Origin of the sequence: Candidatus Phytoplasma oryzae (assembly GCF_003263355.1) — a bacterium.
GTDB lineage: Bacteria > Bacillota_I > Bacilli_A > Acholeplasmatales > Acholeplasmataceae > Phytoplasma > Phytoplasma oryzae_B.
Map to the genome: position 1 here is coordinate 1 of NZ_JHUK01000002.1, position 57,671 is coordinate 57,671.

Annotated in this window: 46 protein-coding genes, 3 tRNA genes, 3 rRNA genes and 1 other RNA gene (1 of these 53 running past the window's edge); 5 read left to right on the forward strand and 48 right to left on the reverse strand. The window is 22.1% G+C overall.

Features of this window, described 5'->3' with window-relative positions:
* Positions 1-4,056: DNA polymerase III subunit alpha (polC, locus tag DH96_RS00620; protein ID WP_111961283.1), on the forward strand; the 4,056-nt coding region annotated here is incomplete at its 5' end.
* A gap of 201 nt (positions 4,057-4,257) precedes the next feature.
* On the forward strand, positions 4,258-5,595 hold the full coding sequence (locus tag DH96_RS00625; protein ID WP_066540239.1) for an FAD-dependent oxidoreductase: 1,338 nt from the start codon (positions 4,258-4,260) through the stop codon (positions 5,593-5,595).
* Positions 5,596-5,711: 116 nt separating this feature from the next.
* Here DH96_RS00625 and DH96_RS00630 read toward each other — a convergent pair whose 3' ends face one another.
* On the reverse strand, positions 5,712-6,455 hold the full coding sequence (locus DH96_RS00630; RefSeq protein ID WP_066540247.1) for a hypothetical protein: 744 nt from the start codon (positions 6,453-6,455) through the stop codon (positions 5,712-5,714).
* A gap of 312 nt (positions 6,456-6,767) precedes the next feature.
* Here DH96_RS00630 and DH96_RS00640 point away from each other — a divergent pair, with 312 nt between their 5' ends.
* Positions 6,768-7,445, forward strand: coding sequence for a hypothetical protein (locus DH96_RS00640; RefSeq protein WP_066540253.1), 678 nt, complete (start codon positions 6,768-6,770; stop codon positions 7,443-7,445).
* A 482-nt stretch (positions 7,446-7,927) separates the two neighbouring features.
* On the opposite strand, the gene DH96_RS00645 is transcribed toward DH96_RS00640, so the two are convergent.
* From DH96_RS00645 to hrcA, 5 genes are all read right to left on the reverse strand, one after another.
* Positions 7,928-8,503, reverse strand: coding sequence for a lambda-exonuclease family protein (locus DH96_RS00645; protein WP_066540256.1), 576 nt, complete (start codon positions 8,501-8,503; stop codon positions 7,928-7,930).
* A gap of 644 nt (positions 8,504-9,147) precedes the next feature.
* Complete coding sequence (gene dnaJ, locus DH96_RS00650; RefSeq protein WP_066540259.1) at positions 9,148-10,266, reverse strand: molecular chaperone DnaJ; 1,119 nt, start codon at positions 10,264-10,266, stop codon at positions 9,148-9,150.
* A 114-nt stretch (positions 10,267-10,380) separates the two neighbouring features.
* A complete protein-coding gene (gene dnaK / locus DH96_RS00655; protein WP_066540261.1) occupies positions 10,381-12,273 on the reverse strand; it encodes a molecular chaperone DnaK in 1,893 nt (630 codons plus the stop codon).
* The gene (locus DH96_RS00660; RefSeq protein ID WP_066540321.1) at positions 12,254-13,015 is read right to left on the reverse strand and encodes a nucleotide exchange factor GrpE; all 762 of its coding nucleotides are present in this window, start codon (positions 13,013-13,015) and stop codon (positions 12,254-12,256) included. Before DH96_RS00660 ends, dnaK begins: the two co-directional genes overlap by 20 nt.
* A 49-nt stretch (positions 13,016-13,064) precedes the next feature.
* Complete coding sequence (hrcA, locus tag DH96_RS00665; protein ID WP_066540264.1) at positions 13,065-14,126, reverse strand: heat-inducible transcriptional repressor HrcA; 1,062 nt, start codon at positions 14,124-14,126, stop codon at positions 13,065-13,067.
* A gap of 793 nt (positions 14,127-14,919) precedes the next feature.
* Here hrcA and DH96_RS00670 point away from each other — a divergent pair.
* Positions 14,920-17,976 carry a S1 family peptidase gene (locus DH96_RS00670; RefSeq protein WP_066540267.1) on the forward strand — a complete coding sequence of 1,019 codons (3,057 nt, stop codon included), beginning with the start codon at positions 14,920-14,922 and terminating at the stop codon, positions 17,974-17,976.
* A 33-nt stretch (positions 17,977-18,009) separates the two neighbouring features.
* Complete coding sequence (locus DH96_RS00675) at positions 18,010-18,735, forward strand: TrmH family RNA methyltransferase (RefSeq protein WP_066540278.1); 726 nt, start codon at positions 18,010-18,012, stop codon at positions 18,733-18,735.
* On the opposite strand, the gene DH96_RS00680 is transcribed toward DH96_RS00675, so the two are convergent.
* The 42 genes from DH96_RS00680 to DH96_RS00885 form a co-directional block, all read right to left on the reverse strand.
* A complete protein-coding gene (locus DH96_RS00680) occupies positions 18,727-19,326 on the reverse strand; it encodes a hypothetical protein (RefSeq protein ID WP_066540286.1) in 600 nt (199 codons plus the stop codon). The genes DH96_RS00675 and DH96_RS00680 overlap by 9 nt on opposite strands.
* Before the next feature lie 81 nt (positions 19,327-19,407).
* A complete protein-coding gene (obgE, locus tag DH96_RS00685) occupies positions 19,408-20,676 on the reverse strand; it encodes a GTPase ObgE (protein WP_066540288.1) in 1,269 nt (422 codons plus the stop codon).
* Between the two features lie 10 nt (positions 20,677-20,686).
* Positions 20,687-20,977: a 50S ribosomal protein L27 gene (rpmA, locus tag DH96_RS00690; RefSeq protein WP_066540290.1), complete on the reverse strand. Its 291-nt coding sequence runs from the start codon at positions 20,975-20,977 to the stop codon at positions 20,687-20,689.
* Positions 20,971-21,333 carry a ribosomal-processing cysteine protease Prp gene (locus DH96_RS00695; protein ID WP_066540292.1) on the reverse strand — a complete coding sequence of 121 codons (363 nt, stop codon included), beginning with the start codon at positions 21,331-21,333 and terminating at the stop codon, positions 20,971-20,973. The genes rpmA and DH96_RS00695 overlap by 7 nt, the downstream gene beginning before the upstream one ends.
* A 4-nt stretch (positions 21,334-21,337) precedes the next feature.
* The gene (gene rplU / locus DH96_RS00700; RefSeq protein ID WP_066540299.1) at positions 21,338-21,652 is read right to left on the reverse strand and encodes a 50S ribosomal protein L21; all 315 of its coding nucleotides are present in this window, start codon (positions 21,650-21,652) and stop codon (positions 21,338-21,340) included.
* 145 nt (positions 21,653-21,797) lie between these two features.
* Positions 21,798-22,706 carry an oxygen-dependent tRNA uridine(34) hydroxylase TrhO gene (trhO, locus tag DH96_RS00705; RefSeq protein WP_066540309.1) on the reverse strand — a complete coding sequence of 303 codons (909 nt, stop codon included), beginning with the start codon at positions 22,704-22,706 and terminating at the stop codon, positions 21,798-21,800.
* 136 nt (positions 22,707-22,842) lie between these two features.
* Positions 22,843-23,916 (reverse strand): nucleotidyl transferase family protein, encoded by a 1,074-nt coding sequence (locus tag DH96_RS00710; protein WP_066540311.1) that lies wholly within the window; start codon positions 23,914-23,916, stop codon positions 22,843-22,845.
* 47 nt (positions 23,917-23,963) lie between these two features.
* Positions 23,964-24,608 (reverse strand): hypothetical protein, encoded by a 645-nt coding sequence (locus tag DH96_RS00715; protein ID WP_066540313.1) that lies wholly within the window; start codon positions 24,606-24,608, stop codon positions 23,964-23,966.
* Positions 24,609-24,665: 57 nt separating this feature from the next.
* Positions 24,666-25,142: a hypothetical protein gene (locus DH96_RS00720; RefSeq protein ID WP_066540314.1), complete on the reverse strand. Its 477-nt coding sequence runs from the start codon at positions 25,140-25,142 to the stop codon at positions 24,666-24,668.
* Between the two features lie 36 nt (positions 25,143-25,178).
* Positions 25,179-27,827 carry a helix-hairpin-helix domain-containing protein gene (locus DH96_RS00725; RefSeq protein ID WP_066540316.1) on the reverse strand — a complete coding sequence of 883 codons (2,649 nt, stop codon included), beginning with the start codon at positions 27,825-27,827 and terminating at the stop codon, positions 25,179-25,181.
* Between the two features lie 45 nt (positions 27,828-27,872).
* Positions 27,873-29,360: a lysine--tRNA ligase gene (gene lysS / locus DH96_RS00730; RefSeq protein ID WP_066540318.1), complete on the reverse strand. Its 1,488-nt coding sequence runs from the start codon at positions 29,358-29,360 to the stop codon at positions 27,873-27,875.
* A 255-nt stretch (positions 29,361-29,615) separates the two neighbouring features.
* Positions 29,616-30,052: RNase P RNA component class B (rnpB, locus tag DH96_RS00735), an RNA gene on the reverse strand.
* A gap of 59 nt (positions 30,053-30,111) precedes the next feature.
* Positions 30,112-32,274 (reverse strand): polyribonucleotide nucleotidyltransferase, encoded by a 2,163-nt coding sequence (locus DH96_RS00740; RefSeq protein ID WP_111961284.1) that lies wholly within the window; start codon positions 32,272-32,274, stop codon positions 30,112-30,114.
* Positions 32,275-33,474: 1,200 nt separating this feature from the next.
* Positions 33,475-33,550: transfer RNA gene (locus DH96_RS00745), tRNA-Val, on the reverse strand.
* 32 nt (positions 33,551-33,582) lie between these two features.
* A 5S ribosomal RNA gene (gene rrf, locus DH96_RS00750) occupies positions 33,583-33,696 on the reverse strand.
* Positions 33,697-33,732: 36 nt separating this feature from the next.
* Positions 33,733-36,604 (reverse strand): 23S ribosomal RNA (locus tag DH96_RS00755).
* Between the two features lie 73 nt (positions 36,605-36,677).
* Positions 36,678-36,754: transfer RNA gene (locus DH96_RS00760), tRNA-Ile, on the reverse strand.
* Between the two features lie 87 nt (positions 36,755-36,841).
* Positions 36,842-38,369 (reverse strand): 16S ribosomal RNA (locus DH96_RS00765).
* The 16S, 23S and 5S rRNA genes sit together here with 3 tRNA genes alongside, the layout of an rRNA operon.
* 119 nt (positions 38,370-38,488) lie before the next feature.
* Positions 38,489-38,573, reverse strand: a tRNA-Tyr gene (locus tag DH96_RS00770).
* A gap of 118 nt (positions 38,574-38,691) precedes the next feature.
* Entirely contained in the window at positions 38,692-40,242 is a 1,551-nt protein-coding gene (gene yidC / locus DH96_RS00775) for a membrane protein insertase YidC (protein WP_111961285.1), read from the reverse strand.
* 14 nt (positions 40,243-40,256) lie between these two features.
* The gene (rnpA, locus tag DH96_RS00780) at positions 40,257-40,601 is read right to left on the reverse strand and encodes a ribonuclease P protein component (RefSeq protein ID WP_066540005.1); all 345 of its coding nucleotides are present in this window, start codon (positions 40,599-40,601) and stop codon (positions 40,257-40,259) included.
* 76 nt (positions 40,602-40,677) lie between these two features.
* Positions 40,678-41,742 (reverse strand): M42 family metallopeptidase, encoded by a 1,065-nt coding sequence (locus DH96_RS00785; protein WP_066540007.1) that lies wholly within the window; start codon positions 41,740-41,742, stop codon positions 40,678-40,680.
* Positions 41,743-41,779: 37 nt separating this feature from the next.
* Positions 41,780-41,914, reverse strand: coding sequence for a 50S ribosomal protein L34 (gene rpmH / locus DH96_RS00790; RefSeq protein WP_066540015.1), 135 nt, complete (start codon positions 41,912-41,914; stop codon positions 41,780-41,782).
* Between the two features lie 132 nt (positions 41,915-42,046).
* Positions 42,047-42,634, reverse strand: coding sequence for a hypothetical protein (locus DH96_RS00795; RefSeq protein ID WP_066540017.1), 588 nt, complete (start codon positions 42,632-42,634; stop codon positions 42,047-42,049).
* A 167-nt stretch (positions 42,635-42,801) separates the two neighbouring features.
* Positions 42,802-43,464, reverse strand: a complete 663-nt coding sequence (rplT, locus tag DH96_RS00800; RefSeq protein WP_066540020.1) for a 50S ribosomal protein L20 — start codon at positions 43,462-43,464, stop codon at positions 42,802-42,804.
* Positions 43,465-43,528: 64 nt separating this feature from the next.
* Complete coding sequence (rpmI, locus tag DH96_RS00805; protein ID WP_066540023.1) at positions 43,529-43,717, reverse strand: 50S ribosomal protein L35; 189 nt, start codon at positions 43,715-43,717, stop codon at positions 43,529-43,531.
* Positions 43,718-43,812: 95 nt separating this feature from the next.
* Positions 43,813-44,364, reverse strand: coding sequence for a translation initiation factor IF-3 (gene infC, locus DH96_RS00810; RefSeq protein WP_320408831.1), 552 nt, complete (start codon positions 44,362-44,364; stop codon positions 43,813-43,815).
* Positions 44,365-44,930: 566 nt separating this feature from the next.
* Positions 44,931-45,362, reverse strand: coding sequence for an OsmC family protein (locus DH96_RS00815; protein ID WP_066540028.1), 432 nt, complete (start codon positions 45,360-45,362; stop codon positions 44,931-44,933).
* A 27-nt stretch (positions 45,363-45,389) separates the two neighbouring features.
* Positions 45,390-45,746, reverse strand: coding sequence for a super-infection exclusion protein B (locus DH96_RS00820; RefSeq protein WP_083515896.1), 357 nt, complete (start codon positions 45,744-45,746; stop codon positions 45,390-45,392).
* A 50-nt stretch (positions 45,747-45,796) separates the two neighbouring features.
* Entirely contained in the window at positions 45,797-46,003 is a 207-nt protein-coding gene (locus DH96_RS00825) for a YneF family protein (protein ID WP_066540031.1), read from the reverse strand.
* A gap of 95 nt (positions 46,004-46,098) precedes the next feature.
* A complete protein-coding gene (rsmD, locus tag DH96_RS00830) occupies positions 46,099-46,650 on the reverse strand; it encodes a 16S rRNA (guanine(966)-N(2))-methyltransferase RsmD (RefSeq protein ID WP_066540034.1) in 552 nt (183 codons plus the stop codon).
* Complete coding sequence (gene yqeK / locus DH96_RS00835; RefSeq protein WP_066540036.1) at positions 46,647-47,222, reverse strand: bis(5'-nucleosyl)-tetraphosphatase (symmetrical) YqeK; 576 nt, start codon at positions 47,220-47,222, stop codon at positions 46,647-46,649. Before yqeK ends, rsmD begins: the two co-directional genes overlap by 4 nt.
* A gap of 89 nt (positions 47,223-47,311) precedes the next feature.
* Positions 47,312-47,866, reverse strand: a complete 555-nt coding sequence (locus DH96_RS00840) for a YqeG family HAD IIIA-type phosphatase (protein ID WP_066540038.1) — start codon at positions 47,864-47,866, stop codon at positions 47,312-47,314.
* Positions 47,867-47,877: 11 nt separating this feature from the next.
* Positions 47,878-48,351 carry a transcription elongation factor GreA gene (gene greA / locus DH96_RS00845; protein WP_066540040.1) on the reverse strand — a complete coding sequence of 158 codons (474 nt, stop codon included), beginning with the start codon at positions 48,349-48,351 and terminating at the stop codon, positions 47,878-47,880.
* A gap of 101 nt (positions 48,352-48,452) precedes the next feature.
* Positions 48,453-49,043: an O-methyltransferase gene (locus DH96_RS00850; RefSeq protein ID WP_066540043.1), complete on the reverse strand. Its 591-nt coding sequence runs from the start codon at positions 49,041-49,043 to the stop codon at positions 48,453-48,455.
* Between the two features lie 81 nt (positions 49,044-49,124).
* The gene (gene ruvX, locus DH96_RS00855; RefSeq protein WP_066540044.1) at positions 49,125-49,577 is read right to left on the reverse strand and encodes a Holliday junction resolvase RuvX; all 453 of its coding nucleotides are present in this window, start codon (positions 49,575-49,577) and stop codon (positions 49,125-49,127) included.
* The gene (gene alaS / locus DH96_RS00860) at positions 49,574-52,231 is read right to left on the reverse strand and encodes an alanine--tRNA ligase (RefSeq protein WP_066540045.1); all 2,658 of its coding nucleotides are present in this window, start codon (positions 52,229-52,231) and stop codon (positions 49,574-49,576) included. The genes ruvX and alaS overlap by 4 nt, the downstream gene beginning before the upstream one ends.
* Positions 52,232-52,303: 72 nt before the next feature.
* The gene (gene rpmF / locus DH96_RS00865) at positions 52,304-52,501 is read right to left on the reverse strand and encodes a 50S ribosomal protein L32 (protein ID WP_066540046.1); all 198 of its coding nucleotides are present in this window, start codon (positions 52,499-52,501) and stop codon (positions 52,304-52,306) included.
* Positions 52,502-53,766: 1,265 nt separating this feature from the next.
* Positions 53,767-54,216: a tRNA (adenine(22)-N(1))-methyltransferase TrmK gene (locus DH96_RS00870; protein WP_066540048.1), complete on the reverse strand. Its 450-nt coding sequence runs from the start codon at positions 54,214-54,216 to the stop codon at positions 53,767-53,769.
* On the reverse strand, positions 54,213-55,511 hold the full coding sequence (locus DH96_RS00875; RefSeq protein WP_066540050.1) for a sigma-70 family RNA polymerase sigma factor: 1,299 nt from the start codon (positions 55,509-55,511) through the stop codon (positions 54,213-54,215). The genes DH96_RS00870 and DH96_RS00875 overlap by 4 nt, the downstream gene beginning before the upstream one ends.
* Before the next feature lie 59 nt (positions 55,512-55,570).
* Entirely contained in the window at positions 55,571-57,559 is a 1,989-nt protein-coding gene (dnaG, locus tag DH96_RS00880) for a DNA primase (protein ID WP_066540052.1), read from the reverse strand.
* Positions 57,560-57,625: 66 nt separating this feature from the next.
* Positions 57,626-57,671, reverse strand: the final stretch of a protein-coding gene (locus DH96_RS00885) for a glycine--tRNA ligase (protein ID WP_066540055.1). Its footprint extends 1,313 nt past the window's final position; the window shows 46 of its 1,359 coding nt (coding positions 1,314-1,359); the start codon falls outside the window, past its right edge; the stop codon is at positions 57,626-57,628.

Sequence of the window (57,671 nt, forward strand, 5' to 3'; positions counted from 1 at the left end):
ATTAAAAAAAATATAAAAAAAGAAATATATAATGATAAAATAGAAAAAATTGATATTAGTCAAAATTTAAAACAAAAAAATAAATTTAATTTTAATCAAATTATTGAATTAAATTTTCAAGAAATACCTTTTGAAAAAGAAAAAGCCAAAGATTTTTTAAATAAATATAAAATTTTTAGTATTAAAGGTTATATTCAAAAACCAGAATATATCATGACTAAAAATAAAAGTATTTTGTTTTCATTTTATCTTTTAGATAAAATTTCTAAACAAGATTCTGTAATATATAGAAAATTTTTTTTGCTTAATGACCCAAACTTAAAAAAAATAAAAAAAGATTTTCAAGAGGGTTATTATATTAAAATCAACTCTTTTATAGACAAATATGAAAAAAATCAAGAATATTTTTTTAATTTTGATTTAGATCCGAAAAATAATTATCAACCTTATCAAATATTAAGTCAAATTCCGCTTAATTTTGAAAGAGTAGATAATTACAATGGAAAAAAAAGAATTGAATTCCATTTACATACCAAAATGTCTAATTTAGACGCAATAACAAGTGTAAAGGATTATTTAGAAATTGCTGAAAAATGGCAGCATCAAGCAATAGCTTTTACAGATCATAGTGGTATTTATGCTTTTCCAGAAATTGAAAAATTTTCTAAAAATAAAAAAATAAAACCTATTTTAGGTGTAGAAATAGATTTTATAGAAGAAAAAAAAATTTTTATTACTAATCAAAAAAAAAATCCAATTTTTAATAATTTTATTTTAAAAAATCATAATTATGTAGTGTTTGATTTAGAAACTACTGGTTTATCTAAAAATAGAGATAAAATTATTGAATTATCAGCTGTTAAAATAGAAAATGGTAAAATAACAAAAGAAATTTTTAATGAATTAATTAATCCTCAAACCAAATTAAATAATATCATTAAAGACTTAACTGGTATTAAAAATGAAGATTTATATGATAAACCAACTATCGAAGAAGTTTTACCACGTTTTTTAAAATTTATTGAAGGTTATACGTTAGTAGCTCATAATGCTTTTTTTGATATAGGTTTTTTAGAAGAAAAAATTAAAAAATTAAATATTAATTTTAAAATTCCATCTGTCATCGATACTTTATCTTTAACCAAAAAATATTTTGGACAAAAAATGAAATTCTTTTCTTTAAAAAAAATAGCAAATTATTTTAAAATTAAACAAAATATGGAAGGAAATCACCATAGAGCTTTATTTGATGCTAATACAACAGCCTTAGTATTGATAGAAATTTTTAAAAAGTTAGAAGAACAAAATATTATTTCAATTGACGATTTAAAAGAACCTTTAGAAAGTATTTATGAAAGACCTTATCATATAAATATTTTAATTCAAAATCAAAAAGGTTATAAAAATTTATTCCATTTAATAAGTGATGCTTTAACTATAGATTTTCATAATAAACCAAGAATTTTAAAATCTAAATTAGAAAAAAGAAGAGAAGGAATATTAATAGGTAGTGGATGTTCAAAAAGTAATGTTTTTGAAACAGCATTAAATTATAATGACCAAGAATTAGCTAAAGCTATTTCTTTTTATGATTATATAGAAGTTCAACCTATTCCAGCTTATAAAGATATAATTTATGATTTAGGTGGAGATGAAAATGCCATCCAAACTATTCAAAAAACTATCTTAAAAATTATTAAAGAAGCTCAAAAACAAAATAAAATTATTATCGCCACTGGTAATGTTCATTATTTACATCCTTATGAAAAAATTTATAGAGAAATTTATATAAATGCTAAATTAATCGGCGGAGGTATACATAAATTATATAAATATTCATCTGAAAATTTACCAGATAATTATTTATTAACTACTCAAGAAATGTTAAACCATTTTCATTTTATCAAAGATGAAAAAACCAAACAAGATATAGTTATAAATAATACTCATTTATTAAATGAAAAAATAGAAAAAATTAAAATTTTTCCCAATAATCTTTTTTTTCTACCAGATGATACTTTTAAAGAAACACTTAAAATAAAAAGTATTAAAGAAGAAATTAAAATATTAATAGATAAAAAAATTAAAAATATTTACGGACATTTTATTCATCCTTTAATTAATAAAAGAATAAAAAAAGAATTAAAAAGTATTTTAGGAGATGATAAAGAAAATAATAAAACGAATAAAAGTATTGCTCCTATATATTTTTTAACTTATCTTTTATCAAAAAAATCAATAGAAAATAACTATCCAGTAGGTTCGAGAGGTTCTATAGGATCTTCTTTAATTGCTAATCTTTTAGAAATAACTGAAGTAAACCCTTTAAGACCTCATTATATTTGTCCTAAATGTAAATATACTATTATTCAAATGACTTCAAAAGAAAGAAAAAATGAAGAATTTAAAAAATATATTGATAAAATAGGTAAGGATCAAAATAATTATGAAATTTTATCCAAAGTTTTTTCAGGATATGATTTGCCAGATATACTTTGTCCTTTTTGTAAAATAAAATTTCTGAAAAATGGTCAAGACATACCCTTTGAAACTTTTTTAGGTTTTGAAGGTAATAAAACTCCTGATATTGATTTAAATTTTGCAGGAGATTATCAAAGCAAAGCTCATGATTATATAAAAGAATTAATGGGTGAAGAAAATGTCTTTAGAGCAGGGACAATCCAAACTGTTGCTAAAAAATATGCTTTTGGATATATCAAAGGTTTTATAAAGGAAAAAAAATTAGAAAATAAAATACGTTTTTGTGAAATTTACAGAAGAGCAAACATTATAGAAGGAGTGAAAAGATCTACTGGACAACATCCCGGCGGAATAGTTGTTGTACCTAAAAAAAATTCTATTTTTGAAATAACTCCTGTTCAATATCCTGCTAATGATATTAAGTCAACTTGGAAAACTACACATTTTGATTATCATTCTTTTGAAAAAAATTTATTTAAAATAGATATTTTAGGTCATGATGATCCTACAATGATAAAATTTTTTATGGATTACGTTAAACAAAATCCTAGTAAATTTCCATTTAAAAATTATCAAGATATTCCTACTGATGATCCTGAAGTTTATAAAATTTTCTCAAACCAAAATAAAGATATTTCTGCAAAAAATGCTATTTCGTCTCTAGCAATACCAGAATTTGGAACTAACTTTGTTATAGAAATGTTAAAAACAGTTTATAAAAAAGAACAACAAAATTTTAATTTTTCTACTTTGGTAAAAATATCTGGACTTTCGCATGGAACTGATGTTTGGTTAAAAAATGCTCAAGATATTTTACATAAAAAAGGGGATTTTAAACAATACGAAAAAACAATTTCTTTTAATGAAATAATTTGTTGTCGTGATGAAATTTTAAAAACTTTAATTCAAAAAAATATAGATCCATTAAAATCTTTTGAAATTATGGAATTTGTACGTAAAGGTAAACAACATTCTCATCCACACGAATGGCAAGAATTAATTAAACCTATAGAAAATAAAATTGAAGAATGGTATTTGAAATCATTAAACAAAATTAAATATCTTTTCCCTAAAGCACATGCTACTGCTTATGTTTTAATGGCTATAAGAATAGCATGGTTTAAAGTTTATCACCCAATTTTATTTTATAGTGGTTTTTTTTCAAAAAGGGTCGATCAGTTTGATTATAGTTTAATGTTAAAAGACAATAATTATATTAAAAAAAAAATATCACAATTAGAATATGATTCAATAAGAAAAAAAATTACAACCAAAGAACAAAGTATATTAAATACTTTAAAAAATACTTCTGAAATGATTCAAAGAGGATATAAATTTTTACCAATTGATTTAAATAAATCAGAAGCTTTTTTATTTGTTATTGAAAATGAAAATTATTTAAGAATGCCTTTTATTACTCTAGATGGTTTAGGTGGTGTTGCTGCAGAAAGCATAGTCGAAACCAGAAAAAAAAAATTATTCGATAAACAAGATTTTAAAGAAAGAATTAAAGTTAATAAAACTCTTTGGAAAAAATTTGAAGAATTAGGAATTATAAATAATTTACCAGATTAATAATTATTTTCAAAAAAATAATTCTATTAAATAAAATCATATTTTTTTATATAAGTTATTTACAATAAGTAATAATATAATATATAATAATTGTATACTATATATTACTACTTAGTTTTTTTAAATAAAAGAATTAAAAAAATAAATACAGAATACAATAAAAATTTATTTAAATAAAAAAGAGAGGATAAATATTATTAAATGAAAGTAATTGTAATTGGTTGTACTCATTCCGGCACTGCTGCAACTAAAACAATATTAAAAAAATATAAAGATGTAGATGTGACTATTTATGAAAAAAATGATAACGTTTCATTTCTTTCATGCGGAATAGCGTTATATATTGGCGGAGTAGTAAAAGACCAAAAAGGATTATTTTATTCTAATCCGAATGAACTTTCACAAATAGGAGCAAATGTTAATTTAAAACATGAAGTTTTAGAAATTGATTTCAATAAAAAAATCATTGTAGTAAAAAATTTAGAAAAAAATAAAAAATTTATTGATGTTTTTGATAAGTTAATTATTTCTATGGGATCGTGGCCAATAATTCCAGAAATAAAAGGTGTTGATTCAAAAAACGTTTTATTGTCTAAAAGTTTTGAACATGCTAATAAAATTATAGAATATGCTAAAAATATCAAAAAAATAACAGTTATAGGCGCAGGTTATATTGGAGTAGAATTGGCCGAAGCTTTCGCTAAACAAAATAAAAATGTTAATTTAATAGATACCCAAGACAGGATTATGTCTAAATATCTTGATAAAGAATTTACAGATTTAGCTGAAAAAAGTCTCGCAGAAAATAATGTTAAACTATTATTAGGACAAAAAGTTATTAATTTTCAAATAAAGGATAATTTAGTTACCCATGTTAAAACTGACAAAGGTTGTTATGAAACCGAATTAGTAATAATGTGTATTAGCTTTAAACCTAATACTCAATTAGTTCAAAAATATTTAAAAACATCTTCTAATGGGGCTTTAATAGTTAATGATTTTTTACAAACTTCTAATCCAGATGTTTATGCTTGTGGAGATTGTACTAATATCTTTTTCAATCCTACTCAAGAATATAAATATATTCCTTTAGCCACAAATGCTATTCGTATGGGTACTATTATAGGACTGAACATAAAAAAAAATCAACAAAAATATTTAGGAACTCAAGGTACAAGTGGTATTAAAATTTTTGATCTAAGTATTTCTTCTACAGGTTTAACAGAAAATACAGCTAATGATGCTAAAATAAACTGTGATACTGTTTTAATTAAAGATGCTAATAGACCAGAGTTTATGCCGAAATATAATCCTGTTTTATTAAAAATTATCTTTGATAAAAAAACACGTCAAATTTTAGGTGGACAAATTTTATCAACTACTGACTTAACTGAAAAAATGAATACTTTAAGCGTTTGCATTCAAAAAAAAATGACTATAAATGAATTAGCTTTTGTTGATTTCTTTTTTCATCCTTATTTTAATAAACCTTTCAGTTTGTTAAATTTAGCAGGTTTAAAATCTTTAGAAATGTTATAAAAGCATTTCTTTTTTTCTAAATAAAAATAAAAAAAATATTTTTATTTAGAAAAAAAAGTAAAATTTTTTTCTTTTTAATAATATTTTTTATTATTTTTACTAAATTAAGCTTTTAATTATTCACCATATTGGTATTCATAAACAACAATCCCTAAATCATCATTTTTTATTTTTTTAATTATTTTTCCTTCATGATCATATTCATATTCACATAATAGTTTATCTATGATCTTTTTATTTCTTATAAAAAAGAAAATTTTAGAAATCCAACTTCTTTTTGTTTTTGTTATACTATAAAAAATTTTTTTTATTTTTTGACCATTTTCATTGTAAATATAATTATAAACTTTTTTTTTAATAGGGAAATTAATATTTTCTTGAGCTAAAAACTTAATTTTGCTTTTTAACTTTTTATTTATTTTGTCATATTTATATTGAATTAATATTTTATTATTTTTGTTTTTTTCAAAAATAAGTTGATTTTCTTCATTGTATTCAAGTATATTTTCACAAATTATTTGATTATTAATTTTTATTTTTTTATTTACAACAAATAAATCATCTTGACTAACTTGATTATAAAAATATTCAATATCCTTATTATCTAATAAATATTTTTTTTGGATTAATTCCTGATTAATATCATATATGTATATAACTTTATCATTGTGATTATTTTTATTAATTTTCATAATTTTGTTTATATGTTCTGAAGAAGCATAAACTTTTTCAGAAATAACATTTTGTTTTTTTGTTAAAAAAAATATAAAAATCATAATAATTATTAAAATTTGAAATTTTATTATTAACTCCTTTTTTTGTTTTATTTCATTTTTATTTTTTTTTTTAAATAATTGCATTTTATAAAAAAATTTCCTTCTAATTGGACTATAAATCAATAATATGTGTTTTTTTACATATTAATTTAGTAATTCTAAATATCTAAAAATTTAATAATTAAAATAACCTAAAAAAATAAACACTATTTTATAGTATAATTGAAAAATATTTAAAAAATAAAATAAATTTATAATTTTTTTGGATATTATCAAAATTAATTGTTTTTATTTTAAAAAAAAATATAATAATATTGATATTTGAAATATCTTCAAAATCTAATATATTTAATTTTCTATTTTTATAAAATTTATGAAAGATGCTGATAAAAAATAATGGATATAAATTCAAATGAAGAATTTTCTTTTTTATTTCTTTTATCGCTTTTATTTTTTTCAAAATTATTTTTTATATTATTTTATCAATATAATTCGCAAAGAATTGATTTAATTGAATCTGAAATACAAAAAAATTCAATATTAATTGATAAAATAAAATTAACAAATGAACAAAAATTTAAAGAAAATATTTCTTTACTAAATGAGAATCATATATTAAATAATTATTTACAAAAAATTATCAAAGATAATGGTACAAAAGAATATTATAGTTTAAAGAATAAAGGAAATATTATTAAAAAAAAATATATAAATGGTAATATAGAACAATTTGATCAAAATGGTATTAAATTTTTATCATTTAATAAATTAAATAATAAATGGACTTTATTTAAAGATTCTCAATATAATGTGAAAGATTTTCTAAAAATGGGATTTTCGCCGCAAATATTAAAAGATTCTAATTTTAAACTAAAAGAACTAAGATATCAAGGCGGTTTAGAGTTAGAAGAATTGAAAAAAATTAATTATCAAAATAACTTGTTAAAAATTAAAGATCTTAAAGAAGCTGATTTTACTTCTACAGAATTACAAAAAAATGGTTTTAATATTAATGAAATATATCAAATATTTGCTTATTCAAATGAACAATTAAATGAATTAGGTATTTTATAATCAAAACAATTCTTTAAATAAAATAAATTTTAAATTAAATAAATTTTTGATTTATTTTAAAAAATTATCAATAAAATTATTTGTTTATATATACTTTTTAAAAAAAATTTATTTTCTTTTTTATTTTTTTACAATTATAAATATTATTTATATCTTTTCATCAATAAATACACAATTTAAAAGACCAAAAATAATTAATGTTTTTTAAAAATTTTATAAAAAAGTTTTAAATAAAAAACTTTGATTATTAATTATGATATATTTTTTTAAACTATAAAAAATTTTTTTTAAAGTAAATAATAAATGTATTTTTTTCTTAAACTTTTATTTATTGAAAAAAAAATTAACTTATATTTACAAAAAGAAATTTCTTTAACATAAATAAATTAATATTAGATATTATTTTCGATAAACTTATAATAACTTAATATAAAAAAAAATATAAAAATTTAATAATTTCATAAATATTTGAATATTTATCATCAAGTTTTAAATATTTTTCTATATTTTTTTAATATTTTTTGATAATCATTAATTTCAATAATCATTTTTTGAATAAAAATATTATTAAAATTTATTTCAGTTAAATGAAAATCTTCTTCATGAAAATAAACTAAAAAATAAGCTTTTGAAGAATCGGAACAATATAATCTACAATAAATTTGGGCTAAATAATAAGGAGGAATTATATTCTTACTACAAATTTTTTTCCAAATATGTATATTTTTATTTTGAGGACATTTGATTTCTAACATTGTTTTTGTTTCAGAATGAAAACCATCCAAAGAAGCTATTATATTTTCTTTAACAAATACAGCTGGTTCATAATTTCTTTTTTTTAAAATACTAAAAAAAAGATTAGCATGAAGTTTTATTTTTTTTTCTAATTCTTTTTCTTTATTAAAAGATAAAGAATTTTTAAATATTTTATTTTTAATTAATTCTTCTTTGGAATTATAAGGATCTAAACCCATAATGATGCCTATTTCATAATCATTTATATATTTTTTTTGATATTCTAAAAAATCATAACTATTAGGTTTTATATTTATTTTCATAATACATATCTTACCGTTTTTTCATTATTTTTAATATTATTTTAAAATTACTTGAAAAATAAAAGACAAAATAAAGATATCAAACAAATTTTGATTTATTTTTTTAATAAAAAAAATAAAATTAACATTTAATAAAATTTAAAACATTTTATTAGATTTAAAAAAAGAAAATACTTTTTTATTAAAAAAAATAAACAAAGAATTAGGAATAAAGAAAATTTATACGTATAAGATATCTTTTTTTTAATTCAATGTCAATTTATTTATATTTTTTAAAATATTTTTTAAAATATTTTTTAAAATAATTTTAAATATAAAATATAAAATACAATAAGTTATGATAAAAATTATTTATTTAACTGAAAAAAAATAATTTAAAAGTTAGTAAAAAATTATATTAAATTATTATCAATTCAAATATTTTTTTATAAATTAATAAATTTTAACAAAATACAATTTTTAAAAAATAAATATATTATTTTATTTTCATTATTTTTGTAAAAAAATAAACAATTAATTTTAAGATAAAAAAATTATATTTCCTAATAAATTAATACTTATTTAAAAAAATATAATTAAATAAAAAAAAATTTATTATGAATAATTTAATCAATTTTTAATATATTAATATAATTTTTAACAAATTAAAAAAACCAAGAAGATTTACTTTTTTTATAATTTTTAGCTTTATAAATATTTTTCAATTCTTGTAAAAGTTCTTTTTCTTTATTAGATAAATTTGTAGGAGTTTGAACCTTAACTATTATATAATGATCTCCTTTTTTATAAGAAGATTGTAAATAAGGAATTCCTTTATTTTTTAATCTAAATTTAGTATCTGTTTGTGTTCCTGCTGGAATTTTAAGACTCACTATTCCATAAATAGTGGAAACATTAATGACTTCTCCTAATATAGCCTGAAAAAAATCAATATAAACAGTAGAATAAACATCTTGATTTTTTCTTTGAAAAATATCATGAGGTCTAACTTTAATATTTACGTATAAATCACCATTCATTTCGCCTAAAGAACCACCATTACCCTCGTTTGCTATCTTTAAAGTCATATCTTCTTCCACTCCAGCTGGTATATCTAATTGCATTGTTTTTATTTTGTTTGCTCTTTTTTTTCCTCTGCAAATCAAACATTTATTTAAAATTGTTTTACCTGTTTTATGGCATTGAGGGCATATCTGTTGAGTAGTAATATTGCCTATTAAAGTTCTTTGAAATGAAGAAATATAACCAGAACCATTACAGTAAGAACATACTTTAATATCTTGTGAACTTCGAGCTCCTGTTCCTTTACATTCTTTACAATCTTCTTCGATATTAAATTTAACATTCTTTTTCGTTCCTAAAGCAGCTTCTACAAAATCAATAGTAATTTGAATATTTTTATCTTCACCTTTATTAGAATATTTTTTGTGACTTCTCTTTTGACCACTAAAAATATCTTCAAAACCTTGGAATATATCGCTAAAATCAAATTCACTTTGGTTAAAACCTTGAAAACCACTACTATTTTGATTAAAGTTATTAAATTCATTATGACCAAAACGATCATATCTTGCTTTTTTTTGAGGATCATTCAATACTTTAAATGCTTCTTGTACTTCATTAAATTTTTTTGCAGCATCTTTTTCTTTACAAAGATCTGGATGAAATTTTTTACAAAGTTCTCTATAAGCTTTTGTAATTTCTTCTTTACTAGCATTTTTAGACAATCCTAAAATTTCATAATAGTCTTTCTTTTGATTCACAATAAAAACTCCTCATTTATAATATAAATGTATTTTTGAATAATAAATAAACCAAAAAAAGAATAAAATCTTTTTTTGGTTGATTTTGAAAAAAGCATTAAAAAAAAATAAACCCTATTTTTTTTCTTCGAATTCCGCATCTACTACATCATCAGCAGCAGATTTTTTATCTTCATCTGTTTTTGTATTACTATCATCATTGCTTTGATTCTTTGATTGTTCAGTATTTTGTTGTTTTTCTTGTTGTTTCTTTTGATAAGCTTTGATAGCTATTTGTTGTGATTCTTTCGATAAAATATCTATCTTTTCTTTAATTACACTAATATCATCACTTTTTAAAACTGATTCTAAATTTTTAACATGTTCTTCTATATTATTTTTTTCTTTATCAGATAAATCATCTTTTAAAGTTTGTAAAGATTTTTTAGTTTGAAAAATTAATTGTTCAGCTTCATTAAGAATATCTATTTTCTCTTTTTGAATCTTATCTTTCTCAGCATTTTGTTCAGCTTCTGCTATCATTCTTTCAATTTCTTCTTTAGTTAAATTACTGCTGCCAGAAATAGTAATATTTTGTTTTTTGCCAGTTTCTAAACTTTTAGCTTGTACAGAAACAATACCATTTACGTCAATATCAAAAGTCACTTCAATTTGAGGTTCACCTCTAGGAGCAGGAGGAATATCATCTAAACGAAAACGACCCAATGTTTTATTATCTTTAGCTAAAGATCTTTCTCCTTGTAAAACATGAATATCCACCGAAGGCTGATTATCAACAGCAGTAGAAAAAATTTGAGATTTTGACGTAGGAATAGTAGTATTTCTCTCGATTAATTTAGTAAAAACATTTCCTAAAGTCTCAATTCCTAAAGATAAAGGTGTAACATCCAATAATACAACATCCTTAACATCACCAGATAAAATTCCTCCTTGAATAGCTGCCCCCATAGCTACAACTTCATCAGGATTAATACTTTTATTAGAAACCTTTTTAAGTTCTCTTTCAACTGATTCTTGAACAGCTGGAATTCGTGTTGAACCACCAACCAATAAAACTTCATCTATTTGATCACGAGTAAGTTTCGCATCTTTCAACGCTACTCCAATAGCATCTAAACATTGTTGTACTAAATCTTCTGTCAATTGATTAAATTTAGCTCTAGTTAAATTACAATCTAAGTGAAGAGGAACGCTATTGCCATTTATCATAGTAGAAGAAATAAATGGTAAAGATATTTGTGTAGAAGTAACTCCACTTAACTCTTTTTTAGCTTTTTCAGAAGCTTCTTTTAATCTTTGCTCAATTCTTGGATCTCCTGATTTTAATAAATCAATACCATGTGCATTTTTAAATTCTTGCACTAAAAAATCTAAAATTCTTTTATCAAAATCATCGCCACCAAGATTGTTAATACCACGTATAGCAGCAACTTTAAAATTACCATCAGCTAAATTCAAAATAGAAACATCAAAAGTTCCTCCACCTAAATCAAATACTAAAATATTTTGTTCTTTTGTGCTTCTCTTATCTATACCATAAGCTAAAGCAGCTGCTGTAGGTTCATTAATAATTCTTTTTACATTTAATCCTATAATTTTGCCTGCATTTTTAGTTGCTTGTCTTTGATTATCATCAAAATAAGCAGGTACAGTAATAACTGCATCAACTACTTCGGCTCCTAAATATTTTTCAGCTGATTTTTTAAGATTTTGTAAAATTAAAGCACTAATTTGTTCAGGACGCTTTTTATCTTTACCTGTTTGAACCCATACATCTTTACCCATTTGTCTCTTGATAGAAACAATAGTATAAGGATTAGTAATCATTTGTCTTTTAGCAGACTCTCCTACTAAAATTTCATCTCCATTAAAAGCTACCACAGAAGGAGTAGTACGGCTTCCTTGTTCATTAGTAATAACTTTAACTTCTTTACCTTCTAGAACAGCCACACAAGAATTGGTTGTTCCTAAGTCTATTCCAATAATTTTATTCGATACTTTCTTCATTATTATCACTCCATTTATTTATTTTAACCATAGCAGGTCTAATTACTAATTCTTTATATAAAAAACCTTTTTGCAAAACTAAAACATTTGTATTATTTGGTTGATTTTTATCTGAAATCTTAGATATAGCATAATGTAACTCAGGATTAAATTTTTCTCCCAAAGATTTAATTTCTTTAACACCATTTTTTTCTAAAATTTCCTTAATTTGTTGATAAATCATTTTAAAACCTGATAAAAAATTTTTTAATAAATTATCTTTTGTCTCTGTTTCTAAAACTTTTTCTAATTGTTCAAAAGGAACTAAAATATCCTTTATCAAATTAACAGAAGCATACTTTTTATCTTTTTCATTTTCTTTAATCATTCTTTTTTGAAAATTGTCTAAATCAGCTTTATATCTTAACCTTTCATTAATTAAGTTTTTATTAACTTCAATTAAATCATTTTCTAATTTAGAATAACTTTCTTCTAACTTTTTATTATTATCTTCTAATTTATAAACTAAATCTTCAAATTTATTTTTCTCTACATTATCTTTATCTTTTTGATCATTTTTTTTAATTTTTTCTTGATCATATATTTTATGTCTTTTTTGACTAATATCAGATTTTGTAGTTTCTTTGTCTTTATTGCATTCACATCTTTTTTCATTTTTATTATCTAAATTATATGAATTAGTTTGTTCAATCTTTTGTTCTGTTTCCTCCTTTTCTTCTTTTTCTTTTTGTTCTAAATCCATTATTTTCACTTGAAAAAACACTCCTTTTTGATTCAAAATTTTATTATATTTATAATTGTTTATAATACCTTTCCTCAAATAAATATGTTAAATGAGCTGATAGATATTCTAATATAGGTATAATTTTATTATATTTCATTATAATAGGACCTAAAATACCAATAAAACCTTTTTCATTTTTACTAATTTTATAAGGAATAGAAATTATAATAAATTCACTATAAGGCCACAAAGTTATTTGATTTACTAATTTATAAATGTTATTATTAGAATTAGAAAAATTCAAAAAAACTTTTTGTAATTCTTGAGAATCAAACATCTTCATTATTTCCTTCATTATTTGATCATTAACAAAATTATACTTATTGACAAAATTAGATATTCCATAAATATAGGAGTTACTTTTTGTAAAAAGATAAAAAACTTCAATTAAAAATTTAATTAAATTTTCAGGATATTTAAAAATTCTTTTTTTAATTTCATCTTGAATGATATCACTTTGTATTATTTTTAAAGCTTCAAATAAATATTTATTAAAAAGCAAATTGTTTAAAAATTCAGTAATCTTTTCTATTTTACTTATTAAAAAAAAATATTCTTTTTTTGATAAAAAAATATTTTGATATCTTAAATTTCCTTTATCTGTAATAATTATAACCATTGCTTTTAAATTATCTAAAAGAATAAAACTAATTTTACTAACTTTATTTGTTTTAAAAACATTTGGAATTACACCCATTGTCACGTAATCAGTTAAATTACATAACAATTCTAAAACTTCTTTAAGAATAGAATCTTTATTTAAATTTTTTTTATTTAATATTTTTTCAAATAAAGAAATAATTTGAAAAGGTGCTTTTGAATCTTTACGAGTCATCAAATTTTTTAAATAGAAAATATATCCTTGAAGAGAAGGTATCCTCCCACTAGATTTATGATTTTTTATTAAATAACCTTCTTTTTCTAATTCAACCATATCATAACGAATAGTAGCACTAGAAAACTTTAAATAAGGTAAAGAAGTTAATAATTTAGAACCTATAGGTTTAATTTTTTTAGAATAATTTTCAATAACAGCTTTTAAAATCATTTTTTTTCTATCAGAAAGCAACTTAACACCTCTAGAATATAATCATACAGAATATAAATACAATCATATATTCCATTTACTTAAATTATCTAGCACTCATTTATTATGATTGCTAACACAAACATATTCTATTACTTTTTATCTTTATTGTCAATACTTCAATTTTAAAAAGTTTAAGTTCAAAAAATCATAATAAAATTTTAAAAAAAACATAAAAAAATCATTTAATTAAAACAGAATATAACAGTTATTTTAGCAAATTTTTTTATTTTAAAATCATTTAAAACAAAAAAATGACAATTTTATATTATAAATCTTTATTTCAATATGAAATAAGTTCATAAAATATAAAAAATAATATTAAAAATATTTAATAAAGGTTCAAAAAAAGATAAAAAAATTAATTAAACAAAAAATTTAATAAAATAAAAAAATAAATATTAAAATTATTTTAAATTTAAAATAATAGAATAATTATAATTATTTATAAATATTTGTCAAAATATTAAAAAAATACTTTATTAAAATTTTTATTTTACATAGACTTAACAAAATAAAATATTATTTAAAACTACATAATGCTTAATTATTAAATTAATTAAAAATAATTAATTTAATAACTATTTAAATAACTGCTACAATATTATTGTAGTTAAAATCATAATACACAATTTATAATGAATTTTTATTTATATTATATTTTTAATTATTATTTTAAAATTAAGTAAAAGAAAAATAAATCCAAATTAAAACAAAAAAATACTAATTAATATTATTTTAAATTTGTACTATAATAGGAGTATTTACGCTTAAAATGAAAGAATTTTTGTATTCAGAAAAAAAACAACAAAAAAAAAAATATTTTTTTTTATTTTTTTTTCTTTTTATTATTTTATTATTTTTATATTATAAATTCTTTGTTTATGATATTTTAAAAAAACAAGAAATGGATGTTATTAAAAATCATCTAATAAGTCATCTATCGAACAAAGATACAAATTCAGAATATGTTAAAATTAATAAAAATAAAAAAATTAAAGAAAATCAAGAAAAAATAAAAACTTTTTTTGATCAAAAAATAATATCAAAAGAAGAAAAAAATAATAATTCATTTGAATTACAAAAATATAGTTTTGAACAAGGCGATTATGTTTATGCTTTTGTTTTGGATACTCAAACAAATGATAAACCTTTTCAAGAAGGTATTGTAAGTCAAAACTATTCAGAAGAAGGAATATCTTTTTTACCTATTTCTATCAAAGGAAAAAATAACAAAATTTTTTTTAACAAAAATGGCGAATTTATAGGTATTACTTTGCCTGTAGATGATACAAGAATGGCTATTAATTTTATAATAACAAGTAATTTTATTTTTCATTTAATGAATTGTTTAATAAATCATGGAGATCAAAAAAATTTATTTGAAATAAACGAAAACATAAAAAAAGAAACAAAATATTTTATTAATTTATGTCTAAAACAACAAAATCAAAATCATCCAGTAGAAATTTGTTTAAATGAAAATGGTTTTTTTATAGGATTAAAATGGGGAAATAAATTTTTAGATATACAAAAATTATTTAAAGAATACAATATTTGCGCACAATGTTGTTACAAAAAATTATCTAATTTAAAAAATATTTTAATACCACAGAATAAACCAAAATTAAGTAATAATAAAAAGATAGATGATCAAATATATGATGAAACAAATGATGAACTACTAAAGAAAAAAATTAATGAATTGTCATTCATTACTTTAACAATCCGTATGGACAATGCTTTAGGTTCAGGTTTTATTTTTAAAACAGAAGAAATCAATTCTGATCAAAAATATAAATACTATGTTTTAACCAATAGACACGTAATAACATCAGATATACAAAATCAATCTACTGTTATCTATAATCGATATTTTTTACCAAAACGTGCTACTTCAATTTCTTTCATAGAAAACAAAAGAAGTTATGATGATATGGCTGTTTTAACATTTGAAGAAGATATAAACAAATTTAATGCAGCTCGATTTCAAAAAATCAATAAAATTTTAGAATATGCTTTACCAAAACAAAAAATAGAAATACATGAAGGAGAAGAAGTTTATTCAATGGGTTCTCAAATGTCCCAAACGCCTATTATTCATTATCTATTACCTAAACAAAAATTTACTTTATTTTCACAAATAACAGAAGAAGATAACCAACCAATAGAAGAAAAAAATTTCTTTCCTTTAGTTAATCAATTAAATTATCTTAATGAAGATAAATCACAAATAAATGCTAAAATAGAAACAAATTTATTAAAAAAAGGAAATATTATTTATTTTCATGAAAAACTAATTACTTTCAATATATCTATTGATTTTGGTAATAGCGGAGGACCTGTTTTTAATAAAAAAGGACAAATTATAGGTTTAAATAGAAGTACTGCAGCATCAAAAGATCTCATAGATGAATTTACAAAATGTATCAATATAGAACATGTTAAAGAAAATTTAATGGTAGAACATTGGGAAAAAGATAATTTTTTCAAAAAAGAAAATATTAATTTTTTATTAAATAAAATATCAAATTTTAATAATTTTATTCATCAAAATGATATTAATAACATTGAAAATAAAAAAATCACTTTTTTTATTAGTGAACTTTTAAGTTTATATGTAAAAAAAAAACAATTAATAGGACCAAACATAAAAATAGATGATTTAGATTTAAAAAACCCTCTTTTAATATTTAATAGTGATCCTTTGATTACAAAAAAAAAATATGAAACAAAAATAATTATTAATTTTTTCCAACATGAAAAAATAGATAATAAAGAACAAATATTTTCTTTTGATCCTACCGAAGAAAAATTAAAAATAGAATTATTCATGGCATTAAAAGATAATCAACTAAATTTTGTCACAAGATTCATTAAACAAAATAAAGAAAATAAAATCTTTATTAAAGACTTACATTTCGATTTAAAAGAGATGTTATTCAATAACCTTGATACACAAAATTTTGATCAAGAACACGAAGGACTAGACTATTTTCTTTCTATGAAATTAATCCATTTATCCCCACGAAATAATATAAGTAATGAAGAAAAAATAAAAAAATCTTTAATTATTTGGAGAACAGAAAACAATATTCAAGGTAATGGAATTATTTTAAATAAAAAAAAATTAGAAAATGGTAATTTTTTATATTTTATTTTGTCTAATCATAACGGAAATGTTAATATTATAGATGAATTAAAGAATATTTTTTTAGATAAAGCTGAAATAATAACTTATAAATCCGATTTTTGTGAAAAAGAAAAAATGAAAATTAAAAGTTTCTACTCTAATAAAGTTAATAATTTTGTTTTAATCACTTTTGAATCAAATTATAATTATAATGTAGCTCAAATTTCTCCTTTTTCCAAAATATCATTAGGTGAAGAAATTTATTTTCTTTTTAATTTAGATAATGAAAAATATTCTCCACAAATTTTCAAAAGTAACATAGGCACTATAGAAGAAAAAAAAAAATCATTTCTTTTTGATTCAATATTTAATTTAAAAAACAAAAAAGAAAAAAATTATCAATTCAATTTTTTATGTTTTGACAAAGAAGGAAATTTTATAGGATTTAATAATATTATAAAATATTATAATAATCCTGATATTCCTTCATATTTTCTTAAAGGTTCTTTTTTACAAAAAGAAGATTTATTAAAACTCTTTGTTAAATCTAAAATAAAAGATAATTGGAATGTTATTTTAACTATTTTTTTCATTTTAACATCTTTTTATATTTTTTTAAAAATAACTTTTATTTCTACTGAAAACGATATTATATCAAAAATAAAAAAATCAAATAAATTTTCTTCATTAAAAAAATGATAAAATAAAAAAGAAAGAAAATAAAATGATGAAATGATTTTATCCAAAAACAACTTAACTTTTAAAAAATTAAAAAAAATTATTAAATACTCTAAATATCGCAAATTATATCAAGAATTTATCGTATTCGGAAAACATTCTATTCAAGAAGCTTCAAAAAAAAAAATAGTAAAAAAAATATATAATATTTATGATGAAAAAAAAGATTCTTTCATTAAAATTAGTTTAATGAAAGAATTACATCCGCATAAAGTTTTATATCCTGAAATAGCTCTTTGTAAAATGATTCAAAAAAAAATAATAAGTAATAAAATTTTAATATTAGAAGATGTGCAAGATCCTGGAAATATAGGTAATATTTTAAGAAGTGCTTGTGCATTTGGTTTTAATCATGTTTTTTTTAGTAATAAATCCGTTGACCTATACCATGAAAAAATTATTAGAACTAGCCAAGGGGCTTTTTTTCATTTATTTTTAGAAAAAGGAGATATTATCAAATTTTTATCTTCTATGCAAAATCAAAAATATAGTATTTTTAGTACATGTGTTAACCAAAAAAATATTGATTTAAATCAATGTAATAAAATTTTTTTAAATAAGTATCCAAAAAGAATCTTAATTTTAGGAAACGAAGGTTTAGGAATTTCATGGAAAATTAAAAAAATGTCTGATTTTTTATTAAATATAAAAACTTCTCTAAATATAGAAAGTCTTAATGTTAGTTCAGCCGGAAGTATTTTAATGTATATTTTAAAATAAGGAAATAATAATTTTTTTAATTTTAAGATAAAAATAAGTTAAAATAAAAGAAAAAATAAATATAGAAAAAAATTTAAAAAATAAAAAATATCTTAATTTAAAAAAATTCCATTTACTTTTAATTTCGATAAAGGGAAAATTATTTTTTTTTTCAATTAACAGAATAGTATACCATACTATTCTAGGAATAAAATAAATAAAAAAATAAATTATTAAAATTAAAGTAATAAAAAAATATGTTTTAAAAAAAGAAAAAGATTTTTTGTTAAGTAAAACACTAGGTAATAAACCATAACAAATAGAATAAAATAAACTAAAAAAAGGATTATAAAAATATTTTGAACCTCTTAAAAAAAAAGAAATAGTTTCGGCAAAAAAAGATCCAAAAAAACAAAAAAAAATATTAGCATATGAAGTTAAAATTAAAAAAGGAATTATAGAAAAATCAAAAAAAAAGATTTTATTAAAAATAAGAGGAAAAAAATTTTTTTTAATAAAAAAAGTTAATACTTGAAAAATAACAGCTAAAGAAGATAAAAAAGATGAAATAATAATTTGTTTTAAAAAGGAGTTTTTTTTTGTAAAAAACATATTTTTTTATTTCAATACCTTTCTTAAAATAAGATACTTTTATCTATTTATTCAGCTAATAAATATTGAAGTCATAAATTTTTAATTTAATAACTCGAATATATAATTACAAATTCTTATTTTACTTTTAACAGTAGCTCCTTTTTTTTTTAGTTCCTCTTCTACTCCTATTTTTTTTAAAAAAAAAGCAAATTTTCTTACAGATTCATAATTATCTAAATAAGTTCTATGAAAATATTTTTCAATTATTTCACCATTTATTGTAAAATCACCATTTTGATCTTTTAAAATCACAAATTTTGGTTTTTCTTTTAAAGTAAAAATTTTTTTAGATGCAAAACTATCATCATTAGAATAAGAATTACTATATTTATCTAAATATTTAATAATATTTTTTATTAAAAAAGATAAATTTTTTTTTTTCTTAACAGAAATAGGAATAATTTTATTCTTTTTAAATAATTTTTGTTTTAATAAAAATAACTTTTTTTTAGATTGAGGCAAATCCATTTTATTTAAAACAATTATTTGTGGTTTGCTTAAAATTTTATCATTATATTTTTTTAATTCTATATTCAAATTACAATAATCTTCATATATATTCTCTTTTTCTGCACTACAAATATGTAATAAAACCTTACATCTTTCTATATGTTTTAAAAAATTAATACCCATTCCTTTTCCCAAATGAGAATCTTTAATTAAACCAGGAATATCAGCTATTATAAAACTATTATCTTGAAAAGTAATTTGCCCTAAAAAAGGTTTAATAGTGGTGAAAGGATATTCACCAACTTTAGATTTTGCATTAGAAATTGTAGAAATAAGAGAAGATTTGCCTACATTAGGAAAACCAATCATACCAACATCAGCTAAAAATTTTAATTCTACTTTAATATTACAACTATTACCCAAATCTCCTTTTTCAGCATAAGTTGGTACTCTATTTTTAGAATTTGCTAAAGAATAATTTCCACGTCCTCCCTTACCACCTTTAACAATAATTAATTCTTCGTTATTATTTAAAATTTCTCCAATGAATGAATTATTATCATTATTATACACAATAGTTCCTAAAGGCACTTTAATATATAAATTCGGCGCCTTTGCTCCATTTTTGTTTTTATTTTGACCATTTTTTCCATCTAATGCTTTAATATTTTTTCTATATTGAAGATTTAATAAAGTATTAACACCGGAATCTCCAACAAAAATAATAGAACCACCATCACCACCGTTTCCTCCGTATGGCCCGCCATAAGGAACATACTTTTCTCTTCTAAAAGCAACTAAACCATCTCCGCCTTTACCTGCTTGTACAAAATTAATAGTTTTATCTATAAAATTCATTAACTTTTTTTTATTTTTTTAAAGAAGAAAAATATACTGAAACTTTTTTTTTATTATTTTTTTTAGTCTCGTACTTCACAATTCCTTGGATTAATGAAAATAAAGTATGATCTCTTCCCATTCCTACATTATTGCCAGGAAAAATTTTAGTTCCTCTTTGGCGGAAAATAATAGAACCAGCATTAGCATATTGCCCATCAGATAATTTAAATCCTAATCTTTTAGAATGAGAATCTCTACCATTTCTAGTAGAACTAACTCCTTTTTTAGAAGCAAATATTTGAAGATTAATTTTCAACATATGTCTTTACCTTTTATATCTTTTTTTATTAGAAAATAAGTTTTTTTACTTTCATTTTTTAAATTTTTAGAATATTTTTTATTTAAATTTTTTAAAGTATATTCTAAATTTTGTAACAATTTATCGATAATTAAATTAAACATTAAAACTTTTAAAAAAAAATAACCTTTTTTTAATTCATAATAAATATTTTTTTTAAAACCTAATAATTCTATTGAATTTAAAGTCATTAAAATAGCTGTAGAAACAGAAGAGCAAATAATATCATTATTTTTTTTTACAGAATAACAAGCATGTCCTTTAACACTGATAACTTTAATATTATCATTTTCTTTGAAAAAAAAATATTTAATCATAAAACTAAAAAATGATTTTAATAATTAATAATTTAGTATAAAGTTGTCTATGACCTTTTTTAACACGATATTTTTTTCTTTTTTTATATTTAGCTACAATAATTTTTTTAGCTTTACCTTGTTTAATAACTTTAGCTTCAATTTTAATATTTTTTAAAAAAGGAGTACCTAAAATATTTTTTTTTTGATCATCTTCAAAAGCTAAAACTTTATCAAAAACATAATTTTCTTCTTCTTTTAAAGGTAATCTTTCTACAAAAATCTCTTGACCTGGATATACTTTATATTGTTTACTTCCAGATTGGATAATAGCAAACATCAAAAACCTCTTTTCTTTTTTATATTTTAAATATAATTAAAAATTATATTTATTTTTAAAAAATATTCATTTAAAAAAATGAAACATATTTATTATTTTAACAAATTTTTCCATAATGAAATAAATAAAATAAAATAATTTATTATTATTCTGATTTAAAATAACGATTTTTAGTATTATTTCTACATTTATCAGAACAGCTACTTAAATATTTAACTTCGTTGTGTTTACTGCATAAAATTTGTTTATTACATTCAGGATTAGCGCAGTTGATATATCTTTCGCAAGGTTTATTATCGAAATAATCTTTACCTACTATAATTTTTTCTTTCAAATTAACTTTCATTGAAATTCTTTGATCAAAAACATACATTTTTCCTTGAAAAAATTTTCCTTGAGTTTTTGTATCTTGGCTATATCTGATAATACCTCCTTTTAGTTGATAAACTTCATTTACACCTTTTTCTTTCAAAAGTAAAGAAATTTTTTCACAACGTACTCCGCCAGTACAATAAAGACAAACTTTTTTATTTTTGAACGAAAAAAAATTTTTTTCTATCCAATAAGGTAAATCTCGAAAATTTTTAATATTAGGATTAATAGCATTTTGAAAATGACCTAAATTATATTCATAATCATTTCTAACATCTAATAAAAAAACATTTTTTGGATTTATTAAAAGTTGATAAAATTGATACGGTTCTAAAAAATATTCTCCTTTATTTCCAGGAAAAAAATCTTTTTTTAATTTTAAAGAAACTATTTCATTTCTATGCTTAACGGAAATTTTTGGGAAAACATTTTTATTATATTCTATTATTTTAAAATCTATATTTTTAAATTCTTCTATGTTTTTTAAATTTTCCATATATGATAATATATTATTTTTTAAACCAGATAAAGTTCCATTTATACCTTCTGGAGAAATTATAATTCTACCCATAAGATTTAATTTCTTACAATATACCAATTGTTTTTTTCTTAATTCTTCTGAATCTTTAATTATTACATAATAATAATAAGAAATAATAAAATAATCATTTTTTTTGAACATAAACATATCCCTTTTTTTTAATAAATTTTATATTTTTATGATTTATTTTTTGATATTATATATTTTTTATTAAATTCAATTTATTTATAATTTAAACGATATTTTGAATATAACTAACAAATAAAATAAATAAAATTTAAAAATTTTTATCAACTAATTTTAATAAATTAATTTGATTTTGATATTTTTTATAATCTAACTTTTTTAAAAATTCAAAAGTAGTATAAGGAACTAAATTTTTTATTTCTTTAAAATTACCTTCAATAAAAAATTTTCTAACTTGAGTAGCAGAAATAAACTTATTTTTAAACATCATTCTTGACACAATTATTAATTCTATTTTTTTTTTAAATAAAATCTTTTTCATTGTCATATTATATAAATGTGTTACTTTAGAAAAAGGTTCTTCTCCCACAAAACGTTTTTTAATATCTAATCGTGGAGCAATAAAATTACTAAATATAGATGCATCTAAATACATTTGTTCTAAAGATGCTGCTTTTTTAGATTTCAAAAAGTAAGAAGGAAAAACATTTTTAGAAACAAGATAGTTACTACCTTCTATTATTTTAACATTTTTTAAACTACAAGTAGCTGATTTTACCATATACAAACGTTGTGCATAAGAAAATAACGAAGCTTCTTCTTTAACTATAATAACATAAACAAAATTACTTTTTTGAATAGCTTTTTGTATCAAAAATTCATGACCTTTAGTAAAAGGATTAGCATTCATAATAATAACACTATTATCTTGATGAATCTTCAAATTTTGATATTCTATCTTTTGACTAGATAAATAATTTAAATATTCTTGGAAAAGATCATATCTATTAGTGAAAAAACCAAATTTTTTATTATTAAATATTAATTTAAAACCTAAATTCATAAAAATATCAAAATTAATAGGTTTAGTAAAAACAAAAATTTCTCTAAAATTTTGTTGATAAATTCTCTTTAACATAAAATCAATTAAAATATTAGCTATATTATATTGACGATATTTTTTTTTTATAACTAAACAACGTAAATTATTAGCATAACGTCCAATAAATCCTATCATGGAATTTTTATTTGTAAAAATACAAGCATATTCTTCTATTAGATCTTTTTTTAAATTTTCTTCTTTTAATAAAGTTTTAATTTCTTTCAAAATAACTTTATCTTCAGCAGAAATAATTTTTGGTTTTTGAAAATCAAAAAATTCCATATAAAACCTCTTTAAGTTATAATAAATATTTAAAAAATTAATTATATTTATCTAAAATATTTTTTAAATCGGGAATTAAAAAAAAGAATAAAAAAAATGCTTATAAAAAAATTAACTAAAACAGGTAAAAAACAACAATATCCATAACAAAAAAGTAATATTTTATTTTTATTAGACAAACCAAAAAAATAATATTTTTTCCATAAACTTTGGTTAAATAAAAAAGTTATTTTATCATAATAAACTAAATAAGCAGAAAGAAAAAAAAATAATAATCTTAAAAAACTGATAATTATCATTAATTTCACAATATTTTTGTGACTAAAATTATTTTTTTTTTTTTTTAGGTTTTTAATTCCTGAAAAACTTATCACTATATCTGGTAAAAAAAAATCTAATAAACAAGTTAATGTTAATTCATAACAGTCAAAATCAAAAATTTGATTTAAAAAAATAAGTTTAAAAAAAAATTTTCCTAAATGAAAAAAAGAATAAAACAAACAAACCAAAAAACCTTCTTTAAAACCTAAAATAAAGCCAGATAAAAAAAGAATAATAAAAGAAAATTTGTAAATCTTTCCGATATAAGGAATTTGAAAAAAAATAAATATTTCTGAAAAAAAATCAGATATAATTGCTAAAGAAATAAAAATAGAAACGATTATAATTCTTCTCAAAACAGAAATTTTCATATTTTTAACTTAATTTCTCTTTATTTTTTTAATATATTAAAAAATAACTTTTTATTATTACATACTTATTTTAAAAATGTTAATAATTATCAACTCTAAGAAATATATAAAATGAGGGACTAAAAGACATAACCAAACTCCTATACAAGCACCACAAAAAGTCCCAAAAATAATACCAAAATTAATTCCTTTTTTCCAACTGAAAAAAATAACACAAGCTATTATACCTAAAAACATAGACTTTATAACAATAAATCTATTTTCATCATCCACTTGATTCTCTTTAATATTATTTAATTTATATTTAACATAATTAATATTATATTTTAAATCTGATTTTAAATTTTTCCATTTAAAATTATTTTTTTTAAATTGATAAATTTCTCTTTTTAAATTAAAAATTAAAATAAAAATAAAAATAATTATTCCTAAAAAAAATAATATAAATTTAATTGTTTTTTTTTTTAGAAAAAAAGACAAAAATATTTTTTTCAATTTATAAAAAAAAGTATTTAATTTATTAAAAAAACTCATTTTATTATTCCTTTTCTTTCTTTTTTTATTATTTTTTTAAAAAATAAGTTCATTCAAAAAAAAACCAAAAATTTTAATATTTTCTTTTTTTAAATATTCTAAAGAATATTCAGTTTCTTTTTCTATTTTTTTTTTAAAAGGGGTTAAATATTTTTCATGTTCTAAAAAATCTAAATTAGAATTTTGAAATAAAGTTTTTCTTTTTAAACCAAAAAAATCTAAAGAACCTGCAAAAATTAAATTTCTTAACAAACTATTATTTAAAAAATATTTACATCTTGTCAGAAAATCATAAAAGTCATAAAATTTTCTTTTTTCTCTTTCTTTTATAATTAATTCACAGATTTGAAAACTTAAATCTTTAATTAAAGTTAAAGGTAACAATACTTTATTATCATCTAAAATTTGATATTCTGAGGTACTTTCAAAAACACTAGGTTTTACAAAAATAATGTTTTTCTTTTTTTTAATTTTTTTTATTATTTGAAAAGTTATTAGAGAATTTTTCACATATTCATCTAAAAGAACTGCAAAAAAAAATAAAAAATAATGAGTTTTAAGATAAGTCATTCGATAACTAATTAAAGAATAAGCGACACTATGACTTTTATTAAAAGTATAATTTGAAAACTGTATTATATAATTATATATTTTATTAGATAAATATAAACTATTTCCTTTTTTTTGACTTTTATGAAGAAAATTTTCTTTTATTTGGATAAAATCATTATTATCTTTTTTTAATTTATTACGAGTAATAGAATTCATAAAATTTTCTGACTCAGATAAATTATATCCTGCAAAATAAAAAGCTATTTCCATTATCTGCTCTTGATATAAAATTATTCCATTTGTTTTTTTGATTATGAAATCAATTGATTCATCAATAATTTTAGTACTCTTTCTATCTTTATATTTTAAATAATTATTAAGAAAAAAAAAGGGACCAGGCCTATTTAAAGCTAAAACATCAACTAAATCTTCAATTTTTTTAGGACAAACTTTTTTTAAAATGTTTTGAGCATTTGGTGATTCTAATTGAAAAATATATTCTGTATCACCTTTTTGCAATGTTGAAAAAGTATCCAAATCATCTAAAGGAATTTGATTCCATGAAATTCGAAATTTTTTTGAAATTTTTTGCAAAATTTTTTCTATAAATGTTAAACTTTTTAAACTTAATAAATCTATTTTATTAAAACCCATCTTAGCTAATTGTTTAGCATCTAATTGAGTTTGGTATAAGAAAGGTGAATTAATTTGAATATTTTTTTGAATTGGTAAAAATTTTAATAAATTATTTTTACTTATAATAATGCCTGCTGGATGAGTTCCTATGAATTTCGGAATACCTTCTAATTTATTTAATTTTTTTATTTCATTATTACTTATTTTATAATTCATATAAGTAATATTATTAAGAATACTTTTAACAGTTAAAGTGGAAAAAGTAATAATATTAGCGACATGATTTATACCATATTTTTTGACAATATATTTCAATATTATATTTAATTTGTTATCAGGAAAATCTAAATCAATATCTGGCATTTTATTTCTATATAAATTTAAAAATCTTTCAAAAATAAGATTATATAGTAAAGGATCAACTTCAGTAATGCCTAATAAAAAACAAACTAAAGAACTAGATGAAGAACCTCGTCCTGGTCCTAATAAAATTTTTTTTTTTTTTGCATAAGATATCAAATCATAAACAATTAAAAAATATTTTTCATAAGATATTTTCTTGATTATGTTTAATTCTTTTTCTAGTCTTTCTAAATATAAAGCAAAATTAATAGATTTTTGTGAAATTTTTTTGAATAAGTTATCAAAAACAATTTTTCTCAAACATTGATAAGAATTTTCGTATATGTCAAATAATTTTAAAGAAGGTAAAGAATAAATAATATTATTAAAAATGGTTTGATATTGAATATTTTCCATAAATTTTTTTAAATCTAAAAAAAGATGTTTATAATCATTAAAATAAACTTGATAATCTTTAATTATTTTTTCTTTTTCTAAAAATTGAAAATTAAATTTTTTATTTATCTTTTTATTTGATAATTTTAATAATAACTCATAAATGTCTTTTTCTTCTTCTTCAAGGAAATGAGTTTTATGTACAGCTACTACTTGAAGATTTAGTTTTTCTGCCAAAGAAAAAAAAATATTAGCAAACATTTCCAGAAAATTTGATTGTAAAGAAATTCCTAAAAAAAAATATTTTATTTCTGATTTTAATTTAAATAAAATTTTTTTTATTATTTCTGTATCTAATAAATTAATAAATACAAATTCTATATTCGATAATATAAAAAAATTACCTTCCTGAAAAAAAAGAAGTTCTTTTAAAGTAATATGATTTCTTTTAATTTTAATAAAATTAGATATTTTAATTAAATTTTGTAAACCAATATCATCAAAAGAATAAACTAAAAATCCAATTTTTTGCGAAGAAGATAAAAAATCTAAATACAAATATATTTTAATACCCATAATAGGTTTAATTTTGTATTTATTACATAATTCTAAAAAATCTACCATACTGTATAAATTTTCTTCTTCACTTAAAGCAACAAAATCATAATTATTTTTTATTGCTTTTTTAATCAAAGATTCTATAGAATAAGTACTACTCATAATACTATAATAAGTTTGAAGATAAAAAACACCTAACATTAGAAAATAAATAATAACCTTTCATTTTTTTGTAAAAATATTTTTTTATTTATTAGTTTTAAAATGAGGAAATAAAATAACATCTCTAATATTAGGAGTATCAGTTAAAAACATAACTAAACGATCTATTCCCATACCCATCCCACCAGTTGGAGGCATGCCATATTCCAATGCTTCGATAAATTCATGATCTAATTCTTCAAATTCTTCATTACCTAAATTTTTTTGTAATAACTGAGCTTCAAAACGTTTTTTTTGTTCAATAGGATCATTTAATTCACTAAAAGCATTTACTAATTCTTTACCAGCAATAAATAATTCAAACCTATCTACAAAATCTTTTGTTTCTATATTGGTTTGTGCTAAAGGACTAACTTCTATAGGAAAATTATAAATAAAAGTAGGTTGAATTAAATAAGGTTCAACAAATTTTTCAAAAAAAGAAAGTATAATATGTCCCTTAGTATAAAAAGGTTTGAGAATAATATTATGTTTTTTAGCTATCTTTTGATATTCCGTTAAAGATAGTTCTTGGTTAAAATCAATACCTGATTTTTCCTTAATAATATCTACCATATTATATTTATAAAACTTATTAAAATCAATAATATGTTTTTGATATTCAAACTTCATTTTGCCAAAAACATTTTGACAAACTTCTTGGAGACAAGATTGAGTTAATTTCATCATATCATTCATATCAGCATAAGCTAAATAAGCTTCTATAGTTGTAAACTCAGGATTATGGTTTGCATCCATTCCTTCATTACGAAAAACTCTTCCTATTTCATAAATAGCTTTCATCCCGCCTACCATTATTTTTTTTAAAGGTATTTCAGTGGCTATTCTAAGATAAAAATTAGAATTTAAAAAATTATGATGAGTAATAAAAGGTTTAGCAGCTGCTCCTCCTGAAACAGAATGCAAAAAAGGAGTCTCTACTTCTAAAAAATTTTTACTATCAAAAAAATTTCTAATAGATTTTATGATTTTAGTACGAATAATAAAAGTTCTTCTTGTTTTATCATTTATTATTAAATCAATATAACGTTTTTTTCTAATATATTCTTTATTTTTAAGACCTTTATGTTTATCTGGTAAAGGTAATAAACTTTTAGTTAAATGGATAAAATTTAAAACTCTAATTGTTAATTCATTGGTTTTAGTTTTAAATAAATTACCACAAACTCCAATAATATCTCCTAAATCAGAATGTTTATAAACATGAAAATCTATTTCTGAAACCATTTTTTGATTTATATATAATTGAATAAAATCATTGAAATCTTGTAAAAGTAAAAAACCTGTTTTACCCTGTTCTCTTTTAAGAATAATTCTTCCAGTAATAGAAACTTTAATTTTTTTTTCATCTAATTCATCTTTTGTACAATTTTTATATTTTTGCAATATTTCAGAAATTAAATGAGAACTAATAAATTTATTTCTGAAAGGATGAATATTAAGTTTTTTTAAAATTTCTATTTTTTTTTTCCTAATTTGATATTGTTCTATTTTTTGGTCTTTTTTTATCATATTTTTTTATTAAAATAATCCTCTATCTCTTATTTATGAAAATTACTTATATTTAAAATAAGATATAAGAAATTTTATATTAAAATTATTAATTTATAAAATAATAAAATCTAAAATATTTCGTTAATAAGTTTAATTTTAATAAAATATAATATTTTTTCTATAAAAATATATTTTTAATTAAAATAATTTAAAAAATTATTTTTTTATAAAAAAAAAGAATCTTTATGACTAAGATTCTATTTAAAAAATAACATGAATAAGCCATGTTCTGTTCTTATTTTATCAAAATAACTAAATTAAATTTTTTTTAAAATAAGATGTGATCATTTATCTCTATTTAAATTTTAATTAAATAGCATAAAAATAACTTTAAATAAAACAGGAAAAAGTTTATTCTATGTGCTCCTACCTTTTTTGGATTATTAGCTTGAGGGGTTTACCGCGTTTCACTTAATTATTTCTAATTAACTCGTCTCTGTGGCACTTTATTTTTTTATTTTCATAAACTTAAAATAAAAAATAAGTCTTTAGAATATAAAAAAAGCCGTTACTTAAATTTATTTAAGTACCTTAAGTTATTGTTTTCTTAAGCACAAACACTACATGTTATTCCTGAAACATGTGCTAACATGGACTTTCCTAAACCTGACATTATTTATAATAATATCAAACCTTGATCACCTTATATTATTTTTTAACATTACTATTTTAACAAAATTAAATTAAAAAAAAACTTTTTTTAAAAAAATCATAATATTTTTTTATTATAATCTTTTAAAGAAAATTCAATACGACCTTTTCCATTAACACTAATACATTTAACAATAAGAATATCTCCTATATTCATAACATTTTTTATTTTACTTATTCTAGAAAAAGATATTTCACTTATGTGAATAAAACCTTCAATTCCTGGAAAAATTTCTACTATTACACCAAAATCTTGGCCTTTTTTATCAGTTAAAAATTTTAAAACAGTTACTTTATAAATTTCTCCTACTTTAATATCTTTAACTAAATTCAAAATATATTCAGAAGCTTTTTCGACTATTTCACTATTTTGATGAAAAATTAATATTTTTCCATCTTGTTGAATATCAATTTTTACATTATCATATTTTTCAATAATACGAGAAATTATTTTTCCTCCAGCGCCTATAACATCCCTTATTTTATCAGTTTTTATCTTAATTATTTTAACCTTAGGAGCATAAAAAGACAAGTTTGCTCTTGGTTCAGAAATAATTAAATTCATTGCTTTTAAAATATGCATTCTACCTATTTTAGCTTTCTGCAATGCTTCTTTTAAAATATTAAAATTAACATTTTTGATTTTAATATCCATTTGTAAAGTAGTGATTCCTTTTTTAGTACCAGCTACTTTAAAATCCATATCTCCAGCATAATCTTCTAAACCGTTAATATCACTAACAAGAAAATAATTTTGATCATTTTCATAAAATAACCCTATAGAAATACCTGCTACAGCTTTTTTTATAGGTACACCTGCATCCATTAAAGCCATAGAAGTAGCACAAATAGTTGCTTGTGAAGAAGAACCGTTAGATTCTAAAATTTCAGAAACAACTCTTATAGTATATGGAAACTCATCTTCTGAAGGTAAAAGATAAGATAAAGCTTTTTCAGCTAACATACCATGTCCGATTTCTCTTCTAGTCGGAGCCAAATATCTTCCTACTTCTCCGACTGAAAAAGATGGAAAATTATAATGCAAAATAAAACGTTTTTCTTCTTCTTCTGATAAATCATCAATTGTTTTACTTTCATTCAAACTACCTAAAGTAACTACAGCTAAACTTTGAGTTTCGCCTCGATTAAAAATAGCAGATCCATGAACTCTAGGAAGTAATTTGATCTGAATGTTAATATTTCGAATTTCATCTAAAGATCTGTCATCAATTCTTTTTTGTTCTTTTATAATTTTAAAACGTATTTCATTTTTTAATAAAATATCAAAAATGTCCTCAATTTGAAAAAATTTTTCCTTTGTTTTATCTAACAAAATATTTATATTTTCATCATTATTTCGATATTCTTTTATAATTATATTTTTTATTTTTTTAATTTTTTGATTAATTTCTTTTTTTGGAATTTTTATATTATTTTTGTTATCACTACAATAAAAAATTTCTTTAATTTTGTGATTATACTTATTAAAAATTTCTTCTTGTAGCTTTTTATTGTTTTCTGATAATAAAACATTTTTTTTTTGAGGGTTAATTTTTTTTTTTATTTTTTGTTGAAAAATACAAAGTTTTTTTATAAATTTATGCCCCAATATCATAGCTTCTAACAAATCTTCTTCTAAAGTTTCCTTAGCTATAGCCTCAATCATATTAATATTTTTTTGAGTACCGGATAATATTAATAAAAACTCAGAATTCTCTCTTTCTTGAGCATTAGGATTAATAATTAATTTATTATTTACTTTTCCTACACATACGCCTGCAACAGGTTCTTCAAAAGGAATATCAGAAATTAGAAGAGATAAAGAACTACCTAAAAGAGCTAAAACCTCATTATTACAATCAATATTGCTACTTAAAACAGTATTAACTAACTGAACTTCATTTTTAAATTTATTATCAAATAAAGGTCTTAAAGATCTATCAATTAAACGTGCATTTAAAATTTCTTGATCTGATGGTTTACCCTCTCTTTTGGAAAAACTACCAGGTATTTTGCCGGCGGCATAAAGTTTTTCTTGATATAAAACCATTAAAGGAAAATAATTTAATGTATTTTCTAAATCTTTCATAAGAGCTACACTAAGAATAACAGTGTCATTATAACTAACTAATACTGTACCATTAGCTTGTCTAGCTAATTTATTAATCTCAATAGTTAATAAATTATTTTCAAAAATAGTTTTAAATTTATGATAATTCATTTTTTTAATATTTTTTCCTTTTTTTACTAAATATAAAAATATTTTTATATCTAATTCTTCAATAAAAAAACTTTATATAAAAAATTAAATAAACTATTTTTGAAAATAAAAAATTAAAAAAATAATGGCGCCTATACTAGGACTCGAACCTAGGACGTCTTGAATGTGGATAGAAACACTACGCCTTTATATTTACTAATAAGGTTTTAGTGAGCCCCCACCCAAACCGGACAGGCATGTCTCCACGCATCCGGCTTTCCAAGTTCAACTTTTAAAAATTACCTTTTTTTAAAAGTTTAGATACACACAAAATTATTTTCTTTCTTAATAAAACTAAATATTTTCAATTATGTAATAATAAATATTTAATTTATACTGGCCATCTATAAACTTTAAGATTTCATAGTTTATTAATGATATAAATATATCTTATGGATCTCTCTGCCTTCCTTCGCCTTGTAAATGGCTTTCCCATTTTCCCTGGTAAGACATGACTCTTACGACTACTATGTCGGCTCTGCAACCATGATCCTATTTAACTATTATAGTATAGATTAAACTGGTACTTCATTGTTTAATCATGGATTTTAGGTCTTCCTAGGTAGCTATGATTTAATAGGTAAATAATAAATATCGGTTGGAGTCTTATGATAGAATTGCATTTTTTTAATATATTTTAATATAATAATATTTTTTTAAATTAATATATTTTTTTTATTAAAATGGAATCTTGGGTTAGATGATTTATTTTATTCAATTTTGCTTATTTATTGAACTGGTAATAATAAATATCCTGTTAATTTTTATATTTATTAATCATCTATATTAGAAACTTCAAATATATTTTTAACTATTTCTAATACTCTTGAATTGTCACCATACTCAGCTCTTCATCACTTTTCTATGATTCAACCTTATTTTATTTTAATCTTGCAACTACTAAAAAAATAATAAAAAATAATATTTTTTTATAATTACTTTATGGACATGCTATTGTCTCTTCTATTCTTTCGAATTCAGATTAATCCATTGATTTTTTCTATTACCACTAGAAATGAGATACCTTAATTCTCTTTAAATCACACTGGAACTAGCGCCCTTAACAGTCAAGTGCTCTACCAACTGAGCTATATAGGCTTCTTTATTAAATTTTTTTATTTTGATTAAAAAAAATGTAAATAAAATATTTTTGATTAAATATGGTAGAGGATGAGGGACTTGAACCCCCGACTTTCTGCTTGTAAGGCAGACGCTCTCCCAACTGAGCTAATCCTCTTTTTTTAAAAAAATTCTTTTTTTCAAAGTAACTCTTGGCAAAAACCTATTTTCGCTTTCAAAATTAAAAACTATTTTCGGTGTTTAAGGACTTAACTGCTGTATTCGGAATGGAAACAGGTGTTTCCCCTTAACTAAATTACCAAGAATCTTTCAAAACTAGATAAACAAAAGCTTTTTTAAAAACCAAAGTCAATGGATCTATTAGTACTAGTAAGCTGAAAATATCACTATTCTTACACTCCTAGCCTATCAACCTGATAGTCTTTCAGGGATCTCATAGGGAAATCTCATCTTAAGGGAGGCTTCACACTTAGATGCTTTCAGTGTTTATCCCTTCTATACATAGCTACTCAGCTGTGGCTCTGGCGAACCAACTGAAACACCAGCGGTATATCCATCCCGGTCTTCTCATACTAGGGACAGTTCCTTTCAAATTTCCAACGCCCACGACGGATAGAGACCGAACTGTCTCACGACGTTCTGAACCCAGCTCGCGTTCCGCTTTAATGGGCGAACAGCCCAACCCTTGGAACCTTCTCCAGCTCCAGGATGCGATGAGCCGACATCGAGGTGCCAAACCGCTTCGTCGCTGTGAACGCTCGGAAGCGATAAGCCTGTTATCCCCAGGGTAGCTTTTATCCGTTGAGTTACGACCCTTCCATGCGGTATCGTAAGATCACTAAGTCCGACTTTCGTCTCTGCTCGACTTGTTAGTCTCGCAGTCAAGCTTCCTTATGCCTTTGCACTCTAAAAATGATTTCTGACCATTTTGAGGAAACCTTATGAACGCCTCCGTTACTCTTTAGGAGGCGACCGCCCCAGTCAAACTGCCCACCAAACACTGTCCCTCGCAATACACTTGCGGAGGTTAGAAACTAAAAATAACAAGGGTGGTATCCCAAGGTTGACTCCTTTAAAACTAGCGTTTTAAAATCATTGTCTCCCACCTATCCTGTACATGTTATTCTCAAATTCAATATTAAGTTACAGTAAAGCTCCATGGGGTCTTTTCGTCCTGTCGCGGGTAACCGGCATTTTCACCGGTAATTTGATTTCACCGAGACTCTTGTTGAGACAGCGCCCAAATCGTTATGCCTTTCGTGCGGGTCGGAATTTACCCGACAAGGAATTTCGCTACCTTAGGACCGTTATAGTTACGGCCGCCGTTCACTGGGACTTCAATTCAATGCTTTGGGTTGCCCCGAACATCTCCTTTTGATCTTCCAGCACCGGGCAGGCATCAGCCTCTATACATCACTTCACAGTTTAGCAGAGACCTATGTTTTTGATAAACAGTCGCTTGGGCCTATTCTCTGCGGCTTTTATTTTTGATTACAAAAGCTCTCCTTATCCCGAAGTTACGGAGTCATTTTGCCGAGTTCCTTAACAAGAGTTTTCTCGCGCGTCTTAGTATACTCTACCTTCCCACCTGTGTCGGTTTACGGTACAGGTAAAAAAACAATTAACCCTAGAAGCTTTTCTTGAAAGTATGACATCAATCACTTTACTTTTAAACCTTATTTTTTGGAATAAGAAAACGGATTTGCCTATTTTCTCAAACTTGGTTTTTCTACCCTAATCCAATAAAGGGCGTGTTTAGCCTGCTTTGTCCCTCCATCAGTTGTTTTCTTAGTGCAGGAATTTTAGCCTGCTGTCCATCGACTACGTATTTCTACCTCGCCTTAGGTCCTGACTAACCCAGGGTGGACGAACCTGCCCCTGGAAACCTTGGGTTTTCGACGGATAGGATTCTCGCCTATCTTTTCGTTACTTACACCGGCATTCTCACTTCTGATTTCTCCACTACTGCTCACGCTATAGCTTCAACGACATCAGAACGCTTCCCCTACCATATACAAAATAAAATTATTATTTTGTTATCCGTAGCTTCGGTATAATGTTTGAGCCCCGATATATTTTCGGTGCAAAGACATTCGACTAGTGAGCTATTACGCACTCTTTAAAAGATGGCTGCTTCTAAGCCAACTTCCTAGTTGTTTAAACATCTCTACTTCCTTTTCCACTTAACATTAATTTAGGGACCTTAGCTGACGGTCTGGGCTCTTTCCCTTTTGACCACGGACCTTATCGCTCGTAGTCTGACTGCTAATCTTTTTTTAATGACATTCGGAGTTTAATTGAGATCAGTACTCCGAGGTGGAGCCATCACTCATTTAGTGCTCTACCTTCATTAAAAACAATGATCAACGCTAGCCCTAAAGCTATTTCGGGGAGAACCAGCTATCTCTGAGTTCGATTGGAATTTCACCCCTAGCCACAAGTCATCCAAACACTTTTCAACGTGTCCTGGTTCGGTCCTCCATTTGGTTTTACCCAAACTTCAACCTGCTCATGGCTAGCTCACTTCAGTTTCGGGTCTATGACATATAACTAAACGCTCTTTTCAAACTCGCTTTCGCTGCGGCTGCGTTCCTTCAAACTTAACCTTGCTATATATCATAACTCGCCGGTTCATTCTGCAAAAGGCAAGCCATCACTCATAAACGAGCTTTGACTAATTGTAGGCATACAGTTTCAGGATCTATTTCACTCCCCTCCCGGGGTTCTTTTCACCTTTCCCTCACGGTACTAGTTCACTATCGGTCACTAAGGAGTATTTAGCCTTGGGAGATGGTCCTCCCGTCTTCCGACAAGATTTCTCGTGTCTCGCCGTACTTTTTGATACTCTAGATTTTAATTATTCCTCTACAGGACTATCACCTTCTTTGGTTTTTCTTTCCAAAAAATTCAAGTTAATTAAAATTTTGTAACTAGTTTGAATAGTATCAGGCTGTTCCGGATTCGCTCGTCACTACTACCAGAATCGTTGTTACTTTCTTTTCCTGCAGTTACTTAGATATTTCAGTTCACTGCGTTTCCCTTTTTGACAAAAAAAATCAAAAAACTACAATTTTAATGTAGTAGGTTGCCCTATTCGGAAATCCACGGATCTTCATTTATTTACAACTAACCGTGGCATATCGCTGTTAATTACGTCCTTCATCGGCTCTTAGTGCCAAGGCATCCACTGTACGCCCTTGATTCCTTTGATTTTATTATTTTACTTTGTTTATCTACTTTTCAAAGAACTTTTGTTAAGAATAAGAAAGATGACCTTTTTCAGTTGGTGGGCCTAAATGGACTTGAACCATCGACCTCACGCTTATCAGGCGTGTGCTCTAACCAACTGAGCTATAGGCCCTCCTTCTTTTTTTTCTTAAAAAAGGAAAAACTTATAAGAACTAAGTCTTTCAAAACTGAAGATGAAAATTTAAAAACTTTTCCTTAGAAAGGAGGTGATCCATCCCCACCTTCCGGTAGGGATACCTTGTTACGACTTAACCCCAATCATCAATCCTACCTTAGACGGTTCCCTCTTCCGAAGAAGTTAGGCCACCGCTTTCGAGTATTACCGATTTTCGTGGTTTGACGGGCGGTGTGTACAAACCCCGAGAACGTATTCACCGCGACATGCTGATTCGCGATTACTAGCGATTCCAACTTCATGAAGTCGAGTTGCAGACTTCAATCCGAACTGAGACTGTTTTTTTGAGATTGGCTATAAACTCGCGTTTTAGCTACTCTTTGTAACAGCCATTGTATCACGTTTGTAGCCCAGATCATAAGGGGCATGATGATTTGACGTGATCCTCACCTTCCTCCAATTTTTCATTGGCAGTCTCGTTAAAGTCCCCATCATAACATGCTGGTAACTAACGATAAGGGTTGCGCTCGTTTTAGGACTTAACCTAACATCTCACGACACGAGCTGACGACAACCATGCACCACCTGTATCCCTGATAACCTCCACTATATTGCTATAGCTTTGCAGAGTATGTCAAGACCTGGTAAGGTTTTTCGTGTATCTTCGAATTAAACAACATGATCCACCGCTTGTGCGGAGTCCCGTCAATTCCTTTAAGTTTCATACTTGCGTACGTACTACTCAGGCGGAGTACTTAATGTGTTAACTTCAGTACCGAGTTTCCCCGACACTTAGTACTCATCGTTTACGGCGTGGACTACCAGGGTATCTAATCCTGTTTGCTCCCCACGCTTTCGTGCCTCAGCGTCAGTAAAGACCCAGTAAGCCGCCTACGCCTCTGGTGTTCCTCCATATATTTACGCATTTTACCGCTACACATGGAATTCCGCTTACCTCTATCTCACTCTAGTCTAATAGTTTCTATAGCAGGACAGTGTTAAGCACTGAAATTAAACTACAGACTTATTAAACCGCCTACGCACCCTTTACGCCCAATAATTCCGGATAACGCTTGCCCCCTATGTATTACCGCGGCTGCTGGCACATAGTTTGCCGGGGCTTATTCATTGAATAGCGTCAATATAGTTTTTCCACTATTTTTTCTTCTTCAATAAAAGAACTTTACATACCGAAATACTTCATCGTTCACGCGGCGTTGCTCGGTCAGAGTTTCCTCCATTGCCGAAAATTCCCTACTGCTGCCTCCCGTAGGAGTTTGGGCCGTGTCTCAGTCCCAATGTGGCTGTTCGACCTCTCAGTCCAGCTACACATCATAGTCTTGGTAGGCTTTTACCCTACCAACTAACTAATGTGTCGCAAGCCCCTCTTTAAGCATACCTTTCGAAAAAGGTCTTTTAAAAATTAAAAGATGCCTTTTAACTTCCTATCCAGTCTTAGCAATTGTTTCCAACTGTTATCCTCGTCTTAAAGGCAGGTTACTTACGTGTTACTCACCCGTTCGCCACTAAAATTCGAAAATTTCCGTTCGACTTGCATGTATTAGGCACGCCGCCAGCGTTTATCCTGAGCCAGGATCAAACTCTTCATTTTAATTTATTTTAAAATAAAATAATTTGATATATTTTTTTAAAAATATAATTTTATAAAATCATCTTCAGTTTTCAAAAACTAAATTAAATTTACCCAAAAAAATAATTAATTATAAAAAATGGTGAAGGGGGGTGGATTCGAACCACCGTACCTTGACGGAGCAGTTTTACAGACTGATGCGTTTAGCCACTTCGCTACCCCTCCGTCATTAGATATAAAAATATTATTTTCTGAAAAATAAAAAAATAGTTACTAACTGATTCTAACATATTTATTAAAAAAAATAAATATTTATATAGAAAAATGTTAAAAAAATAAAATTTTAATTTTTATCTTTTATTAAAATATATTTTTTTTCTATTTTTTTACGATTAATAATAGTTTGTAATATAGTATAAATATTTCCGATAATCCAATATAAAGATATACAAGCATCATTAAAAGATGTTATCATCATAAAAAAAATCATAATATAACTAATAATTTTTATATTTTTTTCTTGAGATTTATTTTTATTAATTTGTTCTAATGTTAAAAATTTATTTTTATTACTTAAATCTACGGTCTTTTTAAAATTAATTTTATTTAAAATAAACATACTTATTCCTACGAAACAAGATAATAAAATTTTTACTAAAAAATAATTTTCATCATAATAAGAATTTAAATATATAAAATTTAAAAAAGGTTTTGTAATAGGAATTGAAAAAATACCGCCTTTTACACGAATACGATTTATAGTTTTAAACATAGCTATAAAAATAGGCATTTGTAAAAAAGAAACAAAAATATCGAAAAAACTAAAATTATGTTTTTTATAAACTTTAAAAATTTCTAATTGCATTTTTTTTATAGAATCAGGATCTTTTTTAAAAGAATACTTTTTTTGAATTTTATTAATTTCTGGTTGCGCCATACTCATGTTTGAAGCAAAAGTACTAGTTTTAGTATAAATAGGCCATAATAAAGTTCTAATAGTTATAGTTGTCAATATAATACATAAACCTAAATTACCAAAAAATATACCCTCTGAAGAAAAGAAAGAAAAAATATCATGAAAAATATATAATAAAGATCCTATAAATATCAATAAAACATTCCAAATATATCCCCAAAATAGTAAAAAATTCCATTTCAGTTTATAAGGTAATTGAATAGGTAAATCACCACTATCATCTACAAATATTTCAAAATAACTATTACCCAAGTCAGATTTCAAAATAAAACCATTATTAATATTATTTATTTCTTTTACTCTAATTAGTTTATTATATCTTTCTTTAGAAATTACATCAATGCTATTTGTATTATCATAAATTTTTAAATTTTCTGGTTTCTCAATATCTATAATTTGAGAATTATTTAAAATTCCTATTTTTAAAAAACTTTCGTTTTCGAAATATTTTTGTTTTAAATAATCTAAATTAGAACCCATTTTAATACTAAAAAAATCTTTAATTTTTTTTATTTCTTCTTTTTCAAAATCGAAAGCTTTTTTATAGTAAAAATAAAATTTTTCTTGTCTAAAAACTTTTTCTAAATAATCCTTAATTTTTGCTTTCTCGTTTTGAAAAGATTCAGAATTAATATTGTCAACTATAATTTTTTTCTTTTTATTCAAAGCAATTCTAAAAACTTTTAAATAATTTTTTAAATCTTCAAAATTATAATTTATATCATTAACTTTTTTTTCTAATTGTTGAAGTTCATTACTATCCATTTTTTTAAGAAAAAAACATTCTATTTTTTCATTAATAAATGTTTTTTTTTTCTTGTAAGAAGACAAAAAGAAATTAATAATCAACATAATTAAAGTAGATAATAACATAAATGTTAAAATTTTTTTTAAAGATAAATTTTTATGATTTTTCATAATAATTAGTTTCCTTATTTGGGAATAATTAAAAAAGATTTTTTTAATAAATATATTATTTTTTGAGATAATTCATTAAAATTAAGACTTTTGGCTGAAGGTTTAATAACTAAAACAAAAGAAGCTTTTGAATTAATTAATGAAATATTTTGGTAAATAATCATTCTTATACGTCTTTTGATTAAGTTTCTTTCATGTGATTTTCCATACTTTTTGTTAATACTCAAAGCAAACTTAAAATGATCAAAAGAAATATTTTTAAAATAATACAATGTAAAAAAATAATTTCGAACATTTTTTTTTAATTTAAAAATTAAATCAATTTCTTTTCTCTTTTTTAAAATAAATTTTTTTTTCATTATAAAAATTTCATTAGTCCTATTCATTAAATAATAAATTTATTCTAAAATAAAAAAAAAATTTTAATAAAAATTTTTAATTAAATAAAATTTTTCGAACTTTTTCTTCATTTAAACTCTTTATTAATAATAATAAAAGTTTTATTGTGTTTTCTATATCTTCTTTATGAACTATAGAAGTATGAGAATGTATATAACGAGTAGGTACTCCTATAACAATAGAAGCAGCTCCTTCATTTTGTAAATGCATAGCAGCAGCATCAGTTTGTCCACCAGTTGGTTTCGGTTCTTGAAATGGTATATTATTTTCTTTTGCTATTTTTAATACTAACTCTCTTAAAGATTTGTGAGCAACTAACCCATAATCAAAAACAGGAATCTGAGGTCCATTTCCTAAAATTTTTTGAGAAACATTTTTTTCTCCAGGTATATCATCAGCAATGCCAGTATCAACAGCTATAGCGATAGATGGTTTTGTTTTATTAGTGCTTGTAATAGCTCCTCTTAAGCCAACCTCTTCTTGTACTGTAAAGGCACCAATAAATTGATTAGGATTATTATTTAAAATTCTTAATATTTCCATAACAATTAAAACTCCAACGCGATTATCTATTGCCTTAGATACTAAAAAATTAGAATTACCTAATACACGAAATTCAGTATAAGGAGTAATCATATCACCTATTTTTACCCCTAATTCTTCAGCTTCTTGTTTATTTTGTACTCCTAAATCTAGAAAAAAATTCTTTATATTAGGCATTTTATCTCTCTCAGCTAAAGATAAAACATGTGGTGGTTTAGAACCTGTCACACCATATAAAACTCCTTTAGAAGTGTGAATTTGCCAAACTTGAGCTAACATAACAGAAGATAACCAACCACCTAAAGTTTGAAATTTAATAAATCCTTCCGGAGTTATTTCGGTAACGATTAAACCTATTTCATCAACATGACTAGCTAATAAAATTTTAGGACCTTTTAACAAACCTTTATAAGCTATCATACTACCTAAATTATCATATTCAATTTTATCAACAAATTTTTGAATATTTTCTTTTATATAAAGCATAACTTCTTTTTCCTGTCCAGGAACACCATTCAAAGTTGTTAATTCTTTTATTTGGGATAATAAATCTGACATATTTTAAAATCTCCTTTAGTATTTTTTAATAAAAAAATTAAACAGTTAATTTATAGCGACCTTTTATTCTTCTTGATTTAATAACATTTTGGCCCCCTTTAGTAGACATTCTGATTCTAAATCCATGAGTTTTTTTTCTTTTTATTTTACTTGGTTGATATGTTCTTTTCATAAAAAATTTAATATTTTCCTTTTTTACAATAATTTAAAATTTTTTTAATTTAAAAAAAATAAAAAGTCTTTTAAAAAGATATCAAATAAAAAATAATTTATGATAATAAATTTTTAGCTTTATAAAAAAAATCTATTTTTCTATTTTTTTATTTTGATCTCTCAAAAATTTAATATTTTTCCATAAAGAAACGGAAAATAATAAAGCTAAAATTAAAAAAATAAAACTTAAACAATAGAAAATAAAAGAAGTTAAATTAAGCTGTTTACCTAAAATATAAAAACCCAAACCAAATAAACTTAAATAAATGAAAAAATTCAAAGGAATAATAGGTTTGTTTATTTTTAAATATGATACATATAATTCAACCATACTATGAACAATTATAATATAAGACACAATATTATTTATTTTAAAAATATTTCTTAAAAAATTATTCGTTATGAAAGGATTAAAAAATAAACTTAAAGATATTAAAATTAAAACAATACTTTCGACAAAAAATAAAAATTTAACTAATTTTTGATTTTTTACTATTTTTGGTATAACGAAATAATAATTAATTATAAAAATTAAAATACCAGATAAAATATCACATATCATAATTTTTCCGAAAGAAAAATTAAAAGATAAATTATCATGAAAAAAACAAGAAACAGAGAATATTAAACTAAATATAATTTTTATAAAATCTAAAAAAATTTTTTTTTGTTGTGTCATTTTTTTAACTATCCTTAATTTTATATTTATTTTATTTTTAATTCTAATTTAAATTAATTTAAGATAAATATCAATTTTCAATATAATTCAAAATATATGATAATATAATTATAATATCATTATCTTGAATTATTATGATTTTCACACTTTATTTTAATTTTAAACTTCTATATTTTTTTTAAAATGTTAATCAATTCCTTTTTATTTAGTTTAGAAAAATTTTTAATTTTTTTTTCTTTAGCTATTTTTTTTAAGTCATATAATAACATTTTATCTAATTCTATCTTTTTTTCCATTTCTTTTCTATTATTTTGATCATTTGGTACTATTGGAGAAATTTTAATTTCTGAATTATTATCTATTTTCTTTTTTTTTTCAATAATTTTAATATTTTTGATTTGGATATTTTTAAGAGAATCATTAAAAACATTTTGATTATTATCTTCATTGATTTTTAAAATATTATTTTTTTTCTGATTTAAAGAATTTTTAGATAAATTTACATATTCTGTAAACATTTCAGGTTGTGAAAAAGCTATATCAGCTAAAATTTTACGGTTCACTTCTATTTTTGATAAAATTAAACCATGTATAAAACTTGAATAACTAATGTTATTATTTTTACAACCCGCATTAATTCTTATAATCCATAATCTTCTAAAATTTCTTTTTTTTTGCCTTCTATCTCTATAAGCATATTGCAAAGAACGCATAACTTGCTCATGAGCTGTTTTATAAAGATTTTTTTTAGAACCGAAATATCCTTTAGCCATTTTTAAAACTTTTTTTCTTCTTTTATGTCTGGCATTTGTAAAATTTATCTTTACCATTTTTACCTACTTTCATATATTAAAAAAAGATTTATCGTTATAATCAGTTGTTGTTACTAATAAATTAAATTAAATGTTTAATTCTTTTAAAATCAGAATTATCAACTTGCACCACTTTTCTTAATTGTCTATTTTGTTTTTTCGTTTTTGAACTAGCTAAATGATTTTTAAAAGCATGTCGTCTTAAAAATTTACCCGTTCCTGTCTTTTTTATTCTTTTATGAAGACCTTTATGTGTTTTTTTTTTAATCATATAAATTAATCATAATTACTTTCTAAATATTTCTTATTCAAATTAATTTCAACTATTTTTATTTAAATATAAAAATCTATTAATAGAGTATTATACTATTTTTTTTTAGGAATAAAAATAGCTACCATCCTGTTACCTTCCATTTTAGGTTTAACTTCTAAAACACCAATATCATCTAACTTTTTGAAAATTTTATTAAAAATTTCTCCTCCTAAAGTAGTATTATGAATCATTCTTCCGCGAAAATGAACAATAAATTTTACTTTATCTCCTTTAGTCAAAAAGTCAATCATTTTTTTAATTTTAATATTTAAATCATTTTCTTCAATATTAGGATTAATACGTATTTCTTTTGTATTAATTATATGTTGTTTTTTTTTAATCTCTTTTATTTTTTTTTGCTGTTGATATTTAAATTTAGAATAATTAACTAAACGTACTACCATAGGGTTGGAACTAGCATTAATTAAAACAATATCTGTTTCTTTTTCTTCGGATAACCTTAAAATTTTTAATTTATCTAAAACTCCTAAATTTTTCCCATATTCATCAATAACTAAATATTCACCTTTAGGAATTTTTTCATTATATAATAAAAAATTATTTTTATTTTTTTCTTTGTGACTTTTTCTATGTTTATTAATAATTAAACTTCCTTTCTATACTTGTTATTATAATCATAATTAATAAATATCATTTAATTCATAATACATACTATATATTATGAACATATTTAAATAAATATGTAAATATATATAAAAAAAGTACTTTTCTAAAAGTACTCTTCTTTAAAAAAACCCAAAATAAATATTAAAATCTAATAAAAAAATATTAATTTAAATTTTTATAAGGATTTATTTGTACTTTATTAAACTTAAAAAATAATTTATCTAAATATATAAATAAAAAATAACTAATATTATTTTTTAAATTTACATATAATAATATCTTTCAGATAGAAGAATATTTTTTTAATTAATCCTTTTTTCTTTTCACATTTTTTTTAATTCTAATTATTGTTTAATATACGAAATTTTTAATTCAAAATCATATTGATTTTATCTTTAATAATTTATTATCTTATTTAAAACAAATTAAATTATACAATAAAAAATAAATTTTAATTGATAAAACATTTTTTTGAAAAATAAATATAAAATAAAAAAATAATTATTATTTTGTATAATATATAATTAAATAATAATTATATTAATCATAATTCATTAAATAAACAAGGAATCAATTTAATATATTTATAATTTATTAACATTTTAGAAATAGGACATCTTTGATCTGCAAAATGAATTATTTTCTCGATTTCTGTCAAAGAAATATCTTTTATTCCTAAAAATAAATTAATGTTAAAATAAAAACCTGCATCATCTCTATAAGTTTCACATACAATTTTAACTTTAATATCTGAAAATATTTTTTTTTGGGAAGAAAGATACTTTTGAACTGTTTTATAAAAACAAATACCTAAAGATAAACAAAATAATTCTCTTGGTGAACTATAATTACCTTTTTCATTAACTAAAAATGTTGTAACTTTCGTTTTCAAACCATCTTTGATAATTAATAAATCATTTATTTGCTCTTCAAAATAAAGTGTAAAATTTAATAATGATTGACTATTTTTTTGCATATTTGATATTCACCTTTCGTACAAAAATTATAAATAAATATTTTTTAATTCAGAATCTCTCGCAATTAAATTAAATATATCCTTATTTAAATAGTAAATAGAATGTAAATTATTTTCAGAACTATCTTTTAACTTGAACAAAATCCTTAAATCTGAAAATTTTTTTGTAATAGGAGAATTTTTAGTTAAAGGAAAATTTTTTACCTTAGATTGTAAAATTGTTTTTAAAATTTCTTTTTCTAAAACACTAAACTTTAATAAACAATTTTTAATATAATTTCCCTGTTTTTTTTTATGTATCAAAATCATAAACCAAGATATTATTGACGAAAATACCAAACAAATTAAAAATTCTAAAATAATCTTGCCAAAGTTATTAAACATATATTATTAATTTTAGCTCCATTTCAATCATCAAACAAAAAATGTTAAATTTACTTTTTATTTTTCATACTTGACATAATCTGTTTAATTTGTTTTTCGCTAGGAGTTCTTCCCATTTGTTTAAACATTTCTTTAATTTGTTTTTCGTTAATTGGAGGATTTTTTTCTAAATACCTTTTAAACAAGAAAAATACTAAAAATCCTCCTATAATAATACCTATAATAAAAACTAAAAATAATTGAATTATATGATTCATAAAAAACCTCTTTTTATCAAAATTAAATCAGAAAACAAAAACTATAATACATTATAACTTAAAATTATATTAAAATAAAAAATAAAAAAATAATTTTATTTTCTTTTATAAAAATTTAATTTTTTAATACCATATTTTTTTGTTTTAATTAAAGAAAAAATATCATTATCTAATAAAAAATTAGTTTTATGATGCATTTCGTAAACAACTATACTTCGTGAATAAGTTATTTTATCTAATTCTTGAAATAATCTAACATGATAATCAGAAAAATAAGGAGGATCCAAAACTACAATATCAAATCTTTTTTTTTTTTGAATAAATTTTTTTAAAATACGAAAAGCATCTGAATAAAAAATTATAACTTTTTCATTACTTAAATTTAATTTTTTTTTATTTTTATGAATAGTTTTAAAAGCGATAAATGAATTATCTACTAAATAAACTTTTTTAGCGTCTCTGCTAATAGCTTCAAAACCATAAGAACCTGTACCAGCAAATAAATCTAATAAAATAGTTTCTTTAATAAAACCCCCGATAGTATCAAATAAAGCTTTTCTTACCAAATGAGAACTACTTTTAGTCTTAATAGATGGTACTAAATCTAATTTAAAACCTTTATATTTCCCTGAAATAATACGAATCATAATATATTTTTATTTTTGATTTTTTTAAAAAAATTCAATGTTTCTAAAAAATTTGAATGTACAATAAAACCTTTTTTAGAATAATAAAGTAAATTTAGTTTAAGAATTTCATAAATAGTTAAATCAATATTTTGGAAAGATAATTTTCTTAAATAATTAACTTGAGGATAAGTTCTATTTATTTCTGTTTTATCACTAACTAATAAAATTTTATCTAATAAATTCATATTTTTATGTCCCCAAACATGATTACAAATAGCATTCAAAATAAGTTTATCTTTGATAAAAAACTGTTTTTGTAAAATAACAGCAGCACTAAAAGCATGATAAACAAAAGGAGTTTCTTTGTATTTTTTAATAATTTTTTCATTTATCAAAGATAAATGAAATTCTAAAGAATCATTTTTAGTATAATCGTGAAATAAAGAAGCTATTTTAATTTTCTGAATATCTATTTTATAAAAACTAGCTAATTCTATAGACTGAGCATAAACTCCTAAAATATGATTTAATCTATTTATATCTTTTTGAAATTTTTTTTTAACTTTTTCGAAAATTTGGTTTATCAACATAAAATATAATTAACTAATACTAATAATACTAGATTTTATTTTCCTTTTATTTCAATTTTTATCATATTTTTTTATTATTTAAAAAAAATTTATTTTACAAAATTTTTAAATTTTTCATTATAAATTTGATTATTATTCTTTTTTAAATATTCAATTACAGGATCTTCAAATAAAAAACGACTCAATTTAGTCCAAAATGATTCTTTATTTTTGTTAATCGGTTTAACTAAAATAGATAAAATTCTCATTTTATTAGCTCCTAGTATATCCGTTCTTAATTGATCTCCTATCATTAACACTTTATGAATATCTATATTAAGTAAATTTAAAACTTTTTTAAAACCATATTTAGAAGGTTTTTTTTGATACCACTTTAAATAAATATAAAAAAAATCAGAATTCAAAACTCTTTTTAATTTTTTTTTAGAAGCATTTGATAATATAAATATTTTAAATTTTTCTTTTATTTGTTTCATTTTTTTTTGAGTTATATCATTTAATACTTTTTCTTCGCTAGATAATAAAGTATTATCTAAATCAAATAATAAAGCTTTAATACCTTTTTTGAAAAAAAAATCATAAGGAATATCTAAAAAAGAATCATAATAAAAATTTGGCAAATATTTAATAATTTTTTTTTTCATATTCTTTGACTTTATTCTATTTTTAAAATTTCTACTTTAAAAGTTTTACCTGTTTCAGTTTTAACTGAAATTATATCCCCTTTATTATGACCAAGAATACTTTGACCTAACGGAGAATCAATAGAAATTTTATTAACAAAAGGGTCGGCTTCTAAAAAACCTACTAAATATAAAACTTTTTCTTCCATATTATTTAAAAATCTTAAAGAAACTTTCTTACCAATATTAACATTCTTATTTTCGTTTAAATTTTTAATAATTTTAACATTTTTTAAAATATTTTGAATTTTAGCAATACGAGTTTCAATTAAAAATTGTTCATCACGAGCAGAACTATACTCTGCGTTCTCACTTAAATCTCCATATTCTCTAGATCTTTTTAAAACTTCTAAATTTTCTACTCTTTTGATATTTTTTAAATCATCTAATTCTTTTTTTAATTTTTGTAAACCTGATTCAGTTAATTCAAAAAATTTTTTAGTCATTTTAACTCGTCACTCCCTCTTTATACTAAATAAATAATATATTTCTTTTTAAAACCTGATAAATTCTGTTTTAAAGAAAATATTAACATAATTTTAAAAAATTAAAAAAGCTTTTTAGAAACACTAAGACCATCTCCTATATTATAAAAAACAGTCTCAAAAACATTATTTATTTTTAAAAAACACTCAAAATCATCCATTTTTTTTTTCATTCTTCTGATTCTTCTAGAATTTGTTTTAAAGTTGAAATTATATAAACTGATATTATCACATATAATCATACCGTTATCATTTAAAAATAAACTATATTTCTCAAATAATTTTTTATATTGTACTTTAGCAGCATCAATAAAAATTAAATCATATTTTTTAGTAGGTTGATAAAAAAAAGCTTCTGACCAAATAAAATCAATTTTATAATTATAATTTTTAAAAAAATTCAGAGCTAACTGATATCTTTGATAATCTCTTTCTATAGTTTGAATATTATTTTTAATATTTAACATACCTAAAGCACTATAGCCAATAGCGCTACCAATTTCTATAATATTAATAAAATTATTTTTAAAAATAATTTTTCGTAAAAAATATAAAACTTCATCTTTGATAATTGGTATTTTATAATAGAAAGAATAATTTTTTAATTTAGATAATAATTTCTCTTTTTTATTTAAATCTTCAAATAATTCCATATAATTTTCCATATAATTTACAATATTTTACAAAATGATTAAAAATAAACTGAATTAAATATATTATATAAAATAAAAAAATCATTCTTTACCTATATAATAATTATTTTGATAATAATTTAAAAAATTTTGTAAAATAACTACAGCTGATATTTCATTTTTTAATTTTAATCTTTTTTTTCTATTTCTTTTATTTTGTAACAATATTTGTATCGATTGTTTGGTCGACAAACGTTCATCCCACAAAACCACTTGAACTGAATTAAATAAAAAATTCATTTTTTTTTTAAAATATAAACTAATTTGTGCTTTAATACCTAAATCATTATTCATATGCTTAGGAAAACCTAAAACAACAATTTTTACCTTAAAATTTTTAATAATTTTTTCTAAAGGTTTCCATAATTCTTCATATTTATAAGGTGAAAAATATATAGTTTTTAAATTACAAGCAATAATACCAAATTCCGAAATAGCAACACCTAATGTTTTTTCACCTAAATCTAATCCTAAAAAAGTTTTTTTTTCCTTCATAAAAAATTTCTCCAAAATGATAAAAATTCATTTATTTTAGTACAATCTTCAATTATCCCTTGACAAAAATTTAAATTTCCCCCGCCTTTAACATTAAAATCATTTTTAATTTTTTTCATAAACTTTTCTATATTAATTGTTTTACTTTTGCATATAAAAAAAAGTTTTTTTTCTCTTTTTTGACATAAACACAAAAAATTTATACTTAATTTATTAAATAAATATTCTAATACAGTTTTAAGCATATGATTATCGAAATCTTTTTTCTTAATAAATATTAACATTTCTTTTTCAATTTGAGAAGGAATTAATTTAGAAACCTGTTCTAAAATTTCTTTATTTTTAATTTTTAAAAACTCTTTTTCTAATTTTACTAATTTTTTTCTTAAAATAATTAAATTACTTTTATAATTTTGTATATAACGATAACTATTAGGAACTGAATCGGATAAATTATCATCAAATTCTATATTTTCATAAAAAATAAAATTATTTTTTTCCAAAACAAAATCTTTTATTTTTTGAATCTTTTTTAAAATTTGTTTTTTTTCTAAATAAAAACTTTCAATTTTTTGTATTAAAATATCTTTTATATTTTCTCCTGTTGAAGCTTCAATTCTATGTATTCCTGAGCCAATAATTTTATAATTAACAATAGCAAATTTTTGTATTTTTTTAGTATTAGAAACATGTGTTCCTCCGCACAATTGTGAAGAAATATTTGAAATACTAACTATTCTCACAAACTCTTGATTATAAAAATCTTTATTTTTGAAAAAATTTTCATTATTTATAATATTATTATTAATTTTTTTTAAATCTTTAAAAAGAACTTTTTTAATTAAAACAGAATAATTTTTATTAATCCACAAATTAATTTGATCTTCGATTTGAATTAATTCTTCAAAAGAAAGAATTTTATAATGATTAAAATCAAATCTTAATATTTCATTATCTATAAATGAACCTTGTTGTTGAACATGTTTTCCTAAAATAATTTTTAAGGATTCTAATAAAAGATGAGTAGCTGTATGATTAATGGATTTTTTTAATCTTTTTTGAATATCAATTTTAGCAAAAACTTCTTGACCTTCATAAAAAATATTTTTTTCTTCTACTTTATGTACAAATATTCCATTAGATAATTTAATTACTTTTTGGACAAAAATACCATTAATGGTGCCTTCATCTGAAGTTTGACCCCCCATCATAGCATAGAAAGGAGTTTTTTTTAAAATAATTCCTTTTTCACAAACTTTCAACACTTTTGTTTTGGTTTCAAATTGATCATAACCTATAAATTCACTTTTAAATTCCCAATTGGAAAATAAAAAGTTTTCCTTTAATGAAAAATTATTTTTGTTTTCTTTAATTAAATTACGAGATAAATCTCTCTGTTTTTTTAAAAAAAATTCAAAACCTATTAAATCTGTTTTAATATTATTATTTTCAGAAAATTCTAAAATATCTTCTTTAGGGAAACCAAAAGTATCATAAAGTTTAAAAAAATTTTCTCCTGAAAGTTCGTTATTTTTTACTAATTTGAAAAACATTTTTTCGCTATTTTGTAAATGAAATAAAAATTTTTTTTCTTCTTCTTGAATAATTTCTTTAATTAACTTTTCTTTTTCTTGTAATTCAGAATAAGCATTTTTCATCGTATTAATAACAGAAGCAACTAATTTAAATAAAAAAGGTTCTGTGAAACCTATTTTTTTTCCATTTTGAAATGCTCTTCTTAAAATTCTTTTTAAAACATATCCTCTACCTAAATTAGAAAAAATAGCTCCATCATTAATACAAAAAACTAAAGCTTTTATATGATCTGCGATTATTTTAAAAGTTTTTTGTCCTTCATATTTACAATTACTCAAAAGAGAAATTTGTCTTATTATAGGAAAAAAAAGATCTGTCTCAAAATTAGTATCAGTTTTTTGAAAAATACATGATAATCGTTCTAATCCAGCGCCTGTATCAATATTCTTATTCGGAAGTTCTTTATAATCTTTTTGAATATAACTATTTGTGCAATTGTATTGGGAAAATACAATATTCCAAATTTCTATAAAACGATTATTCGTAATACCCTCATAAATTAACTCATGTTCTCTATGATCATATTTAGAACCACGATCAAAAAAAATTTCTGTACAAGGTCCGCAAGGACCTTCCCCAATATTCCAAAAATTTGTTTTCAAAGGTATTAAATTTTTTTTATTAACTCCTTTTTTTAACCACAAAAAATAAGTTTCTTGATCATCTATAAAATAAGTAATATATAATTTTTCAAGCGGAATAGAAAACCATTTTTTTGAAACTAATAACTCATAAGCAAAATCAATAGCCTCTTTTTTAAAATAATCTCCTATAGAAAAATTACCCATCATTTCAAAAAAAGTATGATGAATAGCTGTATTACCGATATTATCAATATCATTAGTTCTTAAACATTTTTGTATATTAACTATTTTACGAAAAGAAACTTTTTCTATACCACTAAAATATTTTTTCAAAGGAGTAATACCAGCGTTAATCCATAACAAACTAGAATCATATTTAGGTATTAAAGAAAAAGAATTTTCTTTATGATGTTTATTTTTTACAAAAAAATCTATCCATATTTTCCTAATTTGATCAGAAGTTAATATCTTCATAAAAATTATATTCCTTTTTTAACAAAATATTTAATCTGTATTTTAAAATAAAAAAAGATAATTTCAATAATTTTAAACATTTTCATTATCTTTTTTTTTATTTTTTAAAATTAATTTCCCTTTATAGTAACCACTATTACGTGTTATACGATGAGGTAGGGTAAAATTATTAGTTATTGGACATTTTATTAAAGTAGGTTTGGTTAATTTATAATGTGTACGTCTTTTTCTTTTTGCCGTTTTACTAGTTCTTCTGAAAGGGACAGCCATTTTTTTTATATTCTCCTTTTTTTGATTTTCAAATAAAATAAAATTATATAAAATAATACTTAATCACCTTATTTATATACTACTTTATTTTATTAAAAAATAAAAAAATTTTATAAACCTATTTAATTTTTTGATATTTTTAAAAAACATAAATGGCGTTTGAGGAGGGATTCGAACCCCCGACCGACAGCTTAGAAGATTGGGATAGAATTATTGCGTTTTTTCTTCTTAAGTATTTCATTACAATTAAGCCTCCCACACCACCGGACAAGCAAGTTTCCAAGCATCCGGCGGTTAAATTAATTATTATTTTTATAATATTTTTTACTAATATTTTACTATTTGATTTTTACTTTTTTAATTTCTTTGTTAGATCTAACTAAGAAACTATATTCTTTTTAATAAAGATAAACAAAATTTGATCTATATAATAAAATAAAAAAATAAATAAATTATTTAAAATATTTAATTACTTGATATATCGTCTCTATCTACTGACTATTTTCTATTATTGTATCTTTATTTAATATTTTTTTATTCAACTAATAATTAAAACTTCATCTTTCGCCTTGTAAAGGGCTTTCCCCTTTGCCTTGGAAGGTCAGTCCGCTAGCATATTTCAACGTTAACTTTTAATTTCCTTCGACTACTCTGATTCTGCTTTCTCCTTGCCTCATTACTAAAGTTTAGGAGGATGAAAGTTACTCTATATATTTACCTTTTGACTTTTAGGCAGGATAACCGTGACATATTCTCTTAAATCTTTTTCTATTTAAGTAAATTTTTACTATTTTGCACGGTAGGATTCTAGATTTTTATGTTGATAATCCTATAATGCAACAGCCAGCCTTATAGGTACTAGAATATCAGACATCTGTAGTTTTCTGATAGTTCAGAGTTTACTCCATTTTTTCCCTTAGCCTCATTTCAGAGGTTATCCATAAGTCAATTCAATTCACAAAGTCCCTTAGACTAAACTACTTCGTCCGTACTTCATTTTTATGGTTTGCTTTAATTATTTTTCATTTCTTACCAAATAACCAACCATACATTGTCACAAATTATCATTGTGTGTGAGTGGTTAGATCACAAAATATTAGGCATCTTTTCCGCCCGCTGTTGCTCTGTCCAGCTGAGCTACTCAAACTTTTTTATTAAAAACAAACTTTGATCAAAAAAAGGCCTGCTTTACATAGTAATATTATACTTTAAATCTTTTTTTTTTCAATCTATTATACCAATAATTTAAATAATATTAACAATTTTTATTTTTTTTGTTGAATTACTTTCAAAAATAAATAAGGAAATTTATCAAAAATTTCATAAGATTTCCAAATATAAAAATTATTTTTTAATAACCAATCTACTAAATAATTAATTTTTCCTTGACATCCTAATAGAAAATGTTTTTGAAAAAAAGATGATTTTTTTAATATATTTATAATTGTATGTGGTCCCATTCCACAAATCAAAACTAAATCAAAATAAACATCTTTAATATTTTCAAAACCATCTGATAAATAAAAAACAACAGGATATTTAATTAATGTTTTTTTAGCCTGTTCTAATGGTTTAATACGAATATCAGTAGCAATAGCTTTTTTAATATACCTTAAATCAAAAGCTTTTTTTAGAATCAAACCATGATCTGAACCAATATCTAAAACTATATCATATCCTTTTAAAAAACTAACAATAAAATTAATTCTTTTCATTTTTTATTAATATTGTTATATAACATTCTTAATTTATTTTGTCTAGAAGGAGATCTCAATCGTCTTAAGGCTTTTGATTCTATTTGACGAATTCTCTCTCTAGTGACACCGAACTTATTCCCTATTTCTTCTAAAGTATAAATATGTCCATCTAAAAGACCATAACGCATTTTTAAAACTTGTTCTTCTCTATCAGTAAGAACTTCTTCTAAAGATTCATCTAAAGTTTTTTTTAATGTTTCTTGTAACATATAATCATGCGGAGAAATAGCATTAGGATCATGAATAAAATCTCCTAAAGAAGAATCATCTTCCTCTCTAACAGAAGATTCTAAGGAAATAGTTTCTTTTTCTATCATTTGAATATCAGTAATTTGTTTTGTATCAATATTCATTTTAGCAGCTACTTCTTTATTTTCAGCTTTTCTAGATAAATCCTGAGTTAATTTACCCCTACAACGAGAAATTTTATTCATAGTTTCAATAATATGAACAGGAATTCTAATAGTTCTAGCCTGATCTGCTACCGCTCTAGTAATAGCTTGTCTTATCCACCAAGTAGCATAAGTAGACATTTTAAAACCTTTAGTATAATCGAACTTATCAATAGCTCTCATTAAACCCATATTACCTTCTTGAATCAAATCTAAAAATAATATTTTTCTCCCTATATAACGCTTCGCTATAGAAACTACTAATCGATAATTAGCTTCAACTAATTTACTTTTTGCCAAATGAGCTATTTCTATTATTTTTTTATTTTTTTTAATTTCTTCTTCACTTAAAATAATTTCTTTATTTTTATGCTTTTCTAATTGTTCTTTAGCTTTTAAACCATCATAAACCATTTTAGATTTTTCTTTTTCTTCTTCTAAGGTTAATAAAGGTATTTGTCCGATTTCTTTTAAATACATTTTAACTGGATCATCAACTTTAATAAAGTTGGAAATTTTTTCTAAGTTCAAATTTTCTAATTTTTCTTCTTCTTTACTTTTAATATCTAAAGAATTAATTTCATCATCAATTAACAAATTATCTTCTTTTTTTATATTGTTTTGATCTTTAATAATATTGTTAGATTTAACATTTTTATTTATTTTTTTTTTATCAAAAGATGCAAAAAAATCAATAATTTCTTTATTAAAAATATTTTTGTTTTTATAAAAAATATTAATTAATTTTAAATTTTTTTTAAGTTTATTATTAAAAAATAAAATATTTTCTTTTTCTTCTATATTATCCAATAATAAATAATTTTTTTTATACATTTTTTGTTGAAATATTCTTAAATTCATATTTTTTTACCCTTTTTTATTTTTTCAAAAATATATTTTTTTTAATATCTAATTTTAAATTATTCCTGAATATTTTTCATATTATAATAAACTCTTATTTCGTCTTTAATTTTTTCTATTTCTTTTTTTTTATTCTGTATTTCTTCTTCTTTTTTTTTAATATTTATAGTTAACTCTTTGAATTTTTCTTTATTATTATTTTGAGAAAAAAAATTTTTTTTATCAATAATTTTTTTTCTTTCTTTTTTAATTTTTTCTATTTCGTGATAAATATTATTAATTTTCAATTGAAAATAAAAAATTTTTAAATCTTCTTGATTAGTAATTCTTTTCTTTTTTTTAAAAAAGAAACTTTGTTGAATATCTAATAATAAATCATAAATTGAAAAATAAGAATCAATTTTATTTAAAAAATTATTATAAATTTTAATAAAATTTTCTATATTGATACCATTATTAATTTCTTGTTCAGAAGCATAAATATCATAATATTCTTTTACTTTATCAATAATTTCTATAATAACAGGATTAGAAATATATTGAACAATATCATGTCTAATAAAATCAATATATTCTCTATTTAATAAAATATCATTAATTATATCTATTTCATGAAAAGTAACATTATTTTTAATAATATTTTTAATTTTTTTATCTATATACAAAATAGGATTAGGTAAATAAAAATTATTATTAGAAAAAATATTTAAACTATAATTATTTAAATCAACATAAATTTGATATTTAGAATAAATTTCTTTTTGATAATATTCTTGATTCTTATGATTATGAAATTTTAGCAAATTATAAATTTCTTTTTTAATATTATTTATATCTTTGCCGCATTCTTGCAATTTTTCTATATTATAAAATATAAAATCTTTAATATTATTTTTTTTAAAAGAATGAAAATTATCATAATTTTCACTAAAATTAATATATTGATCAGGGTCTATATTATGAGGTAAAAATAATATACTTACCTTAAAACTGTTTTGATTAAGTATTTTTGATATTTTTAAAGAAGCTTCTTGACCAGAATCATCACCATCAAAAAAAATTAAAACATTATTAGTTAGTGATTTTAAAAGATCAATTTGTTGTTTAGTTATTTGAGTTCCCATTGTAGCAATAACGTTTTTTTGTTGAATTTTAAATAAAGAAATAACATCAAAAAAACCTTCGCATAAAATAATTTCCTCTTTTTCTTTTATAAATTTATAATGTTCAAAAAAACGATATAATAAGTTACTCTTTTTAAATAAAACAGTTTCAGAATTAAATAAATATTTTGTTTGATTTTTTTTATTTTCTTCAATTAAACGTCCTACAAAACCAACAATTTGACCTTTAAAATTAGTTAAAGGTAAAATAAACCTATTTCTAAAAAAATCATAATATTCATCAGAATTTTCTTTTTTTTTCACCAAACTTAATTTTACTAAATCTTTTAAATTATGTTTTTTGACTTCTAACAAGTATTTAAGAAGAGAATTATAATGAGAACCTGCAAAACCTAATTGAAATTCTTTAATAAGATCAAAATTTAACTTTCTTTCTTGTAAATATGCAATTAAAGAATGCTGAATATCCATTCTTAATATTTTTTTTAAATCTATATTTTGATATTTTTTTGGGTTTTTTAATAAACTATTTTGAATATCATAACGAAAAAAAGATCTTAAAGAATTACAATAATATTCACAAGTATCTTTTAAAATAACATATAAAGGATTTTTTGGATAATCATTAACTTTCAAAAAAGATAATTTTAAATTAAATTTCTGTGATAATTCCTTAATAGTTTCATCAATAGAAATTTTTTTTAACTGCTGATAAAATTTAAAAGGAGCGCCACCATTTAAACAAGACATACATAAAGCAATATTTTTTTCAGGAGATACAGAAAAAGAAGGGGTTTTTTCCACATGAAAAGGACATAAACCCATAAAATTTTTACCTGTTTTTTTCAAAAAAATACCACATTTGGTTACTAATTCTACAATAGAAATTTGGTTATTAATCTCTTTAATCAATTTTTTATTCATTTTTTTATATTTATTTATAAATTATTATTATTTACTTAATAAATTATTTTTTAATATTTCCAAATATTAAAAAATAATTTTTTCTTCTATATAATTTTTGATTTCCTCTATA

What these genes read in the sequence shown, in the direction of transcription:
- yqeK (WP_066540036.1), bottom strand. Translation starts at nt 47,222, where the DNA reads ATGTTGATAAACCAAATTTTCGAAAAAGTTAAAAAAAAATTTCAAAAA.
- DH96_RS00670 (WP_066540267.1), top strand. Translation starts at nt 14,920, where the DNA reads ATGAAAGAATTTTTGTATTCAGAAAAAAAACAACAAAAAAAAAAATAT.
- rpmF (WP_066540046.1), bottom strand. Translation starts at nt 52,501, where the DNA reads ATGGCTGTCCCTTTCAGAAGAACTAGTAAAACGGCAAAAAGAAAAAGA.
- DH96_RS00720 (WP_066540314.1), bottom strand. Translation starts at nt 25,142, where the DNA reads ATGAGTTTTTTTAATAAATTAAATACTTTTTTTTATAAATTGAAAAAA.
- dnaG (WP_066540052.1), bottom strand. Translation starts at nt 57,559, where the DNA reads ATGAATAAAAAATTGATTAAAGAGATTAATAACCAAATTTCTATTGTA.
- trhO (WP_066540309.1), bottom strand. Translation starts at nt 22,706, where the DNA reads ATGTTCAAAAAAAATGATTATTTTATTATTTCTTATTATTATTATGTA.
- DH96_RS00825 (WP_066540031.1), bottom strand. Translation starts at nt 46,003, where the DNA reads ATGAATCATATAATTCAATTATTTTTAGTTTTTATTATAGGTATTATT.
- rplU (WP_066540299.1), bottom strand. Translation starts at nt 21,652, where the DNA reads ATGTTTGCTATTATCCAATCTGGAAGTAAACAATATAAAGTATATCCA.
- DH96_RS00630 (WP_066540247.1), bottom strand. Translation starts at nt 6,455, where the DNA reads ATGCAATTATTTAAAAAAAAAAATAAAAATGAAATAAAACAAAAAAAG.
- ruvX (WP_066540044.1), bottom strand. Translation starts at nt 49,577, where the DNA reads ATGAAGGAAAAAAAAACTTTTTTAGGATTAGATTTAGGTGAAAAAACA.
- DH96_RS00625 (WP_066540239.1), top strand. Translation starts at nt 4,258, where the DNA reads ATGAAAGTAATTGTAATTGGTTGTACTCATTCCGGCACTGCTGCAACT.
- yidC (WP_111961285.1), bottom strand. Translation starts at nt 40,242, where the DNA reads ATGAAAAATCATAAAAATTTATCTTTAAAAAAAATTTTAACATTTATG.
- rpmI (WP_066540023.1), bottom strand. Translation starts at nt 43,717, where the DNA reads ATGATTAAAAAAAAAACACATAAAGGTCTTCATAAAAGAATAAAAAAG.
- rsmD (WP_066540034.1), bottom strand. Translation starts at nt 46,650, where the DNA reads ATGATTCGTATTATTTCAGGGAAATATAAAGGTTTTAAATTAGATTTA.
- rplT (WP_066540020.1), bottom strand. Translation starts at nt 43,464, where the DNA reads ATGGTAAAGATAAATTTTACAAATGCCAGACATAAAAGAAGAAAAAAA.
- rpmA (WP_066540290.1), bottom strand. Translation starts at nt 20,977, where the DNA reads ATGTTGAAAATTAATCTTCAAATATTTGCTTCTAAAAAAGGAGTTAGT.
- rpmH (WP_066540015.1), bottom strand. Translation starts at nt 41,914, where the DNA reads ATGAAAAGAACATATCAACCAAGTAAAATAAAAAGAAAAAAAACTCAT.
- DH96_RS00725 (WP_066540316.1), bottom strand. Translation starts at nt 27,827, where the DNA reads ATGTTAGGTGTTTTTTATCTTCAAACTTATTATAGTATTATGAGTAGT.
- DH96_RS00715 (WP_066540313.1), bottom strand. Translation starts at nt 24,608, where the DNA reads ATGAAAATTTCTGTTTTGAGAAGAATTATAATCGTTTCTATTTTTATT.
- DH96_RS00675 (WP_066540278.1), top strand. Translation starts at nt 18,010, where the DNA reads ATGATTTTATCCAAAAACAACTTAACTTTTAAAAAATTAAAAAAAATT.
- DH96_RS00640 (WP_066540253.1), top strand. Translation starts at nt 6,768, where the DNA reads ATGGATATAAATTCAAATGAAGAATTTTCTTTTTTATTTCTTTTATCG.
- DH96_RS00785 (WP_066540007.1), bottom strand. Translation starts at nt 41,742, where the DNA reads ATGTCAGATTTATTATCCCAAATAAAAGAATTAACAACTTTGAATGGT.
- DH96_RS00660 (WP_066540321.1), bottom strand. Translation starts at nt 13,015, where the DNA reads ATGGATTTAGAACAAAAAGAAAAAGAAGAAAAGGAGGAAACAGAACAA.
- DH96_RS00645 (WP_066540256.1), bottom strand. Translation starts at nt 8,503, where the DNA reads ATGAAAATAAATATAAAACCTAATAGTTATGATTTTTTAGAATATCAA.
- DH96_RS00795 (WP_066540017.1), bottom strand. Translation starts at nt 42,634, where the DNA reads ATGACACAACAAAAAAAAATTTTTTTAGATTTTATAAAAATTATATTT.
- alaS (WP_066540045.1), bottom strand. Translation starts at nt 52,231, where the DNA reads ATGAAGATATTAACTTCTGATCAAATTAGGAAAATATGGATAGATTTT.
- DH96_RS00740 (WP_111961284.1), bottom strand. Translation starts at nt 32,274, where the DNA reads ATGAATTATCATAAATTTAAAACTATTTTTGAAAATAATTTATTAACT.
- DH96_RS00870 (WP_066540048.1), bottom strand. Translation starts at nt 54,216, where the DNA reads ATGAAAAGAATTAATTTTATTGTTAGTTTTTTAAAAGGATATGATATA.
- DH96_RS00820 (WP_083515896.1), bottom strand. Translation starts at nt 45,746, where the DNA reads ATGTTTAATAACTTTGGCAAGATTATTTTAGAATTTTTAATTTGTTTG.
- DH96_RS00815 (WP_066540028.1), bottom strand. Translation starts at nt 45,362, where the DNA reads ATGCAAAAAAATAGTCAATCATTATTAAATTTTACACTTTATTTTGAA.
- obgE (WP_066540288.1), bottom strand. Translation starts at nt 20,676, where the DNA reads ATGAATTTTATAGATAAAACTATTAATTTTGTACAAGCAGGTAAAGGC.
- DH96_RS00875 (WP_066540050.1), bottom strand. Translation starts at nt 55,511, where the DNA reads ATGAATTTAAGAATATTTCAACAAAAAATGTATAAAAAAAATTATTTA.
- rnpA (WP_066540005.1), bottom strand. Translation starts at nt 40,601, where the DNA reads ATGAAAAAAAAATTTATTTTAAAAAAGAGAAAAGAAATTGATTTAATT.
- DH96_RS00695 (WP_066540292.1), bottom strand. Translation starts at nt 21,333, where the DNA reads ATGATTAAATATTTTTTTTTCAAAGAAAATGATAATATTAAAGTTATC.
- lysS (WP_066540318.1), bottom strand. Translation starts at nt 29,360, where the DNA reads ATGATAAAAAAAGACCAAAAAATAGAACAATATCAAATTAGGAAAAAA.
- DH96_RS00710 (WP_066540311.1), bottom strand. Translation starts at nt 23,916, where the DNA reads ATGGAATTTTTTGATTTTCAAAAACCAAAAATTATTTCTGCTGAAGAT.
- DH96_RS00850 (WP_066540043.1), bottom strand. Translation starts at nt 49,043, where the DNA reads ATGGAATTATTTGAAGATTTAAATAAAAAAGAGAAATTATTATCTAAA.
- dnaK (WP_066540261.1), bottom strand. Translation starts at nt 12,273, where the DNA reads ATGAAGAAAGTATCGAATAAAATTATTGGAATAGACTTAGGAACAACC.
- greA (WP_066540040.1), bottom strand. Translation starts at nt 48,351, where the DNA reads ATGACTAAAAAATTTTTTGAATTAACTGAATCAGGTTTACAAAAATTA.
- DH96_RS00840 (WP_066540038.1), bottom strand. Translation starts at nt 47,866, where the DNA reads ATGAAAAAAAAAATTATTAAATATTTGCCAAATTTTTATTATGATTCT.
- DH96_RS00680 (WP_066540286.1), bottom strand. Translation starts at nt 19,326, where the DNA reads ATGTTTTTTACAAAAAAAAACTCCTTTTTAAAACAAATTATTATTTCA.